General features: G+C 45.5%; 53 protein-coding genes and 1 other RNA gene (1 of these 54 running past the window's edge). 42 read left to right on the top strand and 12 right to left on the bottom strand.

Annotated features, from left to right (window positions below; genetic code table 11):
- Together secD and secF are read left to right on the top strand one after the other, a co-directional pair.
- Nucleotides 1–1,531: the 3' portion of a protein translocase subunit SecD gene (gene secD / locus ATB76_RS24030; protein ID WP_081094951.1), read on the top strand. The gene continues 326 nt to the left of window position 1, outside the view; 1,531 of the gene's 1,857 nt are visible here — the last part of the coding sequence; its start codon lies beyond the left edge, outside the window; it ends in the stop codon at nt 1,529–1,531.
- A gap of 14 nt (nt 1,532–1,545) precedes the next feature.
- Nucleotides 1,546–2,493 carry a protein translocase subunit SecF gene (gene secF, locus ATB76_RS24025; protein ID WP_038869569.1) on the top strand — a complete coding sequence of 316 codons (948 nt, stop codon included), beginning with the start codon at nt 1,546–1,548 and terminating at the stop codon, nt 2,491–2,493.
- Nucleotides 2,494–2,673: 180 nt separating this feature from the next.
- Here secF and suhB read toward each other — a convergent pair whose 3' ends face one another.
- A complete protein-coding gene (gene suhB / locus ATB76_RS24020) occupies nt 2,674–3,477 on the bottom strand; it encodes an inositol-1-monophosphatase (protein ID WP_038869570.1) in 804 nt (267 codons plus the stop codon).
- Between the two features lie 232 nt (nt 3,478–3,709).
- Between suhB and trmJ the strand changes: the two genes are divergently transcribed.
- The 21 genes from trmJ (at nt 3,710) to ATB76_RS23915 (ending at nt 23,451) form a co-directional block, all read left to right on the top strand.
- Nucleotides 3,710–4,429 carry a tRNA (cytosine(32)/uridine(32)-2'-O)-methyltransferase TrmJ gene (gene trmJ / locus ATB76_RS24015; RefSeq protein ID WP_038869573.1) on the top strand — a complete coding sequence of 240 codons (720 nt, stop codon included), beginning with the start codon at nt 3,710–3,712 and terminating at the stop codon, nt 4,427–4,429.
- A 125-nt stretch (nt 4,430–4,554) separates the two neighbouring features.
- Nucleotides 4,555–5,061, top strand: coding sequence for a Fe-S cluster assembly transcriptional regulator IscR (gene iscR, locus ATB76_RS24010; protein ID WP_038881779.1), 507 nt, complete (start codon nt 4,555–4,557; stop codon nt 5,059–5,061).
- A 28-nt stretch (nt 5,062–5,089) separates the two neighbouring features.
- Nucleotides 5,090–6,304: an IscS subfamily cysteine desulfurase gene (locus ATB76_RS24005; protein ID WP_039978029.1), complete on the top strand. Its 1,215-nt coding sequence runs from the start codon at nt 5,090–5,092 to the stop codon at nt 6,302–6,304.
- Between the two features lie 37 nt (nt 6,305–6,341).
- Nucleotides 6,342–6,725 carry a Fe-S cluster assembly scaffold IscU gene (gene iscU / locus ATB76_RS24000; protein WP_005424883.1) on the top strand — a complete coding sequence of 128 codons (384 nt, stop codon included), beginning with the start codon at nt 6,342–6,344 and terminating at the stop codon, nt 6,723–6,725.
- 74 nt (nt 6,726–6,799) lie between these two features.
- Entirely contained in the window at nt 6,800–7,123 is a 324-nt protein-coding gene (gene iscA, locus ATB76_RS23995; protein WP_038869579.1) for an iron-sulfur cluster assembly protein IscA, read from the top strand.
- A 55-nt stretch (nt 7,124–7,178) separates the two neighbouring features.
- The gene (gene hscB / locus ATB76_RS23990) at nt 7,179–7,694 is read left to right on the top strand and encodes a co-chaperone HscB (protein WP_042606293.1); all 516 of its coding nucleotides are present in this window, start codon (nt 7,179–7,181) and stop codon (nt 7,692–7,694) included.
- Between the two features lie 21 nt (nt 7,695–7,715).
- Nucleotides 7,716–9,569, top strand: coding sequence for a Fe-S protein assembly chaperone HscA (gene hscA, locus ATB76_RS23985; protein ID WP_061036216.1), 1,854 nt, complete (start codon nt 7,716–7,718; stop codon nt 9,567–9,569).
- Between the two features lie 13 nt (nt 9,570–9,582).
- On the top strand, nt 9,583–9,921 hold the full coding sequence (gene fdx, locus ATB76_RS23980; RefSeq protein ID WP_005424889.1) for an ISC system 2Fe-2S type ferredoxin: 339 nt from the start codon (nt 9,583–9,585) through the stop codon (nt 9,919–9,921).
- 47 nt (nt 9,922–9,968) lie between these two features.
- The gene (iscX, locus tag ATB76_RS23975) at nt 9,969–10,163 is read left to right on the top strand and encodes a Fe-S cluster assembly protein IscX (protein ID WP_038869586.1); all 195 of its coding nucleotides are present in this window, start codon (nt 9,969–9,971) and stop codon (nt 10,161–10,163) included.
- Nucleotides 10,164–10,334: 171 nt separating this feature from the next.
- On the top strand, nt 10,335–11,633 hold the full coding sequence (pepB, locus tag ATB76_RS23970) for an aminopeptidase PepB (RefSeq protein ID WP_038869587.1): 1,299 nt from the start codon (nt 10,335–10,337) through the stop codon (nt 11,631–11,633).
- 99 nt (nt 11,634–11,732) lie between these two features.
- A complete protein-coding gene (gene ndk, locus ATB76_RS23965; RefSeq protein ID WP_038869590.1) occupies nt 11,733–12,158 on the top strand; it encodes a nucleoside-diphosphate kinase in 426 nt (141 codons plus the stop codon).
- A 210-nt stretch (nt 12,159–12,368) separates the two neighbouring features.
- Entirely contained in the window at nt 12,369–13,496 is a 1,128-nt protein-coding gene (locus tag ATB76_RS23960; RefSeq protein ID WP_038869592.1) for a bifunctional tRNA (adenosine(37)-C2)-methyltransferase TrmG/ribosomal RNA large subunit methyltransferase RlmN, read from the top strand.
- Nucleotides 13,497–13,909: 413 nt separating this feature from the next.
- Entirely contained in the window at nt 13,910–14,866 is a 957-nt protein-coding gene (gene rodZ / locus ATB76_RS23955; RefSeq protein WP_038869593.1) for a cytoskeleton protein RodZ, read from the top strand.
- Nucleotides 14,867–14,871: 5 nt separating this feature from the next.
- Nucleotides 14,872–15,990: a flavodoxin-dependent (E)-4-hydroxy-3-methylbut-2-enyl-diphosphate synthase gene (gene ispG / locus ATB76_RS23950; RefSeq protein WP_005424674.1), complete on the top strand. Its 1,119-nt coding sequence runs from the start codon at nt 14,872–14,874 to the stop codon at nt 15,988–15,990.
- Between the two features lie 55 nt (nt 15,991–16,045).
- Entirely contained in the window at nt 16,046–17,314 is a 1,269-nt protein-coding gene (hisS, locus tag ATB76_RS23945) for a histidine--tRNA ligase (protein ID WP_061036215.1), read from the top strand.
- A gap of 125 nt (nt 17,315–17,439) precedes the next feature.
- Nucleotides 17,440–18,054 carry a YfgM family protein gene (locus ATB76_RS23940; RefSeq protein ID WP_038869596.1) on the top strand — a complete coding sequence of 205 codons (615 nt, stop codon included), beginning with the start codon at nt 17,440–17,442 and terminating at the stop codon, nt 18,052–18,054.
- A 12-nt stretch (nt 18,055–18,066) separates the two neighbouring features.
- Nucleotides 18,067–19,227: an outer membrane protein assembly factor BamB gene (gene bamB / locus ATB76_RS23935; protein ID WP_038881775.1), complete on the top strand. Its 1,161-nt coding sequence runs from the start codon at nt 18,067–18,069 to the stop codon at nt 19,225–19,227.
- A gap of 181 nt (nt 19,228–19,408) precedes the next feature.
- Entirely contained in the window at nt 19,409–20,905 is a 1,497-nt protein-coding gene (gene der / locus ATB76_RS23930; protein WP_061036214.1) for a ribosome biogenesis GTPase Der, read from the top strand.
- A 79-nt stretch (nt 20,906–20,984) separates the two neighbouring features.
- Nucleotides 20,985–21,854: a hypothetical protein gene (locus ATB76_RS23925; RefSeq protein ID WP_061036213.1), complete on the top strand. Its 870-nt coding sequence runs from the start codon at nt 20,985–20,987 to the stop codon at nt 21,852–21,854.
- A gap of 296 nt (nt 21,855–22,150) precedes the next feature.
- A complete protein-coding gene (locus tag ATB76_RS23920; RefSeq protein ID WP_061036212.1) occupies nt 22,151–23,155 on the top strand; it encodes a sensor domain-containing diguanylate cyclase in 1,005 nt (334 codons plus the stop codon).
- A 71-nt stretch (nt 23,156–23,226) separates the two neighbouring features.
- A complete protein-coding gene (locus tag ATB76_RS23915; protein WP_033006191.1) occupies nt 23,227–23,451 on the top strand; it encodes a zinc ribbon domain-containing protein in 225 nt (74 codons plus the stop codon).
- Here the strand turns inward: ATB76_RS23915 and xseA are convergent.
- Complete coding sequence (gene xseA, locus ATB76_RS23910) at nt 23,448–24,779, bottom strand: exodeoxyribonuclease VII large subunit (protein ID WP_038869605.1); 1,332 nt, start codon at nt 24,777–24,779, stop codon at nt 23,448–23,450. The two genes, ATB76_RS23915 and xseA, sit on opposite strands and share 4 nt — an antisense overlap.
- 232 nt (nt 24,780–25,011) lie before the next feature.
- Here xseA and guaB point away from each other — a divergent pair, with 232 nt between their 5' ends.
- From guaB to ATB76_RS23885, 5 genes are all read left to right on the top strand, one after another.
- Nucleotides 25,012–26,475, top strand: a complete 1,464-nt coding sequence (gene guaB / locus ATB76_RS23905; protein WP_038881770.1) for an IMP dehydrogenase — start codon at nt 25,012–25,014, stop codon at nt 26,473–26,475.
- Nucleotides 26,476–26,601: 126 nt separating this feature from the next.
- On the top strand, nt 26,602–28,155 hold the full coding sequence (guaA, locus tag ATB76_RS23900; RefSeq protein WP_039977093.1) for a glutamine-hydrolyzing GMP synthase: 1,554 nt from the start codon (nt 26,602–26,604) through the stop codon (nt 28,153–28,155).
- Nucleotides 28,156–28,456: 301 nt separating this feature from the next.
- Nucleotides 28,457–29,980, top strand: coding sequence for a Na+/H+ antiporter NhaC family protein (locus tag ATB76_RS23895; protein ID WP_038869610.1), 1,524 nt, complete (start codon nt 28,457–28,459; stop codon nt 29,978–29,980).
- A gap of 200 nt (nt 29,981–30,180) precedes the next feature.
- The gene (locus tag ATB76_RS23890; RefSeq protein ID WP_038869611.1) at nt 30,181–31,890 is read left to right on the top strand and encodes a glycoside hydrolase family 19 protein; all 1,710 of its coding nucleotides are present in this window, start codon (nt 30,181–30,183) and stop codon (nt 31,888–31,890) included.
- A gap of 179 nt (nt 31,891–32,069) precedes the next feature.
- Nucleotides 32,070–32,663, top strand: a complete 594-nt coding sequence (locus tag ATB76_RS23885; protein ID WP_009705589.1) for a GPR1/FUN34/YaaH family transporter — start codon at nt 32,070–32,072, stop codon at nt 32,661–32,663.
- Between the two features lie 128 nt (nt 32,664–32,791).
- On the opposite strand, the gene ATB76_RS23880 is transcribed toward ATB76_RS23885, so the two are convergent.
- The gene (locus tag ATB76_RS23880; protein ID WP_038881767.1) at nt 32,792–34,339 is read right to left on the bottom strand and encodes an alanine/glycine:cation symporter family protein; all 1,548 of its coding nucleotides are present in this window, start codon (nt 34,337–34,339) and stop codon (nt 32,792–32,794) included.
- A 307-nt stretch (nt 34,340–34,646) separates the two neighbouring features.
- Nucleotides 34,647–35,903 carry a D-amino acid dehydrogenase gene (locus ATB76_RS23875; RefSeq protein ID WP_061036211.1) on the bottom strand — a complete coding sequence of 419 codons (1,257 nt, stop codon included), beginning with the start codon at nt 35,901–35,903 and terminating at the stop codon, nt 34,647–34,649.
- A gap of 106 nt (nt 35,904–36,009) precedes the next feature.
- On the opposite strand from ATB76_RS23875, the gene ATB76_RS23870 reads away from it, so the two are divergent.
- From ATB76_RS23870 to sufE, 10 genes are all read left to right on the top strand, one after another.
- Nucleotides 36,010–36,912, top strand: coding sequence for a LysR substrate-binding domain-containing protein (locus ATB76_RS23870; protein WP_061036210.1), 903 nt, complete (start codon nt 36,010–36,012; stop codon nt 36,910–36,912).
- A 162-nt stretch (nt 36,913–37,074) separates the two neighbouring features.
- Complete coding sequence (locus ATB76_RS23865; protein ID WP_061036209.1) at nt 37,075–37,656, top strand: DUF6795 domain-containing protein; 582 nt, start codon at nt 37,075–37,077, stop codon at nt 37,654–37,656.
- Between the two features lie 3 nt (nt 37,657–37,659).
- A complete protein-coding gene (locus ATB76_RS23860; protein WP_061036208.1) occupies nt 37,660–38,796 on the top strand; it encodes a lipase family protein in 1,137 nt (378 codons plus the stop codon).
- Nucleotides 38,797–38,966: 170 nt separating this feature from the next.
- Nucleotides 38,967–40,235: an O-acetylhomoserine aminocarboxypropyltransferase/cysteine synthase gene (locus tag ATB76_RS23855; protein ID WP_061036207.1), complete on the top strand. Its 1,269-nt coding sequence runs from the start codon at nt 38,967–38,969 to the stop codon at nt 40,233–40,235.
- 233 nt (nt 40,236–40,468) lie between these two features.
- Complete coding sequence (gene sufA / locus ATB76_RS23845; RefSeq protein WP_045419340.1) at nt 40,469–40,840, top strand: Fe-S cluster assembly scaffold SufA; 372 nt, start codon at nt 40,469–40,471, stop codon at nt 40,838–40,840.
- A 48-nt stretch (nt 40,841–40,888) separates the two neighbouring features.
- Nucleotides 40,889–42,364, top strand: a complete 1,476-nt coding sequence (sufB, locus tag ATB76_RS23840) for a Fe-S cluster assembly protein SufB (RefSeq protein ID WP_061036205.1) — start codon at nt 40,889–40,891, stop codon at nt 42,362–42,364.
- Between the two features lie 6 nt (nt 42,365–42,370).
- Nucleotides 42,371–43,117, top strand: coding sequence for a Fe-S cluster assembly ATPase SufC (gene sufC, locus ATB76_RS23835; protein WP_009699790.1), 747 nt, complete (start codon nt 42,371–42,373; stop codon nt 43,115–43,117).
- Entirely contained in the window at nt 43,092–44,372 is a 1,281-nt protein-coding gene (gene sufD / locus ATB76_RS23830; RefSeq protein ID WP_061036204.1) for a Fe-S cluster assembly protein SufD, read from the top strand. Before sufC ends, sufD begins: the two co-directional genes overlap by 26 nt.
- Nucleotides 44,369–45,592, top strand: coding sequence for a cysteine desulfurase SufS (gene sufS, locus ATB76_RS23825; RefSeq protein WP_061036203.1), 1,224 nt, complete (start codon nt 44,369–44,371; stop codon nt 45,590–45,592). Before sufD ends, sufS begins: the two co-directional genes overlap by 4 nt.
- A 13-nt stretch (nt 45,593–45,605) precedes the next feature.
- Nucleotides 45,606–46,013, top strand: a complete 408-nt coding sequence (gene sufE, locus ATB76_RS23820; RefSeq protein WP_045419329.1) for a cysteine desulfuration protein SufE — start codon at nt 45,606–45,608, stop codon at nt 46,011–46,013.
- Nucleotides 46,014–46,032: 19 nt separating this feature from the next.
- Here sufE and ATB76_RS23815 read toward each other — a convergent pair whose 3' ends face one another.
- Nucleotides 46,033–46,431, bottom strand: a complete 399-nt coding sequence (locus ATB76_RS23815) for a hypothetical protein (RefSeq protein WP_061036202.1) — start codon at nt 46,429–46,431, stop codon at nt 46,033–46,035.
- A gap of 191 nt (nt 46,432–46,622) precedes the next feature.
- Between ATB76_RS23815 and ATB76_RS23810 the strand changes: the two genes are divergently transcribed.
- Nucleotides 46,623–47,954 carry an aspartate aminotransferase family protein gene (locus ATB76_RS23810; RefSeq protein ID WP_061036201.1) on the top strand — a complete coding sequence of 444 codons (1,332 nt, stop codon included), beginning with the start codon at nt 46,623–46,625 and terminating at the stop codon, nt 47,952–47,954.
- Nucleotides 47,945–48,781 (top strand): 3-keto-5-aminohexanoate cleavage protein, encoded by an 837-nt coding sequence (locus ATB76_RS23805; RefSeq protein ID WP_061036200.1) that lies wholly within the window; start codon nt 47,945–47,947, stop codon nt 48,779–48,781. Before ATB76_RS23810 ends, ATB76_RS23805 begins: the two co-directional genes overlap by 10 nt.
- A gap of 47 nt (nt 48,782–48,828) precedes the next feature.
- On the opposite strand, the gene ATB76_RS23800 is transcribed toward ATB76_RS23805, so the two are convergent.
- The 6 genes from ATB76_RS23800 to smpB all read right to left on the bottom strand — a co-directional run bounded on the left by ATB76_RS23800 (nt 48,829) and on the right by smpB (nt 55,188).
- On the bottom strand, nt 48,829–50,196 hold the full coding sequence (locus ATB76_RS23800; RefSeq protein ID WP_061036199.1) for a Na+/H+ antiporter NhaC family protein: 1,368 nt from the start codon (nt 50,194–50,196) through the stop codon (nt 48,829–48,831).
- 179 nt (nt 50,197–50,375) lie between these two features.
- Nucleotides 50,376–50,951, bottom strand: a complete 576-nt coding sequence (locus tag ATB76_RS23795; RefSeq protein WP_005440257.1) for a DedA family protein — start codon at nt 50,949–50,951, stop codon at nt 50,376–50,378.
- A 145-nt stretch (nt 50,952–51,096) separates the two neighbouring features.
- A complete protein-coding gene (locus tag ATB76_RS23790; RefSeq protein WP_061036198.1) occupies nt 51,097–53,139 on the bottom strand; it encodes an FUSC family protein in 2,043 nt (680 codons plus the stop codon).
- Between the two features lie 95 nt (nt 53,140–53,234).
- Complete coding sequence (locus ATB76_RS23785; RefSeq protein ID WP_061036197.1) at nt 53,235–54,131, bottom strand: LysR family transcriptional regulator; 897 nt, start codon at nt 54,129–54,131, stop codon at nt 53,235–53,237.
- A gap of 138 nt (nt 54,132–54,269) precedes the next feature.
- Nucleotides 54,270–54,636, bottom strand: a transfer-messenger RNA (tmRNA) gene (gene ssrA, locus ATB76_RS23780).
- A 66-nt stretch (nt 54,637–54,702) separates the two neighbouring features.
- Nucleotides 54,703–55,188: an SsrA-binding protein SmpB gene (smpB, locus tag ATB76_RS23775; protein ID WP_038868779.1), complete on the bottom strand. Its 486-nt coding sequence runs from the start codon at nt 55,186–55,188 to the stop codon at nt 54,703–54,705.
- Between the two features lie 119 nt (nt 55,189–55,307).
- On the opposite strand from smpB, the gene ATB76_RS23770 reads away from it, so the two are divergent.
- Together ATB76_RS23770 and ATB76_RS23765 are read left to right on the top strand one after the other, a co-directional pair.
- On the top strand, nt 55,308–55,751 hold the full coding sequence (locus ATB76_RS23770) for an SRPBCC family protein (protein ID WP_005424743.1): 444 nt from the start codon (nt 55,308–55,310) through the stop codon (nt 55,749–55,751).
- Nucleotides 55,741–56,043 (top strand): RnfH family protein, encoded by a 303-nt coding sequence (locus tag ATB76_RS23765; protein ID WP_038868778.1) that lies wholly within the window; start codon nt 55,741–55,743, stop codon nt 56,041–56,043. Before ATB76_RS23770 ends, ATB76_RS23765 begins: the two co-directional genes overlap by 11 nt.
- 54 nt (nt 56,044–56,097) lie before the next feature.
- On the opposite strand, the gene ATB76_RS23760 is transcribed toward ATB76_RS23765, so the two are convergent.
- A complete protein-coding gene (locus ATB76_RS23760; RefSeq protein WP_038868777.1) occupies nt 56,098–57,363 on the bottom strand; it encodes an erythromycin esterase family protein in 1,266 nt (421 codons plus the stop codon).
- Between the last annotated feature and the right edge of the window lie 308 nt (nt 57,364–57,671).

Here is a 57,671-nt window from a genome sequence, read left to right as displayed (position 1 = left end):
GCCAGATTGGCTAGAAGCAATTGGTGCGTCACCACTTAAGCTAGGTCTTGACCTACGAGGTGGTGTTCACTTCTTGATGGAAGTGGATATGGACGCGGCGATGGAAAAGCTGGTTGGTCAACAAGAAGAAGCTTTCCGTAGTGAACTTCGTGAAGCTAAGATTCGCTACCGTGCAATCCGTCCTTCTGGTAAAGAAGGCGTGGAAGTATTGCTACGTAATGAAGAGCAACTAGCTGAAGCGAAAGCTACGTTGGAAAAGAATCACCCAGACATGAATTTTGTCGATTCTGATTCTGATGGTCGTTACGCGTTGATTGCCACCTTTACCGAGCAACGTTTACAAGAAATACGTAACTACGCAGTAGAACAAAACATCACGATTCTTCGTAACCGTGTAAATGAACTTGGTGTTGCTGAGCCATTGGTTCAACGTCAAGGTGCTAGCCGCATCGTAGTTGAATTGCCAGGTGTTCAAGACACCGCTCGAGCAAAAGAAATCCTAGGTGCTACGGCAACACTAGAATTCCGCGAAGTCGACGACAAAGCTGACCTTTCTGCTGCGGCAAACGGTCGAGCACCAGCTGGTAGCGAGATTAAGCAAGATCGCGATGGCCGTCCTGTTGTTCTGAAGAAACGCGTAATTCTCGGTGGCCAAAGCATCACAGATGCAAGTTCAAGTGTTGATGAATACGGTCGTCCTCAGGTTAACATCTCGCTAGACAGCGAAGGTGGTAACAAGATGTCAGCGTTCTCTAAAAAGAACATCGGTAAGCTAATGGCAACCGTGTTTGCAGAGTACAAAGATAGTGGTCGTCGTACGCCAGAAGGTCGTGTGATTCTGGATAAACATGAAGAAGTGATCAACCAAGCAACGATTCAGTCTGCGCTTGGCCGTAACTTCCGTATTACCGGTATCGATTCTGCTGCTGAAGCTCACAACCTAGCACTTCTACTTCGTGCTGGTGCTCTAATTGCGCCTATCTCAATCGTTGAAGAACGAACCATCGGTCCATCAATGGGTCAGCAAAACATCGATATGGGTATTCAAGCGTGTATCTGGGGTATGGTAGCCGTAATGCTATTTACGCTGCTTTACTACCGTGGTTTCGGTCTGATTGCCAATATTGCATTGATGGCGAACTTGGTTTTGATCATTGGTGTTATGTCGATGATTCCGGGGGCGACAATGACGCTGCCTGGTATTGCCGGTATCGTATTGACGGTCGGCATGGCAGTCGATGCCAACGTACTGATATTTGAGCGTATCCGTGAAGAACTTCGAGATGGGCGTAGTCCACAACAAGCGATTCACCAAGGTTACGCAAACGCATTCAGTACTATCGCCGATGCGAACATCACAACGCTTATCACTGCAATCATTCTATTTGCAGTAGGTACCGGCGCGGTGAAAGGTTTCGCGGTAACACTATCTATCGGTATCTTAACTTCAATGTTCACCGCTATTGTGGGTACACGTTGTATCGTGAACCTGATTTACGGTGGCAAACGCGTTGATAAATTGTCGATCTAAGGCTGGGAATTAATATGTTTCAAATTCTAAAAGCAGAAAACACGATCGGCTTTATGCGTTGGTCGAAAGTCGCGTTCGTATTCTCTATTGTTATGATCGCAGCTTCTATCTTCACGCTATCAACCAAATGGTTGAACTGGGGCCTAGATTTTACTGGTGGTACGCTTATCGAGGTGGGCTTTGAACAACCTGCAAACCTTGAAGAGATTCGTTCAGCACTAGATTCAAAAGGCTTCGGCGATGCGACAGTACAAAACTTTGGTAGTGCTCGTGATGTAATGGTTCGTCTTCGTCCTCGTGACGATATGTCTGGTGAAACACTAGGTAACCAAATCATTGGTGCTATTAAAGAAGGTACGGGTGAAAGCGTAGAAATGCGTCGTATCGAGTTTGTAGGTCCAAATGTTGGTGATGAGCTGACGGAAGCGGGTGGTCTAGCGATTCTTGTATCGCTGATCTGTATCCTGATCTACGTATCAATGCGATTCGAATGGCGTCTAGCGGCTGGTGCGGTAATGGCACTGGCACACGATATCATTATCACGCTGGGTGTCTTCTCACTGATGCAAATTGAAGTGGACCTAACCATCGTAGCGGCGCTACTTACGGTTGTTGGTTACTCGCTCAACGATACCATCGTTGTATTCGACCGGATTCGTGAAAACTTCCGTAAGATGCGTAAGGGCGAACCTTCGGACATCATGGATGCATCAATCACTCAAACATTGAGCCGTACATTGATTACGTCTGGTACGACATTGTTCGTAGTTATTGCACTGTTCATGCAAGGTGGTGCGATGATTCACGGCTTCGCAACCGCACTTCTACTAGGTATCACTGTAGGTACTTACTCTTCTATCTATGTAGCATCAGCACTAGCGCTAAAACTGGGTATCCAGAAAGAGCACTTGATGCCACCTCAAGTAGAAAAAGAAGGTGCAGAGTTCGACGAGATGCCATAAGGCAGATTGAGAACCGAAAACAAAAACCGCTGAGCAATCAGCGGTTTTTTTATGTCTGAAAAAATTTGCTTAAGTGCCGTTTGAACTGGTTAGTGAACTTCAGAAATAAAAAAGCCCCGCTCAATGAGCGGGGCTATTCAAAAGTCATCAGCGTGACGGGCTTAGTATGACTTAAGAATCTTACTTAAGGATCGCGCTGTTGCCGTTTTCACGGATGTGTTTAAGCATTGATTTAACGCCACGAGCGCTAGAAGCAACGATGTTGCCTGACTTCATGTACTCAGTGCCGCCAGCAAAGTCAGTTAGGATTGCACCAGCTTCACGAGCGATAAGCTCACCAGCTGCCATATCCCAAGGTTTTAGACCTAGTTCGAAGTAACCATCAACACGGCCTGCAGCCACGTAACATAGGTCAAGAGCAGCAGAGCCGCTACGACGGAAGTCAGCACATTCAGTGAATAGAGAACCAACGATTTTGATGTAAGACTCAGCGTGTTGCTTCTGTTTGAATGGGAAACCAGTCGCTAGAACAGTACCTTGAAGGTCTTTCAGTTGAGCTACACGAATACGAGCGTTGTTTAGTTGAGCGCCAGCACCACGTTGTGCAGTGAATAGCTCGTTTTGCATTGGATCGTATACACAAGCCACTTCAGTTTTACCTTTGAAGCGAACCGCGATAGATACTGCGAACGTTGGGTAACCTTTTACAAAGTTATTGGTGCCATCCAGTGGGTCGATGATCCATTGTACGTCTTTATCTTTACCTTCGATAAGACCAGCTTCTTCAGCAACGATACAGTGCTCTGGGTAAGAGTGCTTGATAGTATCAATGATGATAGCTTCTGCTTCTTTGTCTACGTTAGTAACAAAGTCATTAGTGCCTTTTAGCGTAGACTCAACTTTATCTGTGTTTTCTAATGATTTAGCAATATGATTGCCTGCTTTTCGCGCAGCGCGAATAGCAATGTTTAGCATTGGATGCATACGAATTTCCCAACGGATGTTAAAGAACAATTTAAAGCGGCGGCGAGTATACCAGAGTGCAGAGAAAAAGGAAGTGGTTATTTTTTGGTCGTATGTAAAAGCCGCACTAATTAGCCCTACCTTAAAGCTGAAAAACAATTGATGAGAATGCGAATAGAAACCTGCTTCACCCTAGGGTGTGTTAAAAAATTATGGTAATATCCTTCGGTTTTAATTTAGGTAGCAATCACAGATGTTGGATCAAGTAAAAGTCGTACTCGTCGGAACTTCTCATTCAGGCAACATTGGCTCGGCAGCTCGAGCAATGAAAGTCATGGGTTTAAGCCAGCTTGTATTGGTTGATCCGCAATGTGAGGTCGACGACCAAACCCTAGCACTAGCGGCAGGGGCAGGTGATATTGCACAAAATGCCAAGGTAGTAAAAACACTAGAAGATGCCATTGAAGATTGTGGCCTAGTGGTTGGTTCTAGTGCACGTTCACGCACTTTAGAATGGCCAATGCTTGAACCACGTGAATGTGGTGAAAAGTTTGCCGTCGAAGGCCAAAAGCACCCTGTTGCATTGGTATTTGGCCGAGAAAGAACAGGCCTCACTAATGAAGAATTGCAGAAGTGTCACTACCATGTTTGCATTCCAGCTAACCCTGAATACAGCTCGCTCAACCTAGCAATGGCTGTACAGACGCTGAGCTATGAAGTGCGTGTTGCACACCTCAACCTAGAACAAAGCCAGTACACGCCAAGTGAGCCTGAAGAGTACCCTCGCCATAAAGAATTAGAAATGTTCTTCGAACACCTTGAAAAAGTAATGGTGGAGACCCAATTTATTAGCAAAGATCAGCCTGGTCAGGTGATGAACAAGCTTCGTCGTTTGTATTCACGAGCTCGACCAGAGGCTCAAGAGCTTAATATCTTGCGTGGTGTTTTGACGGCGATTGAAAAGAAGCTCTGAACAAATAATAACCACCTTAGGTGTAAGGATGAATACCTGACTATTTTAGTCAAATAAATACTTGACCATTTTAGTCGGGTATGGAAAAATCCTAATCATTACAAACGATGTGGATACGGTGTGGTATGAAACTTACATCTAAAGGAAGATATGCGGTGACGGCCATGCTGGATGTGGCACTGCACTCGCAACAAAACCCAGTACCTCTAGCTGATATCTCAGAGCGTCAGGGTATCTCGCTCTCATACTTAGAGCAGCTTTTTTCAAAATTGCGCAAAGCCGGTCTTGTTGCCAGCGTTCGTGGTCCTGGCGGTGGTTACCGACTGGGTACTGACGCTCACAGCATCGCTATTGGCACTGTTATCGCAGCGGTTGATGAGTCAGTTGACGCAACCAAATGCCAAGGCAAAGGCGACTGCCAAGGTGGCACTCGTTGCTTAACCCACACTTTGTGGCGTGACCTAAGCTCTCGCATTAGTGACTTCTTAAATAACATTACGCTCGGTGAGTTAATGACAGATAATGAAGTCTTAGAAATTTCTGATCGTCAGGACATTGATCTTGTGGTCACTCATGGGTTATCAAACAAAAATACAACCACCGCGCCCATCGGTGTAAACGTCCGCTCTTAGCGGTCAGCATTTTACATTGGAGTAGAGAATGAAACTGCCGATTTATCTTGATTATTCCGCTACATGTCCAGTCGATCCTCGTGTTGCTGAAAAAATGGTTCAGTACATGACAATGGATGGCACATTTGGCAACCCAGCTTCGCGTTCGCACCGTTACGGCTGGCAGGCAGAAGAAGCTGTAGATACTGCTCGTGAGCAAATTGCTGACCTTCTAAATGCAGATCCACGCGAAATCGTATTTACATCAGGTGCGACCGAGTCAGACAACCTTGCAATCAAAGGTGCTGCTCACTTTTACTCTAAGAAGGGTAAACACGTAATCACTTGTAAAACAGAGCACAAAGCCGTTCTTGACCCATGTCGTCAATTAGAGCGCGAAGGTTTTGAAGTGACTTACCTAGAGCCAGAAGCAAACGGCCTAGTTGATTTAGGCAAGCTGCAAGCAGCAATGCGTGAAGATACTGTTTTGGTTTCAATCATGCACGTTAACAACGAGATTGGTGTTATCCAAGACATCACCGCAATCGGCGAATTATGTCGTGAACGTAAGATTGTGTTCCATGTGGATGCTGCACAGTCGGCAGGCAAGTTGCCAATCGACGTTCAAGAAATGAAAGTTGACCTTATTTCACTGTCTGCGCACAAAGCTTACGGTCCTAAAGGTATCGGCGCACTTTACGTACGTCGCAAACCTCGAATCCGTCTTGAGGCGCAAATGCACGGTGGCGGTCATGAGCGTGGTTTCCGCTCGGGTACACTTCCAACTCACCAGATCGTAGGTATGGGTGAAGCGTTCCGCGTAGCAAAAGAAGACATGCAAAAAGATTACGATCACGCATTAGCACTTCGTAACCGTCTTCTAGATGGCGTTAAAGATCTAGAAGCAGTAACGGTGAATGGTGATCTAGAACAGCGTGTTCCACACAACCTAAACGTGAGCTTTGCATTCGTAGAAGGCGAATCTCTACTGATGTCACTAAAAGACCTAGCAGTCTCTTCTGGTAGTGCTTGTACATCAGCGAGCCTAGAGCCATCTTACGTTCTTCGTGCTCTTGGTCTAGACGACGAATTGGCGCACAGCTCAGTACGTTTCTCATTTGGTCGTTTCACGACTGAAGCAGAAATTGATTACGCAATTGAACAAATCCGCGTTGCAGTGACTAAGCTACGCGACATGTCTCCTCTATGGGATATGTACAAGGAAGGGGTTGATCTGAGCACTGTTGAATGGGCTCATCATTAATCTCACGGACTGAATAGAGGATTCGAGGTAATTTATCATGGCATACAGCGAAAAAGTAATTGATCACTATGAGAACCCACGTAACGTTGGTTCTTTCGATAAAGAAGACCCATCAGTAGGCAGCGGCATGGTTGGCGCACCAGCTTGTGGTGACGTAATGAAACTTCAAATCAAAGTGACGCCAGAAGGCATCATTGAAGACGCGAAATTCAAAACATACGGTTGTGGTAGTGCGATTGCTTCAAGCTCACTCGTAACTGAGTGGGTAAAAGGCAAGTCTATCGACGAAGCGGCATCTATCAAAAACTCTGAGATTGCAGAAGAGCTAGAGCTTCCACCAGTGAAAGTTCACTGCTCAATCCTAGCGGAAGATGCAATCAAAGCAGCAGTTGCTGACTACAAGAAAAAACACCAGGAATAAGTATTCCGTATATAATGGGAGCCCTTAAAACGCTCCCATTCCAAAACGTAATTTAGACAAACTTAAGGTGCAGTATGGCCATCACAATGACAGAAACAGCGGCAAGTCGCGTAAAAGCATTCCTAGACAACCGAGGCAAGGGTGTCGGTTTGCGTCTTGGAGTGAAGACGACAGGCTGTTCCGGCATGGCTTACGTACTTGAGTTCGTCGATGATCTTAACGAAGAAGATGAAGTATTTGACCTTTCAGGTGTGAAAATCATCATCGATCAGAAGAGCTTGGTGTACTTAGACGGTACCGAGTTAGATTACGTGAAGGAAGGGTTGAATGAAGGCTTTGAATTCAACAACCCGAATGCAAAAAGTGAATGTGGTTGTGGTGAAAGCTTCAACGTCTAATTGTTCGTCCTTCTGGACGACCGAGTCCAGAAGGCTTTACTAGGACCCGATCTTAATGAATCACTTTGAATTATTTGGGCTACCAAGTCAGTTTAAGCTGGATGGTAGCCTTCTTTCTTCTCAGTTCCGAGAACTACAAAAACGCTTCCACCCAGATAACTTTGCTACTGCTTCTGAGCGTGATCGCTTGATGGCGGTACAAAAAGCAGCGCAAATTAACGATGCTTATCAAATTCTAAAGCAGCCTATTTCACGTGCGGAATATCTCTTGGCTGAAAATGGCATTGAAATTCGTGGTGAACAGCAAACTATGCAAGACCCAATGTTCTTGATGGAACAAATGGAATTGCGTGAAGAATTGGAAGACATTGCTGACAGCTCTGATCCGGAATCAGCGCTTTTTGACTTCGACTCTAAGGTCAGCAAAATGTACAAACAGCATTTGGTGAGTGTAGAAAAAGAACTTGATAATAGTCTTTGGCCAGAAGCCGCAGACCGAGTTCGAAAACTCAAATTTATTGCCAAACTAAAGAACGAAATTGAACTGGTTGAAGACAAACTCCTCGGCTAGTTAGCGTGACAAGGACCCATCATGGCACTACTTCAAATCGCAGAACCGGGCCAAAGCTCGGCACCTCATGAGCATAAGTTAGCAGCGGGTATCGACTTAGGTACCACTAACTCTTTGGTTGCATCAGTTCGAAGCGGCGACGCAAAAACTCTGACAGATGACCAAGGCCGTAGCATTTTGCCTTCAGTGGTAAACTACACGCAAGATTCAGCGTCAATCGGTTACGATGCCAAAGCAAAAGCAGAGCTAGAGCCAGCAAACACCATCATCTCGGTAAAACGTCTGATCGGCCGTTCATTAAAAGACATTCAAGCTCGCTACCCATCTTTGCCTTACCAATTTAAAGAAAGCGACAACGGTCTGCCAATTCTGCAAACCGCTCAAGGTGACAAAAACCCGATTGAAGTGTCTGCCGACATTCTTAAAGCGCTTAGCAAGCGTGCAGAAGAAACGCTAGGTGGTGAATTAGCTGGCGTGGTAATTACTGTTCCTGCTTACTTTGATGACGCTCAACGTGCTGGTACAAAAGACGCGGCGAAATTGGCTGGTCTTCATGTACTACGTCTGCTTAACGAGCCTACAGCGGCTGCGATTGCTTACGGTTTAGATTCTGGCCAAGAAGGCGTTATTGCGGTTTACGACTTGGGTGGTGGTACGTTTGATATCTCTATCTTACGCTTGTCGAAAGGCGTATTTGAAGTATTAGCAACAGGTGGTGACTCGGCGCTAGGTGGTGATGACTTTGACCATCTTTTAGCAGACTACCTGATGGAGCAAGCTGGCTTAAAAGCGCCGCTTTCTGCTGAGAAAAACCGTGCGTTGCTGAACATTGCAACCGAGACGAAAATTGCGTTTTCTGAGCAAGACCGCGTTGATGTTGATGTATTTGGCTGGAAAGGCTCAGTGACTCGTGAGCAGTTCGAAGATTTGATTCGTCCTCTGGTTAAGAAAACGCTGATGTCTTGTCGTCGAGCATTGAAAGATGCAGATGTCGATGCAGAAGATGTACTTGAAGCCGTAATGGTGGGTGGCTCAACACGAACGTTACTTGTTCGCGAAATGGTCGGTGACTTCTTTGGTCGCAAACCGCTTACTACGATCAATCCAGACGAAGTCGTCGCAATCGGTGCCGGTATCCAAGCGGATATTTTGGCAGGTAACAAACCTGATTCTGAAATGCTTCTGCTTGACGTCATCCCATTGTCTCTTGGTATTGAAACCATGGGTGGCCTGGTTGAGAAAATTATTCCTCGTAACACCACAATCCCAGTTGCACGAGCGCAAGAATTTACCACATTTAAAGATGGTCAAACGGCTATGACAGTGCACACCGTTCAAGGTGAACGTGAAATGGTGGACGATTGCCGCTCACTCGCTCGTTTTTCATTGAAAGGCATTCCTCCAATGGCAGCAGGCGCAGCACACATTCGCGTGACTTATCAAGTGGATGCTGACGGTCTATTGTCCGTGACCGCGATGGAGAAAAGCACAGGCGTACAATCTGAGATTCAGGTGAAGCCTTCGTACGGTCTGAGTGATAATGAAGTCGCGAACATGCTACGTGATTCAATGGCGTTTGCGAAAGAAGACATGCAAGCTCGAGCTCTAGCGGAGCAACGTGTTGAAGCTGACCGAGTGATTGAGGGCTTGATTGCGGCAATGCAAACTGATGGCGATGAATTGCTGTCAGAGCAAGAAAAACAAGCATTAGTTAAAGTTATTGAAGCGTTGATCGAGTTGCGCAATGGCGACGATGTCGCAGCAATCGAACAAGGTATTAAAGACACCGACAAAGCAAGCCAAGACTTTGCGTCGCGACGTATGGATAAATCAATTCGAGCTGCACTGTCTGGTCAGTCAGTTAATGATATATAAGAGATAAGTAGTTATGCCTAAGATTATTGTATTACCGCACGAAGATTTGTGCCCAGAAGGTGCAGTGTTGGAAGCAAACACTGGTGACACCGTTCTAGATGTAGCACTGAAAAACGGTATCGGTATTGAACACGCATGTGAAAAGTCATGTGCTTGTACAACTTGCCACGTGATCATTCGTGAAGGTTTTGATTCACTAGAAGAGAGTGAAGAACTAGAAGACGATATGCTAGATAAAGCATGGGGTCTGGAACCAGAATCTCGTCTTGGTTGCCAAGCAAAAGTAGCGGATGAAGATTTGGTTGTTGAGATTCCAAAATACACGCTAAACCACGCGTCAGAAGATCACTAATACTATCTCCCCAATAATATAGGGGCGAAGCAAAAGGAAGATGAGCAATGAAATGGACAGATTCTCGCGACATCGCGATTGAGCTTTGTGACAAGTTTCCTGATACGGATCCTAAAACGGTACGTTTTACGGATTTACATCAATGGATCACTGAATTGGAAGAGTTTGACGATGAACCAAACCGTTCTAATGAAAAGATCCTAGAAGCCGTTATCTTGTGCTGGATGGATGAAGCTGACTAATGCTCGATTCGGCGGTAAAACGCAGCAGAGTTAACAATTCTCACTAAAAAAAGCGGACCTCAAGGTCCGTTTTTTTATCAAGTTGACATTTTTACCCTACATAATGCTAACATCCGTTAGTTATTAAAAAGAAGAGGCGTAGGCAACGCCGTTATAAGACAAGGAGAAACCATGTCTACACAGATGTCTGTATTTCTAAGCCAAGAACCAGCGGCACCACATTGGGGCGACAAAGCATTGCTTTCTTTCGCTGAAAATGGCGCAACGATTCACCTAGGTGAAGGGCATGATCTTGGCGCAGTCCAACGTGCAGCTCGTCAACTAGATGGCCAAGGAATTCGTTCAATTCTACTTGCTGGTGATAACTGGGATGTTGAAAGCGTTTGGGCTTTCCACCAAGGTTACCGCAACCCGAAAAAACACGGCACACTAGAGTGGATTGCTCTGTCTGAAAAAGACCAAGCTGAGCTTCATGCTCGCATCACTGCAACCGACTTTACTCGTGACATTATCAACAAAACAGCAGAAGAAGTTGCCCCTCGTCAACTGGCAACCATGGCTGCGGAATTCATCAAATCTGTTGCGCCTCAAGGTACAGTTACTGCTCGTATCGTAAAAGATAAAGACCTACTGTCGGAAGGCTGGGAAGGTATCTACGCAGTGGGTCGTGGTTCTGAGCGAACGTCAGCAATGCTGCAACTTGATTACAACCCAACAGGCGATGAAAACGCACCAGTCTTTGCATGTCTAGTAGGTAAAGGCATTACATTTGACTCAGGCGGTTACAGCTTGAAGCCATCAAACTTCATGACGGCAATGAAGGCTGATATGGGCGGTTCAGGTACGATTACTGGTGGTCTTGGTCTCGCTATTCTTCGTGGTCTGAACAAGCGTGTGAAGCTGATTCTTTGTTGTGCTGAGAACATGGTATCTGGTCGTGCGCTTAAACTTGGCGACATCATTACCTACAAAAACGGTAAGACGGTTGAGATCATGAACACCGACGCCGAAGGACGCTTGGTACTTGCTGATGGTCTTATTTACGCAAGTGAGCAAACCCCAGAGCTCATCATTGACTGTGCAACGCTGACAGGCGCAGCGAAGAACGCACTAGGTAATGATTACCATGCGCTAATGAGTTTTGATGACGAGCTTTCTCATCAAGCGCTAACGGCCGCGAACCAAGAGAAAGAAGGTCTGTGGCCACTACCTCTTGCTGATTTCCACCGTGGCATGCTGCCATCAAACTTTGCTGACCTGTCTAACATCAGTTCTGGTGATTACTCTCCTGGTGCGAGCACTGCCGCGGCATTCTTGTCTTACTTCGTTGAAGATTACAAGAAAGGTTGGTTGCATTTTGATTGCGCGGGCACCTACCGTAAGTCAGCGTCAGATAAATGGTCTGCTGGTGCGACAGGTATGGGGGTTCGTACTCTTGCCCGTTTCCTAAACGAACAAGCCACAAAATAAGACTTTTACCAGTGCAGACTTTTGTCTGTACTGGTATAACTAAGAGAGACGCAAGTCCCTCATATAAAACTATTATTACAAGTACAAAAAGGAAACTTTATGGCTCTAGAAAGAACGTTTTCAATTGTTAAGCCCGACGCTGTAGAACGCAATCTGATTGGTGAGATCTACCACCGCATTGAAAAAGCTGGTCTACGCATCGTTGCTGCAAAAATGGTTCATCTGACAGAAGAACAGGCGAGCGGTTTTTACGCAGAACATGAAGGCAAACCTTTTTTCCCTGCACTGAAAGAGTTCATGACATCTGGTCCTATCATGGTTCAGGTTTTGGAAGGTGAAGATGCAATCGCTCGTTACCGTGAGCTAATGGGGAAAACAAATCCAGAAGAAGCGGCATGTGGCACTATCCGTGCAGACTACGCACTTAGTATGCGTTACAACTCTGTTCATGGCTCAGACAGCCCTACATCTGCAGCTCGTGAGATTGAATTCTTCTTCCCTGAGTCAGAGATTTGCCCGCGTTAATCTTGTTCTAATATGAATGTTGAGCCTCGGAATTTTCCGGGGCTTTTTATTATCGAAAATTGACTGAGAACTGATCACACCTATTGTCTAAAATTTAATCTATAGGATTTTAATGCCTTAGCAAACTCAGGGTCTTAGAACCCTTGTTGTAGCTGCATAAAGGCTGTACAATTCGCGCCCTTATTCTTGTTTCAGTCATTGAGAGGCAACATGACCACTGAAAAAATCAATCTACTCGACTTTGATCGCAAAGGCATGCGTCAATTTTTCGCGGAAGAGCTAGGCGAAAAAGCGTTCCGTGCGGATCAGGTTATGAAGTGGATCTACCATTTCGGTGTTGATGACTTCGATAACATGACGAACATCAACAAGAAGCTACGTGAAAAACTGCAACACAAGTGCGAAATCAAAGCACCAACGGTAGCAGAAGCTCAGCACTCTTCAGACGGCACAATCAAGTGGGCGATGAAGGTGGGTGATCAGGACGTAGAAACGGTTTATATCCCAGAAGAAGATCGTGCGACATTATGTGTATCGTCTCAGGTAGGTTGTGCGCTGGAATGTAAGTTCTGTTCAACTGCTCAACAGGGTTTCAACCGTAACCTAAAAGTTTCTGAAATCATTGGTCAGGTCTGGCGTGCTGCGCGCGAAGTTGGTTTGCAAAAAGAAACCGGTCGTCGCCCAATCACTAACGTGGTAATGATGGGTATGGGTGAGCCTCTTCTAAACATGAAGAACCTTATCCCTGCGCTTGAAATCATGCTTGATGATCTTGGCTTTGGCTTGTCTAAACGTCGTGTCACCGTATCTACTTCTGGTGTGGTTTCTGGTCTTGATCAGATGACGGGTAAAATTGACGTCGCATTGGCGATCTCTCTACACGCGCCAAATGATGAACTGCGTAGCCAAATTATGCCGATCAACGACCGTTGGGACATTCAAGATTTCCTTGCATCCGTTCGTCGTTACATCGCTTCATCGAATGCTAATCGCGGAAAAGTAACCGTTGAGTACGTACTACTTGATCATGTGAATGATGATATGGACCACGCTCGTGAACTTGCGGAACTCATGAAAGATACGCCATGTAAGATCAACCTGATTCCGTTTAACCCGTATCCAGGTTCTCCTTACAAAAAACCAAGTAACTCACGCATCGACCGTTTCCAGAAAACATTGATGCAATACGAACACACGGTAACGGTTCGTAAAACGCGTGGTGATGATATCGATGCCGCATGCGGGCAGTTAGTTGGTGATGTTATTGACCGCACCAAACGTACAGCATCTCTAAAAGCTGCGCGTGGTGCAGAAACCATCGACGTAAAAGCAGTATAAGTTGTAACAAATTCTTGAATAGCCAGAGCCTTATGCTCTGGCTATTTTGTTTGTAATATCTACACTGTATCCTTATAGACACAGCGTTGTGAGTAGAAATATTACTTAGCTGTGTCAATTTTTGGACAAAAGCTTGAGCTATCTGTTAATTTGAGAGCAAAGAGTTTTTGTCTTCCTTATACATTCGCTTATCATGGTGAGCGAAATATAACAAAGACACTGACTATTCTCAGTATTCTCTCAATTACGTTTGCTGATTCATTGCAAGCGAGCATTCATACTCCGAACACTGAGAATTTCTAAAAGATTATTTTGGTTAACGCGTTTAGGCTAGCTATCTTTAAGTGAGGCTTAAGAACAAAAACGAAAATAAATAACTGTGTTAGCCACCAAACAGATTAAATACCGCCATTATGACAGAACACGAAAACACCAATGAAGTCCCGCTTTCTATGGAAGCTGGCACGTTACTAAAAAACAAACGCGAATCTCTAGGGATGACTCAGAAGCATGTTGCTGATCGCCTAAGACTTCGCGTTTCTGTTATTGAAGATATTGAAAGTAATCGATTTGAAGCACAGCAAGTTACTACGTTTACTCGTGGTTACTTACGTTCTTATGCAAAGCTTGTTGGGCTTGATGAAAAGATTGTTTTGGCAGCTTTAGAGCAGACTTCTGAAGTTCACGTTAAGCCACAAGAAACAGAGATGCAAAGTTTCTCTCGTAAAACCAAACACGAGAAACACAATAGCCGAATTATGCTGCTCACATGGGCGATTGCGATTGTGATTACTGGTATCTCTGGCGCTTGGTGGTGGCAGAACCAGCAAGAAAACAGCCTTGCTCAAGTTGTGACAGAATCAAGTTCAGAAACGGAACAAACAGCGGACGATGCTGATATCGATCTAATGAGTGCCGATGAACTTATCGCAAGCACGCCTGCGGAAGTTGCGCCAGTGGTAGAAGTTGCTGAAGCCGTTTCATCTGCTGACGAGACGGTAAGTAAAGCAGAAAGCGCGGTAGCAACAACTGAAGAAACGATGACAGAAGCTGTGGCAGAAGAGCCTGTTGCGGTCATCGAAGATGCTCAAGCAACTCAAGAACCAATGACGCCTGTTGTGCCAGAGGGCATGACGTTATTAACCATGAAGTTTAAAGCAGACTGCTGGATTCAGGTTAAGGACTCGAATGGCAAAACGCTAGTAAGCGGGACCCGTAAACCGGGTCAAGACGTAGAACTTGCCGGAAAAGCACCTTTTAAAGTGATATTAGGCGCACCAGAAGGCGTAACCATGACATTTGCAAGTGAACCTGTCGACCTTTCTGGGTATACTTCAGGCAAAGTCGCTAGATTCACTTTACCGTTATAAATATTATGCAACACGAATCTCCAATTATTCGTCGTAAATCGACGCGTATTTATGTGGGTGATGTGCCAATTGGTGATGGTGCACCGATTGCTGTACAGTCAATGACAAACACTCGCACGACTGATGTGGAAGCTACAGTCGCACAAATCCGAGCATTAGAAAAAGTGGGTGCAGACATTGTACGTGTTTCTGTTCCTACTATGGATGCTGCGGAAGCTTTTAAGCTCATCAAACAGCAAGTGTCTGTGCCGTTAGTTGCGGACATTCACTTTGACTACCGTATCGCCCTGAAAGTGGCAGAGTACGGTGTTGATTGTTTGCGTATCAACCCAGGTAACATCGGAAACGAAGAGCGTATTCGCTCTGTTGTTGATTGTGCCCGTGACAAAAACATCCCTATCCGTATTGGTGTAAACGGTGGTTCTTTGGAAAAAGATCTGCAGATGAAATACGGTGAGCCAACGCCAGAGGCATTGGTAGAGTCGGCGATGCGTCACGTGGATCATCTAGATCGTCTTAACTTTGACCAGTTTAAAGTCAGTGTGAAAGCGTCAGATGTGTTCCTAGCGGTGGATTCATACCGTCTATTGGCAAAACAGATTGACCAGCCACTACACCTAGGTATCACCGAAGCCGGTGGTGCAAGAGCTGGTGCTGTTAAGTCATCGGTTGGTCTTGGTATGCTTTTGGCTGAAGGCATCGGTGATACGCTACGTATCTCATTGGCGGCAGATCCAGTAGAAGAGATCAAAGTTGGCTTTGATATTCTTAAGTCTCTGCGTATTCGCTCACGTGGCATCAACTTTATTGCTTGTCCAAGCTGTTCACGTCAGGAGTTCGACGTGATTAACACAGTTAACGCATTGGAAGAGCGTCTAGAAGACATCATCACACCTATGGATGTGTCTATCATCGGCTGTGTCGTAAACGGTCCAGGTGAAGCTGAGGTTTCACACCTAGGTCTAGCAGGTAGCAATAAGAAGAGCGCATTCTACGAAGACGGCAAACGTCAGAAAGAGCGTTTCGACAACGATGATCTAGTGAATCAGCTAGAAGCGAAAATCCGTGCGAAAGCGTCTGTATTAGACCAAGCTAACCGCATCGATATCAAACAAGAAGATTAATCTCATAGCTTGAGCACGCTAAGTGTGCTCGGGTTACTAAGCGACGGTAATAATTGTGGCAAAGAAAATCCAAGCAATCCGAGGCATGAACGACTGCCTTCCAACTCAGTCTCCGCTGTGGCAGAAACTTGAAAACGCAGTAAAAAGTACTGTAAGCGCATACGGCTACAACGAAGTGCGCATGCCAATCGTTGAAGAAACAAACCTATTCAGCCGCGCGGTTGGTGAAGAGACAGACGTTGTTTCAAAAGAAATGTACACCTTTGATGATCGTAACGGAGACAGCCTAACACTTCGCCCTGAAGGCACGGCGGGCTGTGTACGTGCATGTATTCAAAACAGCCTGATCAACCGTGACGAACAACGTCTATGGTACATGGGCCCTATGTTCCGCCACGAACGTCCGCAGAAAGGTCGTTACCGTCAATTCCACCAGTGTGGTGTTGAGGTGTTCGGTCTAAATGGTCCAGATGTTGATGCTGAGCTTATCATGATGACAGCACGTCTATGGCGTGAGCTGGGTATCCATGAACATGTTCGTCTTGAGCTTAACTCTATCGGTTCTCAAGAAGATCGCGCAGATTACCGCACGGCACTGGTTGCGTTCCTTGAGCAACATATTGATGTGCTAGACGAAGATTGTAAGCGTCGTATGCACACGAACCCACTGCGAGTTCTGGATACGAAGAACCCTGACGTTCAGGCTATTTTAGGCGATGCACCTCGTCTTTCTGAGTACTTAGGCGAAGAATCTAAAGCACACTTCGCAGGTCTATGTGAACTTTTAGACGCTGCAGGTATCGAATACACAGTTAACGAGCGTCTAGTTCGTGGTCTGGATTACTACAATCGTACGGTGTTTGAGTGGATCACTGAGAGCTTAGGTGCTCAAGGCACAGTATGTGGCGGTGGTCGTTACGATGGCCTTGTAGAACAATTAGGTGGCAGTGCAACACCAGCAGTTGGTTTTGCAATGGGTCTAGAGCGTCTTGTTTTGATGCTAGAAACACTAGAGCTAACAGATGTTCGTCGAAGTGTTGATGTTTACGTAGTGACAGCTGGCGAAGGCACAATGATGGTAGGCATGAAGCTAGCAGAACAGCTTCGTGAAGCTGTTCCTGGTGTTCGTGTGATGAATCACTTCGGTGGTGGTAACTTCAAGAAACAGTTTAAACGCGCAGACAAAGTCGGTGCTGTTGTAGCATTAGTGCTGGGCGAAAACGAAGTTGCGGAGAATACCGTAGTACTAAAAGATTTGGTTGGTGGTGAGCAAGAGACTTACAATCAAGCAGAAGTTGCTGAGAAGATCGCAGCACTTATCTAAGTCTTTTAATAAGCTAAAGATTATATCCTAATTTGTAATAACGAGGCTCCCAAGATAGGAGCCTTTCGACGAATAGGAGCAATGGTAGCCCTTGCTGCCATTTACATGTTTTAAGAGGACAGGAAGTGGAACTTTACGATACTGAAGAACAACAAGTTGAAGCCATTAAAGACTGGTGGAAGGAAAACGGCAAAGCCGTCATCATCGGTGCGGTTGTTGGTTTAGGTGGTCTATTTGGCTGGCGTTACTACCAGGATTCTGTCGTTCAGGCGAGTGAAGCAGCTTCTCAAAGCTACACAACAGCGATGAATGCTTTGCAAACGAAAGGCGCAGATGCTCAAACAGATATTCAAGCGTTCATTGATTCAAACAAAGTGAAAGAGTACTCAGTACTTGCTGCACTTCAATTAGCAAAAGTTCAGGTTGATGCAAAAGATCTTGCCGCTGCGCTTGAGCAATTGAAATGGGCTCAAAGCAACACGAAAGATGCCGCGCTAACTCCACTTATCAGCTACCGTATTGCGCGCATTGAAGCGGAAATGGGCAACTTTGACGCAGCAAATGCTGAGCTAAGCAAAGTAACAGATGCAGCATGGACGGGTCGTATTGCAGAACTTCGTGGTGATATCGCACTTCGTCAAGGTGACAAAGAAGCGGCATACGCAGCTTACACGGAAGCTCAGCAAGCAGCAGATGCTAGCCCGACGCTACAAATGAAATTGGACGATCTGGCGAAATAAGGACCGCATTGGATGAAAAGAGTCTTTAAGAAAGCCTTGTTAGGGGCATTAACAGTGGGAATTCTTGCCGGTTGTGCTAGCGAGGAAGACACCATTGTTATGGCTCCACTGCCTCAGGTAGATAGCCAGTTCACACCAAGCAGTGAATGGAGTACATCAATTGGAGATGGCGTAGGTCATTACTTCTCTAAGCTGTCTCCTGTCATGGCCAATGACACTCTGTTTGTTGCTAGTCGTGATGGTTTAGTTAAAGCATTGGACCCAGAAAACGGCAAGCAGAAGTGGCAAGTAAATCTAGAAGAAGATGTGATTGCTCGTCTTTCTGGCGGTATTACAGCGGCTTACGAAAATCTTTATATTGGTTCTGAAAACGGTGAAGTGATCGCGCTTGACCAAGACACTGGTGACGTGATTTGGCGTATTGAAGTTGGCGGTGAAGTATTGGCGAAGCCAATCGCAGACTCAGGTTTGATCATCGTTAATACTAGCCGTGGCACTCTCATTGCGCTTGACGAAAGCACAGGTGAGCAACGTTGGGCACTGAGCACTGAAGTTCCAAACCTAACCTTGCGTGGCGATAGCACACCAACTGCAATCGGTGGTGGTGTATTCTGGGGTACTGCGAATGGACGTCTTGCGGCGGCAATCGTTGAACGCGGCCAGTTGATTTGGCAACAGCCAGTTGGAACACCAAAAGGCGCAACTGAGATTGATCGTCTGGTTGACGTAGATTCTTCTCCTATCGTTCTTGGCGGTACTCTTTTCACTGTTGGTTACAACGGGCAGTTGATTGCTATCGACTTGCGCAGCGCAAACCCAATTTGGAAACGTAACTACTCATCAGCCACAGATATTGCGACAGATGGTAGTCGTATCTTTGTGATTACAGAGAAAGATCATGTGGTCGCTGTTGATGCACGTAGTGGTACTGAGCTTTGGGAAAACAGCAAGCTTGAGTACCGTCAGCTAACAGCTCCTGTCCTTGTTGATAACTATCTTGTTGTTGGTGATACATTGGGTTACTTGCACTGGATGGATCGTTCAACGGGTGAGTTCGTCGCACAACAGTTTGTCGATGACAGCGGTTTCGCTGTAGGGCCAACCTTGTTGTCAGATGGTTACGTGATTACCACTCGCAATGGCGATGTAAAGAAACTAACCATTAACGAATAATATCGTGATATAATTCACATTCGGCTCCTGGCTGGTAACAGTTAGGGGCCGTTTTGTTGTTTGAAATTATTATTTATTAACAGTTATTCCTGACGTGGTTATAGGTAAAAAGCTGGTTTGATTTGGCATTAGGCAAGTCGTTACCTATAACTACAGAAGAAAGATTATTGTAGAGGTTGTTATGGTACCTGTTGTTGCTCTTGTGGGGCGTCCAAACGTAGGTAAATCTACGCTATTTAACCGATTGACTCGTACTCGTGATGCGTTGGTTGCGGACTTCCCTGGCCTAACGCGTGACCGTAAATATGGCCAAGCTCGCCTTGGTGAGGAACACGAATTCATCGTTATTGATACCGGTGGTATTGATGGTACGGAAGAAGGCGTAGAAACAAAGATGGCAGAACAATCGTTAGCGGCTATTGATGAAGCTGACGTAGTACTGTTCCTTGTTGACGGTCGTGCTGGACTAACGCCATCGGATGAAGCGATTGCTGCGCATCTGCGTAAAATCGAAAAGCCAGCGATGTTGGTAGTAAACAAAATCGATGGTATTGATGCTGACGCCGCATGTGCCGATTTCTGGCAGCTTGGTGTTGACGATATGTACCAAATCGCTGCGGCACACGGTCGTGGTGTAACGGCATTGCTAGAGCGTGCATTAGCGCCATTTTTCGATGATCTACTGGCAAGTGAATCTGAAGAAGGTGAGATTGAAGATCTGACTGAATTCGAAGATGAAGAGTTAGCGATCGAAGATTACACCGAAGAAGACGCAGAAGCTGAGTTCAAACGTTTGCAAGACCAGCCAATCAAACTGGCAATTATTGGTCGTCCAAACGTAGGTAAATCAACGCTGACTAACCGTATTCTTGGTGAAGAACGTGTAGTGGTATATGACATGCCAGGAACCACTCGTGACTCTATCTACATTCCAATGGAACGTGATGGTCGTGAGTATGTGCTGATCGATACTGCGGGCGTACGTCGTCGTGGTCGTATCAACGAAACAGTAGAAAAATTCTCTGTTGTTAAGACGCTGAAAGCCGTAGAAGATGCAAACGTGGTTCTATTGGTTATCGACGCGCGTGAAAACATTTCTGACCAAGATCTTAGCCTACTTGGCTTCGCACTGAATGCTGGTCGTTCAATCGTACTAGCGGTAAACAAGTGGGACGGTCTGGATAACGATGTAAAAGAGAATGTGAAGAAAGAACTCGATCGCCGTTTAGGCTTCGTTGATTTTGCACGTATTCACTTTATCTCTGCATTGCACGGTACTGGCGTTGGTCACTTGTTCGAGTCGATTCAAGAAGCTTACAAGTCGGCAACGACACGTGTAGGTACATCTGTTCTTACTCGTATCATGAAGATGGCAACAGACGATCCCCAACCGCCAATGGTTCGTGGACGTCGTATTAAGCTTAAATACGCACACGCGGGTGGTTACAACCCACCAATCGTGGTTGTTCACGGTAACATGGTTCGCGATCTACCTGATTCGTACAAACGTTACTTGATGAACTACTTCCGTAAGTCTCTGGAAATCATGGGTACACCAATCCGTATTAACTTCCAGAACAGCGATAACCCGTACGAAAACCGTGGTGGCAAGCTGACTCTTTCTCAAGAGCGTAAGCGCAAACGTATGATGTCTGCAGTGAAGAACCGCAACAAGTAATCGCCTAAGATTTTATGAATACCCAAGTTTCGACTTGGGTATTTTTTTATTCGAAGCTTTCATAAGAAGTAATTAACACATGACAATCACAGCAACCAAGACGTGTTTCTGTCATCAAACTTGGCAGTTAGAGGCGCACGTACAATTTGTTCAATCTACATCAGAAGCTACCCATGTTGTTACTGATGTCACGCCTTTTCATCCAGTCAGCCATATTTGGCCAGATCATCCAGCGGATAAAGGCACACTAACTATAAAAGGAATGAAGTTTGAAGTGGTTGACTGCCAAGTTGGTGCTGTAGAACTAGCAAGCGGCGAGTTATATATTGGCCAAGCTATTCCGGTAAAACGTGATACGGAAGGGTGGGCGTTTGTTGTAGTGCATGTCTTGCCATTCACCGATACGTTTGATGCTGGTGATATTGCGTTGCTGGAAGTAGACAAAGAATACCAACTGTCTCTAAGTCGCGGTCATAGCGCAGGACACATCGCATATCTTGCGCTCAATAAGGTGCTGGCGCAGAACTATTGGCGTAAAGATGCTGACCGTAAAGACCCGCATGGTAACTACGATTTCAATAGCTATGCGCAAGAAACCAGTTTTGTCACCCAAGACAAATGTCTGGATACGTATCGTTTAGGCAAAACACTCCGCAAAAGGGGTTTAAACAGTGCAGATATGCTGTCTGACCTGAAAAGTATCGAACAACAGGTGAATGTTCTGTTGGGGGATTGGTTAAAAAGAGACGCTGCGATCACTGTCGATTGCCATGGGGAACACCTCACGGACTCACGTTATTGGCAATGTGATTTAGGCGAAGGAGAAATCGCTGTCATCCCTTGTGGGGGAACGCATGCGAGTCATTTGAGTGACTTTGGTTCTATCCTAGTCACGCTAGTGGAAATAGACTCACAAACTATCGAAATGCACACCGATGTAATACGCTAAATTTGGATTCTGATCTTTTTATTAAATCCTGTTCTTGTTGTTTTTGGTTCGAAAGTGTAGTTTTTAGTTCTGAATAAAATTGAGAGACAGAATATGTAACTTATGCTTTCGGTATGTGGTTATATAAATATTCTTTTAAGGGGTGATCGCTGATCAAAGGGGAAATATCCGAAGATCAGTATGTGATCTTTTATAGTGTCGCGTGCGCATAATGTGAGTTAGCTACCTGTGTAATATTAATAGATTTATTATATTCCTAGCTAACAAACATAATAACAATGTGAATGCGCAGTACGATGGATAAAGATAGACTGTTAGATGCTCACCGAGCAGTCAATCGTCTTTTAGGTAAGCTTGCTCTTGGGATGAGTCGCGATAAACTTAATCATGAAGTGATTGAGTTAAGTGAACATTTGTTCGGAAAGAGGCAAGCTTCAATATTACGATTACAGCCAGATACAAACACACTTCATTTAGAGTTTGCCCCGCATTTGCCTGATTTTTATAACCAAGCGATTGAAGGCGTTCCTATTGGACCTGATATTGGTTCTTGTGGGGCTGCCGCATTTTTAAAGCAAACCGTTGTAGTGAGTGATATTGATCATCATGTTAACTGGGCGGCTTTTCTTAAACTTACTCAGCAGGCTCAACTCCGGGCTTGTTGGTCTGTCCCTATTATTGCTTCCGATGGTCATGTGCTTGGTACATTCGCGGTCTACAGTACTGAGCCGTCAACACCGCACCCTTATGAAATTGAAGTACTAGAAATGCTTGCGGCTTTGTATGCGATTGCATTGGAGAAGTTTCGCCTGGAAGAGCAGCTCCACTTTCATGCAAGTCGAGATTCATTAACTCACTGCTTCAATCGTCGAGCTTTGTTGGCCGAGGTTGACCACAAAGTGAATGGTGAATGTGGGCGGAATGCCGTTGTCGGTTGCTTTTTTGTCGATATCGATGAATTTAAGTACATCAACGATCGTTTTGGTCATGAAGCGGGTGACCAAGTGCTTATTTTAGTGGCTGAGCATTTAAAGCAGGTCTTTCGTTCATGTTCAGTGATAGGGAGATATGGAGGGGATGAGTTTGTTGGCTTTAGCTGCTTTGCTGATGATCGCGCTTATCAAGAGTTTGGTATCCGTTTAGAAGCGGAGCTCAACCAAATCTGTCATTTAGAAGAATATTCAGTTAGGGCAAGTATTGGTTGGGCTTGTAGTTTAGCGAGTGAACGTGCAGTGTTAGAGCAGCTTATCCAACAAGCTGATGTGGCAATGTATCAAAACAAGCGTGCCAAACGAGCGTGATTAAGATCAAAGCACAAGATTGCCTTATGATTAAACTGTGAGTCAGTAAATAGAAGTTTTTAGGGGTAACCATGCAACCGAATATTTGCCCAACATGCGATATTGAGCTGGAGTGGACAGGTCAATACCACTGTAATCAATGTGAGTCGGATTATAAGAAAGTGGGATTTTGTCCAGATTGCGACGCTGAACTAGAAAAGCTACAAGCTTGTGGTGCGGCGAACTATTTCTGCAACAGTTGTAATGAACTCAAATCGAAATCACGTGTTCGATTTGAGTTTCAGAAAGTCAGTTAATTAACGGTTGAGCGAAGCTCACCATCAGATAAGCGGGTGACCAATACGTCGCCCGTTTTTACATCTTTCGCTTGAGTAACAACCTGACCTTGCTCAGTTTGAGTGATCGAGTAGCCACGTTTTAGCGTTGCCAGTGGGCTTACCGTATCTAGCTTTTCTGCTGCAATTGCCAGTTGGTGACGCATGGTCAGTAGCTTACGGTCCATCGCATCCAGCAATTTTTGCTCAACTCGATCAAGCTTCGACTTCTGCTCAGCCAAGCGTTTTACTGGTGAGTTCAGTTGTAGGCGATGATGCTTACGCTCAACAGCTTGTTGGCGTGTAGTAATGAATCGTTGCATCGCGCGTTGTAGGCGCATCTCCAACTCATCAAGTTGTTGCGTCTGGCGTTGCAATTGATAGCTTGGGTGTTGGCGCTCTAAACGGTGTATAAGTTGAGCTGATTGCTGTTTTTGCTGCGCTAGGTAGTAACGCATTGCACTGGCTAGCTTATGTTGACGAGTCACCAAAGCTTGATCTTTGTGGCTGTTATCGCGGCTTACCAATTCAGCCGCCGCTGATGGAGTCGGCGCTCGCATGTCCGCTACAAAGTCGGCAATAGTCACGTCAACCTCATGACCAACTGCACTGATGATCGGAATTTGGCTTGCAGCAATCGTGCGAGCAAGAATTTCGTTGTTAAAGCACCAAAGGTCTTCTAACGATCCGCCACCACGACCAACAATCAATACATCACATTCATCACGACTGTTTGCACGACCGATCGCTTGCGCAATTTGAATGGCCGCTTCTTCACCTTGCACCATGGTCGGGTAAACCACCACGGGTAGGGAAGGATCACGGCGTTTCAATACGTCTAAGATGTCGTACAGCGCTGCACCGGTTTTTGAGGTGATCACACCAACGCGTTTTGGGTGCTCAGGTAAAGGCTGCTTATTGGTTTGAGCAAACAAACCTTCTGCTGCCAATTTCATCTTAAGTGCTTCGAACTCTTGTTGCAGACGACCATCACCTTCAGGTTGCATGCTTTCAATGATCAATTGATAGTCACCACGAGGCTCATACAGAGACAGACGTGCTTTAACTAATACTTGATTGCCGTTAGCAGGTTTGAAAGTGACGCGACGATTGTTACCACGGAACATGGCACATTTAACTTGAGCGCGAGAATCTTTAAGAGTGAGATACCAGTGACCAGAGACAGGAGCTGAGAAGTTGGATATCTCTCCGACAAGCCAGACGATCCCCATTTCGTTTTCAAGTAACAGGCGGACTTCCGCATTGAGTCGAGAAACAGTGAAGATGTTTTGATTGGTCTGGGAGAGCACAGCTAATTCCGTAGACGTGAGTATGGAAATTAGCGGCAATATAATACATATCAAGGGGGTAATTGCAAGAAAAAAATTAAAAAATTTGTGGTCAAGCGATTGCGTTAACCGTATAATCCCTCCGCAATATCTAATCCAAATGTAGCCAACAACCTAAAACTGGTTACCCTCATTATGCGAAACGATGAGATTGGATTGTTCTTTCTACTCCTCTAATTGTGAGATATTGCAAATGCTAAGAATTGCCAAAGAAGCGCTGACATTCGATGACGTACTACTCGTGCCAGCTCACTCCACTGTTCTCCCAAACACAGCTGATCTTCGCACTCAGCTGACTAAGAACATCACCCTAAACATCCCAATGATTTCAGCGTCTATGGACACTGTTACTGAAGCTCGTCTAGCTATCGCGCTAGCGCAAGAGGGTGGCATTGGCTTTATCCACAAAAACATGTCTATTGAGCAGCAAGCTGCTGAAGTTCGTAAAGTTAAGAAGTTCGAAGCTGGTGTCGTTTCTGACCCAGTAACGGTAAACCCTGAAGCGACAATCGCTGACGTGGTAGCTCTAACTGAAAAACACGGCTTCGCTGGTTTCCCTGTCATCACAGAGAACAACGAGCTTGTAGGCATTATCACTGGTCGTGATGTGCGCTTTGTTACTGACCTTTCTAAGAAAGTGTCGTCAGTAATGACAGCAAAAGAAAACCTTGCAGCAGTTAAAGAAGGTGCAACTCGTGAAGAAGTGCAAGAGAAGATGCACGAAGCACGCGTTGAAAAAGTACTGGTTGTGAATGATGATTTCCAACTAACCGGTATGATCACTGCGAAAGACTTCCACAAAGCAGAACGTAAACCAAACGCATGTAAAGATGAGCGCGGTCGCCTACGTGTTGGCGCAGCTGTTGGTGCTGGCGCTGGTAACGAAGAGCGTGTTGCTGCTTTGGTTGAAGCTGGTGTTGACGTTCTACTTATCGACTCTTCACACGGTCACTCTGAAGGTGTACTAAACCGTATCCGCGAAACTCGTGTTGCTTACCCAGATCTAGACATCATCGGTGGTAACGTTGCGACGGGTGCTGGTGCTAAGGCTCTTATCGAAGCGGGTGTTAGCGCAGTTAAAGTTGGTATTGGCCCTGGTTCAATCTGTACAACTCGTATCGTAACGGGTGTTGGTGTTCCTCAAGTAACAGCAATCGCAGACGCAGCAGAAGTGGCGAATTCATTCGGCATTCCAGTTATCGCTGACGGCGGTATCCGTTTCTCTGGTGACATCTGTAAAGCAATCGTGGCTGGCGCATCTTGTGTGATGGTTGGTTCAATGTTCGCAGGCACAGAAGAAGCCCCTGGTGAAGTGATTCTTTACAACGGTCGTTCTTACAAGTCTTACCGTGGCATGGGTTCTCTTGGTGCAATGTCTCAAGGTTCATCTGACCGTTACTTCCAGTCTGACAATGCAGCAGACAAGCTAGTACCAGAAGGTATCGAAGGTCGTATCGCATACAAAGGTCGTCTAAAAGAAATCGTACACCAACAAATGGGTGGTCTACGTTCAAGCATGGGGCTTACTGGCTCTGCAACGATTGAAGATATGCGTACTAAAGCTGAATTTGTTCGTATCTCAGGTGCGGGCATGGCTGAATCACACGTACACGACGTTCAAATCACTAAGGAAGCTCCAAACTACCGTCGCGGTTAATTTTTACTGTTGTAAAAATAAAACCTATACACTCGACGTAAACGTTTGCTTTTTTCCTTGAAGCATTAATAAGAGGCGAGTACACTCGCCTCCGTTTTAATAACCTAGCTTATAAGACTGCTCAAAATGACTAAAAATATTCATGACCAACGTATTCTGATCTTGGACTTCGGTTCTCAGTACACTCAGCTAGTAGCGCGCCGTGTACGTGAAATCGGTGTTTACTGTGAACTGTGGAGCTGGGACGTTGAAGAAGCGGATATTCGTGAATTCAATCCAGACGGTATCATCCTATCTGGTGGTCCAGAAAGCGTAACGGAAGATAACTCTCCACGCGCTCCTCAATACGTATTTGACTCTGGTGTGCCAGTACTAGGTGTATGTTACGGCATGCAAACTATGGCTGAGCAGCTAGGTGGTAAAGTAGCGGGTTCTACTGAACGTGAATTCGGCTACGCACAAGTTAAAGTTTCTGGTGAATCTGCACTGTTTAAAGATCTTGAGTTAACTCAAGACGTGTGGATGAGCCACGGTGACAAAGTAGTAGAAATTCCTGCTGACTTCGTGAAAGTCGGTGAGACCGACACATGTCCGTACGCTGCGATGGCGAACGAAGAGAAGAAATACTACGGCGTTCAGTTCCACCCAGAAGTAACGCACACGAAAGGCGGCCTACAAATGCTAGAGAACTTCGTTCTTGGCGTATGTGGCTGTGAGCGTCTATGGACTTCTGAATCTATCATCGAAGACGCGGTTGCTCGTATTAAAGAGCAAGTGGGTGACGACGAAGTTATCCTAGGTCTATCTGGTGGTGTGGATTCATCTGTAGTAGCGATGCTGGTTCACCGTGCAATCGGTGACAAGCTAACGTGTGTATTTGTAGATAACGGTTTGCTTCGTCTAAACGAAGGCCAACAAGTTATGGATATGTTTGGTGACAAGTTCGGCCTGAACATCATCAAAGTTGACGCAGAAGAGCGTTTCCTAAATGCATTAGAAGGCAAAGCGGATCCTGAAGAGAAGCGTAAGACAATCGGTCACGTATTCGTAGACGTATTTGATGAAGAGTCTAAGAAGCTGAAAAACGCGAAATGGCTAGCTCAAGGTACGATTTACCCAGACGTTATCGAATCTGCTGCATCTAAGACTGGTAAAGCGCACGTGATCAAATCACACCACAATGTGGGTGGTCTTCCAGATGACATGGAAATGGGTCTTGTTGAGCCACTTCGTGAGCTTTTCAAAGATGAAGTTCGTAAGATCGGCCTAGAGCTTGGTCTTCCATACAACATGCTTTACCGCCACCCATTCCCAGGTCCTGGTCTAGGTGTTCGTGTTCTTGGTGAAATCAAGAAAGAGTACTGTGACTTGCTACGTCGTGCAGACGCTATCTTCATTGAAGAGTTACACGCTGCGGACCTATACAACAAAGTATCTCAAGCGTTCACAGTATTCCTACCAGTTCGTTCTGTAGGTGTAATGGGCGACGGTCGTAAGTACGATTGGGTTGTCTCTCTACGTGCGGTAGAAACTATCGACTTTATGACTGCGCATTGGGCGCACCTACCATACGACTTCCTAGGTAAGGTTTCTAACCGTATCATCAACGAAGTTGAAGGTATTTCTCGCGTGGTTTACGACATCTCTGGTAAGCCACCAGCGACAATCGAATGGGAATAATATTCCCTTCATATTTGAAGTAGCAACGTTGTTGACTTCTCCATTTCACCCTAATCACATAGTAAACCTATGCTCATAGGGCTGAAATGGCTTGTCGCCTAGTTGCAACTCCAACTATTTTGGGAATTAGCTTTCGTATTTGACGTAAAGATTAAAATAGTAAAGCCAGCCTTCGGGCTGGTTTTTTTATGCCTGAAAAGTGTGAACGCAGGTCTCAACTTTTTTATTAGAAAATATATACATGCGAGATTGTTGAATGTATATTCATTTTTAATGTTTAAATATTAAAGTTGGTATTGCTATGGAACAGGCAGAAGTTACCTCCCTCATCCCCATCATTATTACGTTAGTCCTCGCGCTAACTACAAGAAACGTTGTTGTCGGTCTTTTTGCCGGCGTTGTTAGCGGTGTGGCTATGTTAGAAGGCACATTCGTCGATAAAGGTCCGCTCGATTCGTTTAGCGCACTGATGAAAAGTTACCTGTTGCCGCAACTGACTGACAGTTACAATGCGGGCGTCATTTTGCTCTTAGTCTTTATTGGTGGCTTTGTGGCCTTGATGGAAAAATCTGGCGGTGGCGTGGCGTTCGCTAAAAAGGTCACTCAGTGGGTTGCAAGTAAATGCCAAGCGCAGCTTTCTGCTTGGTTTGGCGGCGTTGTTATTTTCTTTTCAGACCTTGGTACACCGTTAATTGTTGGTCCTGTCTTTCGTCCTCTTTTTGATAAGCTGAAAGTCTCTCGCCAGAAACTTGCGTTTATTATTGATTCCACTTCATCCCCCGTGGCTATCCTGATCCCTTTCATCGGTTGGGGCGTTTACATCATGAGCCTGATTCAAAAAGAGTTTGCTGCACTGGATGTGGGTATCAGTGATTGGGATGCCTTTATTGGCGCGATTCCTTACCAGTTTTATGCCTTTTTAGCGATCGCGATTGTGCCGATTGTCTCTTTCTTCAAACTGGATTTTGGACCAATGGCGAAAGCGGAACAACTTGCGGAGCAGGGTTCTGATTTTGGAAAAGTGCAAGATTCATTAAATGTGTTTGAGCATAAAAATGCAAAAACAAGTTTTGTTTGGGCACCGCTGCTCGTCATGCTTGTGGTGCTTTGTTCAATCTTGGTTCCTCACGGTTTTCCATTTCAGAAAGTAGCAGGCTCAACTTTCCGTGCTGCACTGTCGTCGGCGTATTTCTTTGCTGCAATTACCCTAATTAGTTTGATGGCGTTTTATGGCGTGAGAAAGCTCTCTGATGGCATTCAGGTTTACCTAAAAGGGATGTCGAACATGATGTCCGTTGCGGTGATTCTAGTTCTCGCTTGGTCGCTGAGTTCTGTCGGTAAAGAGCTTGGCGCTGCGGCTTACATTGCAGAGCAGGCACAAGCTGGCTTCCCATACTGGTTATTACCAGCGGTGGCATTTTTATTGGCGGGTATTATCTCTTTTGCCACAGGGTCGTCATGGGGCACTTTTGCCATCATGATGCCATTGGTCATTCCAACTGCAGTCGCGATTGATGCGCCATTATTGGTGTGTATCGGTGCGGTGCTATCTGGTGGCTTATTTGGTGATCATTGTTCGCCAATTTCGGAAACTACCATCTTGTCCTCTACGGGTGCAGGTTGTGAGCAGTATGAGCACTTTAGAACTCAATTGCCTTATGCGGTACTCAACGGCGCTATCGCTCTGACAAGCTTCCTTGTTGCGGGTGTGATGGCTTCTCCTGTAATTGTGCTGGTGGCAATAGTCGCGCAGTTTGCCATTTACTTGGTGCTCTCTAAACAGCAATCTTCACCGACGCTAGAGCAAGCAACAGCAGATCAATAACAATAAATGAGAGCGGGGGATTATCCCCCGTTTTCTTTTGAGTCGAGGTAACAGTTTTTGTGATACCCACTGTGTAACAGTATTTATTTATGAAATTTGCGTCGCAGAATTAATTCACTTCACTCGGCGTTTTTTCTACATGATCCACTATGTGTCTAGTTATTCCTTGTATATTGTATTGTTAAATACGGAGATTAGACATGTTTGCACTCAAACATCTGCCTCTCGCATTGGGTTGTGTACTCGCTGCACAAGCTCATGCCAGCATGAATATCCAACCTGATCCACAAAACCCAAATGGTTACGTGATTGCTCGTGGCGACATCCAAGCTATGGAGCAAAGTAAAACCTCTGACCCTATGTATGCTATTTGGTCACAAGCGCTAGAGACTCGTCCAAATACGGTTGTTGAAGCGATTGTTCCAGGAGCAGCAAGCAATCCGGAAAACGTTAAGCGAGTTGAACGTGTCTTCCCTGAGAGCGAGTGGAATTTCCTTACTCAGATGGCGGCACCAGAGTATACGTACACACGTTTCTTGCGTGCGATCGGTAAGTTCCCTGCATTCTGTGGTGACTACACTGACGGGCGTGATTCAGACGCGATTTGTAAGAAATCCATCGTGACAGCATTTGCACACTTTGCTCAGGAAACCGGTGGTCACATTGCGGTCGATAACGTATCTGACAACCCGCTTGCACTTGAAGAGTGGCAACAAGCATTGGTTCATGTGCGTGAAATGGGATGGTCAGAAGGTCAAGAGGGCTACACCACAGGTTGTGGTCAGAACGATTGGCAAAATAAGCGTTGGCCTTGTGAGCCTGGTCAAGGGTATTTCGGTCGTGGTGCAAAACAGCTTTCTTACCACTTTAACTACGGCGCTTTCTCTGAAGTGATGTTCGATGGCGATGCATCGGTATTGCTGAAGAATCCGGGCTTAGTCGCTGACTCATGGTTGAACTTAGCTTCTGCGATTTGGTTCTTCTTAACCCCTCAAGCGCCAAAACCAGCAATGCTGCACGTGATTGATCGTACTTGGGTACCATCGCAGCGTGAAATTGATGCGGGTATTGGTTATGGATTTGGTACCACGATCAACGTTATCAACGGCGGTATTGAGTGTGGTGAGCAAAACAAAGATAAAGGTCAGCCAGTTAACCGCATTCGTTACTGGGAAGGTCTAGCAGCGCACTATCAGATTCCTATCGAAGCCGATGAGACCAATACCTGTTGGCAACAAACGCCTTACGGTAGCTTAAACCTTAACGGTGCCACTGACGTGCTTTACACCAACTGGGATGGTAACTGGAAGTACTACTCAGATCGCCCGGGCGGTCACTCATTTGAATGTGAGTTGGTTGGTTTCCAAACCGCGTATTCGGCACTGGTTGCTGGTGATTACGAGAAATGTGTTACCAACTTCTACCAATCTCATGCAGGTTGGCCTGAAGTTCGCGTTGTCGATAAATTAGACCCAGTCGATCCGGTTGACCCACCTGTAGGCGGTGTTGCTGCATGGGATGCTGGCAAGGTTTATAACACGGGCGACCAAGTCTCTTACAAGGGAGCGGTATATGAAGCGAAGTGGTGGTCACAAGGTAATGAGCCTACTAAAGGTGACCCATGGAAATTGGTCTCAGGTACGCCAACAGAGCCACCAGCGACTGAACCGCCAACGACTGAGCCTCCTGTAACAGAACCACCCGTCACCGAGCCGCCAGTGACAGAGCCTCCGGTTACTGAACCACCAGTATCGGGTGACTTTATTGCATGGGAACCAGGTGTGACTCAAGTGGCTAATGGCGACAAAGTGACTTATCAAGGCAAATGCTTTATCGCGAAAAATGGACCGGGTGTATGGGAATCACCGACACAGAGTAATTGGTTCTGGGATGAGATCTCTTGCCAGTAATTGAACAATAAATAGTCTAACCATCTATAAAGACTCTGCTTTTTAGCAGGGTCTTTTTTTATTCGTTTGGTTGCTTATTTGTGCAATCTAAGTTTTCAATAACGTCTTTTCTCTTTTGTTTTTGAGTCCATTAAAATTCGCGCGCAATTTTTATCAACATTTTTGAAAAGGTAATGTACATGTCTACAAAACTGGCTAACCCAGCGCCACTAGGTCTAATGGGTTTTGGTATGACTACCATCCTGCTAAACATCCACAACGCAGGTTTCTTCCCAATGGATTCTATGATTCTGGCTATGGGCATCTTTTACGGTGGTTTAAGCCAAGTACTTGTTGGCATGATGTGCTTCAAGCGTGGTGACACGTTCGGTACGACTGCATTTACTTCTTACGGCCTATTCTGGCTAACACTGGTTGGTCTAATCGTAATGCCTTACATGGGCCTTCCAGCAAGCCCAGCACACTTCATGGGTTGGTACCTACTACTATGGGGTATCTTCACTGGCTTCATGTTCATTGGCTCTCTATGCTACCCAGTAGCGAAGCAAGTAGTATTCGGTTCTCTTACTATCCTGTTCTTCCTACTAGCGGCACGTGACTTCACTGGTAGCGAGCTGATCGGTACTATCGCAGGCTTCGAAGGTATCTTCTGTGGCGCGAGCGCAATCTACTTTGCAATGGCTCAAGTACTAAACAACGAATACGGCCGTACCGTACTTCCTGTTGGCGAAAAGCAAAAGCCACAAGTTGCTACGCAAGAAATCGCTGCATAATCGCTTCGAATTGAATGCAAAAGAAAAGGGTTAGCCACTGGCTAACCCTTTTTTAATGTCCGTTGTTCGGACCACTGCTTTTTCTTATATACCTGCCAACCCATTGGGGGAGGATGTTAAGTGAAGCATTAGGTAGATGGTTGCTCTACCGTTTCTGTTGTATCGCTTTCTGCGGTTGGTGCTTTACCTGTTTTGCGCTTGTACTTCTCTTCCCAGTAAGTCGCGCCTTTAATACCAAGTGCTACTGGGTTGAACGTAAACTCAGTCACACCACGTTTCTGTTGCTCTTCGTAGTCAGCCAGCGCTTTTAGTGCAGGCTTCGACATGAAGAAAATGATCAGAATGCCGACAATGTTCAGCCATGCCATTAGACCTACGCCCACATCACCCATTGCCCACGCAAGGTTGGCAGTCTTCACGGTGCCGTAGAATACCGCAGAGATGAGTACCAGCTTCAGAATGAACATCAGACCGTTTACTTTTACAGTGCGACGGATGTACGCGATGTTCGTTTCTGCGATGTAGTAGTAAGCCAGAATCGTCGTGAAGGCGAAGAAGAACAAGGCAACCGCGATGAATGGTTTACCAACCCCAGGTAGCGCACTCTCAATCGCCATCTGTGTAAATACAGGGCCATTAGCACCGATATCTGCAGGTAGGTTTTGCACTAAGAATGAACCCTCTACTGCGCCTTGTACGTTGTATGCACCCGTGATAAGAATCATAAACGCGGTTGCTGAACATACTAACAACGTATCGATGTAGATAGAGAATGACTGAACAAGACCTTGCTGTGCTGGGTGGTCAACACTTGCTGCCGCTGCTGCGTGAGGGCCAGTACCTTGACCTGCTTCGTTAGAGTAAACACCGCGTTTTACACCCCAACCAATCGCAGCACCAATACCAGCCATCGGCGTGAATGCATCACCAATGATCATGCCAACGATACGCGGAATCTCTCCGATGTTAAGTAGGATGATAACGAACGCGGTGATGATGTAAGCCAGCGCCATGAACGGAACCACAATCTGCGTGAAGTTTGCGATGCGCTTTACGCCACCAAAGATAATGAAAGCAAGAATGACACAGACAACCGTACCAGTGAAAATTTTAGCGAAACTGAAGGTACCAATAGCGGTTTCAATCATGTCACCTGAGCCAAAGGCTGCTTCTACTGCGTTACCAATACTGTTTGATTGAACGCCGGGAAGTAGAACGCCACATGCAAAGATGGTTGCGATAGCGAAGACCCATGCGTACCACTTCTGACCCATTGCTTTTTCGATGTAGTAAGCTGGACCACCGCGGAATTCGCCTTCGTCTTCCTCTTTGTAAATCTGTGCGAGTGTTGATTCTGCGTACGCCGTTGCTGCACCAAAGAAGGCAACAACCCACATCCAGAATACTGCACCTGGGCCACCGAAGCCGATAGCAGCAGCAACACCTGCAATGTTACCTGTACCTACACGGCCAGATAGTGAAACGGCCAAAGCCTGAAATGATGAAATCCCCTTGGTTGAACTCTTACCATTAAGTAGCAAGCGCCACATTTCAAAGAAGTGACGAATCTGCACAAAGCGCGTCATGATCGAGTAGAACAAGCCAGCGCCAAGACACAGATAGATCAGTGCCGGACTCCAGATAATTCCATTCAGAAAATCAACTAATGACTGCATGAGTATTTTCCCTGTTTGTTATGGTTGTGGTTGTTTTTCGTACAACACATTACCCTTTTTTGTAATGCAATTGTTAACCTTTTTGACTAAAAATCCCTTGTAGCGTGATGATGGGCACAGAATGGTTAAATATTGTTAAAAATTGGTTCTTGTTATGTATCTGTGTGGTTTTTATTGGAAATAACAATGAATTGATTGAATATGCAGAACATTGTCATGAAAATGTTCCGCGAGAGATGATAGTTATATCTTCTGAATGCTATTCAACTTATGGAGTAATGCACTGTTTGAAATGGTTTGCAGGTGTTTAGGCGTAACGACTCAGGTTCAATTCTGAGTGATTTGTCACTTTGGGAACGGCGTTCATGATGACGTCTGTTAGTATCTGAGCTGAGCCACAAGCCATAGTCCAACCGAGCGTGCCATGCCCTGTGTTTGTAAACAAATTCTTGTAAGGTGTTGTCCCTATAATGGGCGTACCATCGGGTGTCATAGGGCGAAATCCACTCCAAAACTCGGCTTTAGTAAAATCGGCGCTTTGCGGAAACAGATCTCGAATCACCATTTCAATCGTATTTTTGCGCTTTTGCAGCAACGAAGGATCAAAGCCTGCTAGCTCAGCGGTTCCTGCGACACGAATACGGTCATCAAAGCGCGTCATTGCGACCTTATAGGTTTCATCCATGACGGTAGAACGAGGCGAAAATTGCTCACATTCAATTGGTACCGTCAGTGAATATCCTTTGACGGGGTAAACAGGAATGTCGATCTCAAGCTGTTTGAGTAACGCTGTAGAATAGCTGCCAGAGGCAAGGACAAACTGGTTTGCTTTAAACAAACCACGGTCCGTTTGGACACCCATGATCTTTTTGCCTACGGTAACCCAATTGCTCACCTCCGTATTGAATTCAAACCTTACACCATGGGCTTTTGCTAGCTCTGTTAACTGCTGACAGAATTGAAAACAATCACCCGTTTCGTCATCAGGTAAATATAACCCACCGACCAATTTTTCTTTTACTAATGCCAATCCTGGTTCTTGCTTGATGCACTGTTCGACATCCATTAACTGAAAACGTGTACCACTTTGCTCTAACAACTCAAGGTCTTTCTCTATGGCATCGAGCTGCTGTTGAGAGCGAAATACTTGCAAGGTGCCTAACTGCCGCCCTTGGTATTCAATCGCATGATCACGGCGCAACTGCTCCAAACACGCGCGGCTATGATTGGCGATAGAGAGCATTCGGGCTTTGTTGATTTGATAGCGGGACAAAGTGCAGTTCGACACCATTTGCGTTGCCCAGCGGATAAGCTCCGGGCTGAGAGATGGTTTTATTTTGAGTGGTGCATGCTCTTCAGTGAGCCACTTTATGGCTTTGAGTGGAATCCCCGGCGCAGCCCATGGTGAAGAGTAACCATAAGAGATTTGCCCGGCGTTAGCGAAGCTGGTTTCCATCGCACTGCTTGGTTGACGATCGATCACGGTAACCTGATAGCCTGCCTGAGATAAATACCACGCCGAGGTTAAGCCGATAACACCACTGCCTATTACGATGACTTCCATTGATGCGCTCCACACATTTTCGATGTTGCGCAGTTTCTCTTCTTTACCTTTTGTTAACAATCGATATAAATTACATTCAGCGTTTAGAAAAACTATAGGCTCAAAGATGAAAAGCAGTGTCGTTAGCGGATTGTGGTTATTCAGCCAAGTGGCGGAACACAGCAGCTTTACCAGTGCTGCAAAGGCATTGCACCTAACGACAGGGGCGATCAGCCAGCAAATCATTCAGTTAGAAGAACAGCTTGGTTTTACTTTGTTTGAACGCCACTCGCGCGGAATTCGACTGACGCCTAAAGGATTACAGCTGTATCAATCCTCACAATTCCACTTCTCAGAACTAGGAAAGACACTTAAAGAGCTGCAAATTGAAAAGCCCCACAATGAAATTCGCCTCAAGCTAACGCCTTCTTTTGCGTTTAAATGGTTAGTTCCACGCCTTGAAAGCTTTCATCTAGAAAACCCCGATCTCCAAGTGCAGATTTTTGCAGAGGGAGCCCTAGTGAATAGTGAGCTAAAGGACTATGACGTTGCGATAGACTATGGTTCTCATCCCTATCGAGATAAAAGCGCAGAGCGGATTCTCAATGAGCAACTTCTACCGGTGATGAGCCCAAAATACCTTGAGGATCATAGGTGGCTAAAAACTCTTAAAGCGTCACCAGAACAATGGCGAGACGCGACGTTACTGCACGATGCTATGCCATGGGATAAGGCTCCGCGTGACTATGAATGGCTGTACTGGGCATCAAGCATGGGGTTTGATTTCAAAACAGAGGTAGGGCACTTCTTTAATCGTACGGATATGGCAATGTCTGCCGCCGAAGCTGGAGTGGGGATAGCAATGGCACGTATGGCGCTGGTGGAAGATGAACTTGAAAGTGGTTGTTTAGTCTCGCCATTTGAACCAGTGGATGCTAACGCAGGATACTACCTGATCATTAATACCAAAAGTGAGCCTACAGCACGATTTAGACGTTGGCTTTTACAGCAAGTTCAATCATCTATGTAGAGAGAGAATTGGCACAAGTTTTTAAGAAATAATAAAAATAAATTTCTTAATTACATGATACTTCGAATTGCTTCCCACAAATTGCCTTCCGTTTATTAACTCCTCTCACTCTGTCTTCTTTTTCCATATCATCCAAAAATTAATCAATGGATGAGAAAGACTATGGCTAAAAGAATCTCTCTTATGTTGGCCCTAGCTCTATTTTCGGTAGGAGCAAGTGCAATGTTTTGGCCGTTCAAAAAATACGATGTGGAAATGTCTCCAGAAGTTCGTGGTGTTATCAAGCTTGATGGCGTTCCACAAGCTGGGTTAACGGTTCATCGAGAGCTTTATTACGAAGGGTACAAAAAAGGCAAAACCTTATCAGACGAAGTTCAGACCAATGAACTAGGAGAGTTCTCTTTCGAACGGCTCGTTGTTCGTTCAAGTGCTCCTGGAGATCTCTTTGGAGGTAGTTTGAAGGTCTATCAAAACATCTGTGTCGATTGCGACTCTGAAAAGAAAGAGATCTGGGGCGCATGGGTACCAACTGAGGGTGCGGAATCACTGCGTTGGATGCTAATGAACGTAGATTGTGAATTATCAAACAGTAAGCGAATTCATGAAGTTGAAATATATTCTGATAGTAATAGGCGCACACCTGTTCATTCTGTATGTGATTGGCACAATCAGAAAATTGATACATACGAATATGATGAAACGACTGATACCCATGTGTTAAAAAGCAAGAGCAAGGAAGAGTAATAAATGAGCGCTATTTCTCCTTTAATGGCTAGTGAACTAAGCATTACTGCTTATGAGGTAAAGCATAATCTTGAACGTGTGAAACTGCCTGCTGTAGTTGATAATCACTTTAGTTTTTCGAAAGTAGAAGTCGGTACATCTGGTGGTTTTTTCTTTCGTCCTGAAACTGGATTTGCTTTGTTGGGGAAAGGAAAAAGTCAGCGTCACAAGAACGACTTAGTCCTAGCTTTTAGAGGTACCGCAGGGTTAGCAGATGGAATTACCGACTTAACTTGCAGTGGAAAGGGGACGGGGACAGGAGAGATCGTGCACTCTGGGTTTCAAACGACTTTCTATTCTATGAAAAAGGGCCTAACTCGTTTTCTGCGTGATAATCCAGTTGTTGGTAATGGTACTATTCATTGCGTCGGACACAGTTTAGGTGGCGCACTTGCCACTTTGGCTGCGAACTGGATATCGGCTTCCCCTGAGTTTAAAGGAAAAGTGAATTTGTATACCTTTGGCTCACCAAGAGTGGGAATGAAGCCGTTTTCTGTTAACTCATCCTCGCGCATATCGTCCCATTTTCGTTGTGTGAATGGTGCAGACCCAGTGACAAAAGCGCCAGTGTGGCCTTTTTATCATGTGCCTTATGATGGTTCAGAATACATATTAAATCGTGCACAAGGACTGCTTCCTAGCGCGCATTTTATGTCGGAATATAGTTCTTACACACAATCAGCAACGTGGGATAGCCTAGGGTTTCAAAAAGCGAACTCAGCTTTTAAACGTGTTGTCCTGAATTACGAGAATCGATTGCAAGCGAAACCTTCTGCTGATTGGGCAGATAAGATTTCAGCGGCAATCCTTACACTGTTAATTGATGGTGGCTTTGCAGCAACAGTCTTTGCATTGCAAAGTGGTGGTGCTGCAATCGCAACTATCTACGATGCGATGGCGCGCTCAATGGTAAAAATCTCAGAACTTTCTAGTGAATTTGCCTCTCGCGTAAAAGGCTTACTTGGTCATATGTTGGTGTTTGCAGGTAAAGTCGCCCAAATTGCGATTAAATTTACTTACTCCTTTATCCGTTGGGTATTCGAACTAGTTTTAGGCAAACTGAATAAAGCAGTAAAAGCCGCACTAAAAACTAGCTTTTAGTCTTCAATATAAAACCGCCTCATTCGAGGCGGTTTTGCTTTGTGCAATTCATATCTTGATAAGTACTTTCTAAAACCAATCCTCTCCCTGTGACTTGAGCTACTTTTCTTTGCTGAAAAAATCGGCAATATAAAAGAATAACCATTCACTCAATAGTTCAGGGAAGATGCATGAAAGACGAAACACTCTCAATCCATTTTGGCTACGAAACAGACCCAACAACCAAATCTGTTGCGACACCGATTTACCAGACCGTTGCGTATGAGTTTGATAACGCTCAACATGGTGCTGACCTGTTTAACCTCGAAGTTCCGGGAAACATTTACACTCGAATTATGAACCCAACCAATGATGTGTTGGAAAAGCGCATGGCAGCATTGGAAGGCGGTATTGCTGGTCTTGTCGTGAGTGCTGGTAGTGCAGCAATCAACTATGCCATTCTCACTTTAGCGCAAGCTGGAGATAACATCGTTTCTACTCCTCAGCTATACGGCGGCACTTACACTTTATTTGCACATATGTTGCCGAACCAAGGTATTGAGGTACGTTTTGCCAAGGATGACAAACCTGAAAGTCTCGCTGAGCTTATCGATGAGAATACCAAAGCGGTTTACTGTGAAAGCATTGGTAATCCGGCTGGCAATATCATCGATCTTGAACGTGTTGCTGAGTTGGCTCATGCGCAGGGCGTGCCTGTGATTGTTGACAATACGGTCGCAACTCCTGTGTTATGTAAACCAATCGAATTTGGTGCAGATATCGTGATGCATTCACTGACTAAGTATGTGGGTGGTCACGGTACGACATTAGGTGGCATCATCATTGATTCTGGCAAGTTTCCTTGGGCGCAGCACAAAGATCGTTTCCCGGTATTTAATCAACCTGAACCTTCTTACCACGGCGTGGTTTACACCGAGGCATTTGGAGAGGCAGCGTTTATTGGCCGTGCTCGTACCGTTCCTTTGCGTAATACCGGTTCTGCTTTGTCACCGATGAATGCGTTTATGTTGATGCAGGGGCTGGAAACGCTGTCGCTGCGTATGGAGAGACACACCGAAAACGCACTCAAAGTTGCGGAATACTTAAGCCAGCACGATAAAGTGAGTTGGGTAAGTTACGCAGGCTTGCCAGATTCTGAGTTCTATCCATTGGCAGAGAAATACATGCAAGGTAAGCCGTCGGCGATCTTGTCGTTTGGTTTAAAAGACGGTTACGAGGCGGGTGTACGTTTTTACGATGCGCTTAAGATATTCAAGCGACTGGTGAACATTGGTGATGCGAAGTCGCTTGCTTGTCATCCTGCATCAACTACACACCGACAGTTGAGTGAGGCGGAACAAAAGCAAGCAGGCGTCTCTCCAGAGATGATTCGTTTGTCTGTCGGTATTGAACATATCGATGACATCTTGGCAGATCTTGAACAAGCCCTTAATGCTTAATTATTGAATTAAATGTGAAAAGCAGCTCTTTGATGGAGCTGCTTTTTTGAATACACCGCCTATATTCCACTTTCGCCTCAGACTCTTTTTTCTTTTCTAAATCCCATTTCGTTTCTATTCCAAATTGTGACCGAGCAGCATGCCTTAATCCCATAAATTCATTATGGTTGAATGCGCAAATGATAATAACTATCATTCTCAATGTTTTATTGTTTTTAAATAGGTGAATAGTCATGGTGGGAGTCAATTCAGTAGACAGCTTCGATCCTAGCAACAGTTGGCAAGGGCTGACTCTGACCGATAAAGCTGCTAATCAAATTAACAAGTTGCTCGAAAAGGATGATTCTCTTTGTGGCTTGCGACTCACAATTAAGCCGTCAGGTTGTGCAGGTTATGCGTACGTGCTTTCCACAGTGGATGAAGTAGTCGTAGGCGATCTTGAGTTCGAGCATCTAGGAGCCAAGTTATTTGTGCCTCTTGATGCCATGCCTTATCTCGATGGAACAGAAGTGGACTTCGTTTCACAAGGGTTGAACCAGATGTTCCAGTACAACAACCCTAAAGTACAAAGTGCTTGCGGTTGTGGTGAAAGTTTTAATGTGTAAAAGCGAGCACTGCCCTTAGGTAGTGGCTGGTTTGAAATGGTACCGACAATGACACAAAGTGGTATGGAGATCCAAGAAGACGTTCAAGCTTGGGTTGATGATGATAGTTACAAACAAGGTTTCTACAGCAATATTGCGACAGACCAGTTAGAGAAAGGCATCAATGAAGATGTTGTACGAGCGATCTCTGCCAAAAGAAACGAACCTGAATGGATGCTGGAGTTCCGACTTCGGGCGTTTCGAATTTGGCAAACCATGGAGGAACCGCATTGGTTAAAAGCACACTACAAGCCGCTCAACTATCAAGACTATAGCTATTATTCCGCGCCATCTTGTGGCCAGTGTGATGATACTTGTGCTGGCGATGATGCATCACAAGATCCGGAGTTTTTGACCAAAGAAGTAGAACAAGCTTTTGATTTGCTTGGTGTGCCAGTTCGTGAGGGAAGTGAAGTAGCGGTTGATGCGATCTTTGACTCCGTATCGGTCAAAACCACGTACAGCGAAAAATTGGCAGAGAAAGGCATTATTTTTTGCTCATTCAGCGAAGCGATTCATAAGTACCCTGATTTAGTGCAAGAGTACCTAGGGACGGTCGTCCCGCCCGAAGACAACTTCTTTGCGGCGCTAAATGCTGCAGTAGCATCGGATGGCACCTTCGTTTACATCCCTAAAGGTGTTGAGTGTCCAATGGAACTCTCGACCTACTTCCGAATCAACTCGGAAAAAACAGGGCAGTTTGAGCGCACGATTTTGATTGCCGACGAGGGCAGTTACGTCAGCTATATCGAAGGTTGTTCAGCACCCTCGCATGATAACTATCAGTTGCATGCCGCAGTTGTGGAGGTCATTGTCCTCAAAGATGCTTACGTGAAGTATTCGACCGTACAAAACTGGTTCTCAGGCAAAGACACCAACGGTGGCATCCTCAATTTTGTGACCAAGCGAGCGTTGTGCAAAGGCAATGGTTCAAAGATGTCTTGGACTCAATCCGAAACTGGCTCTGCCATTACATGGAAGTACCCAAGCGTCATTCTCCAAGGAGATAACTCGATCGGTGAGTTTTATTCTATCGCGTTAACGTCGGGTAAACAGTTGGCTGATACTGGTACTAAGATGATCCATATCGGTAAAAATACCAAGTCCACCATCATCTCAAAAGGCGTCTCCGCTGGGCACAGTGAAAACAGCTACCGCGGATTAGTGAAGATCTTACCGAGCGCTGAAAATGCGCGAAATTTCACACAATGCGACTCGATGCTCATCGGTCCGGATTGTGGGGCGCATACCTTCCCTTACGTTGAAGTAAAAAACAACTCCGCTCAGGTCGAGCATGAAGCAACGACAACCAAAATTGGTGAAGACCAACTGTTTTACTGTTCACAACGAGGCATCGCAGAAGAGGATGCGATCTCAATGATTGTGAACGGTTTTTGTAAGGATGTGTTTTCCGAATTACCGCTGGAGTTTGCCGTAGAAGCACAAAAATTATTGGCAATCAGCTTAGAACACAGCGTTGGATAATGAAAAATGTTAACAATTAACAACTTAAAAGCCCAAATTGAAGAACAAGAAATTCTAAAAGGAGTCAATCTTCAGATTAATCCTGGAGAAATTCACGCGATTATGGGGCCTAACGGCTCCGGTAAAAGCACGCTGGCAAGTACGCTAGCGGGACGTGAAGACTACGAAATTACCGATGGAACCGTCGATTTCAACGGCAAGGATTTATTGGAATTAGATCCTGATGAACGTGCAGGCGAAGGCGTGTTCTTGGCATTCCAATACCCTGTCGAAATTCCAGGAGTAAGTAACCATCTCTTCTTACAAGCATCAGTGAATGCGGTGCGAAAATACCGTGAACTTCCTGAATTGGAACGCTTTGAACTTGCGGATTTAATTGAGGAGAAAATTGAGCTTCTCAACATGCCGAAAGACTTGCTTTCTCGTTCGGTAAACGTCGGCTTTTCTGGCGGAGAAAAGAAGCGTAATGACATATTACAAATGGCGGTACTTGACCCACAACTTTGTATTTTGGACGAGACCGATTCTGGATTAGATATTGATGCGCTTAAAGAAGTCGCTAATGGTGTAAATAGCCTAAAAGACGGCAAGCGTTCTTTCATCATTGTGACCCATTACCAACGCATTCTTGATTACATCAAACCTGACTTTGTGCACGTGCTGTATCAAGGAAAAATCATCAAATCGGGTGATTTCTCTATGGTGGCTGAGTTAGAGGAGAAGGGCTATGGTTGGCTCACCGGAGAGGAGTAACAGTCTATTGCCATTCAGTGACTATTTAAAGTCTCGTCTGACTGCGTTAGATGAGGTTGCCGAATACCATTGGCAAGCCGCATTAGCACAAGGATTACCGACTCGTCAGCATGAAGATTGGAAATACACCTCGCTTGAAGGCTTCGATGCCATTGATTTTTCCATCCAGCGTGAGACTGATGTATCGATGGCTTTCGTTCAGGCTCACAAGCTCGATATGGACGCAGAAAGGTTAGTATTTGTGAACGGTCAGTTCCAACCTAATTTGAGTGATATTGATAGCGAGGCATTTCGACTTTCTTTACTTAATGGTGATGCAAAACAAGCGTTGCCTGCCGCGATTGCACCAGAAATCTTTTTGCATCTCACGGAAGCGTTTTCCGATACGACTTTGTTGATTGAGGTGGATGCCAAACATACCGTAGCCAAGCCTATTTACTTGATGCAAATTGAGTCTCGACCTCAAGGTGGTATGGCACATCATCGTGTACACCTAAAAGTCGGACAAAGTAGCGAAGTTAACATTGTTGAGCACCTTCTTTCTGCTTGTCATGGCAATCGTGTGGCAGCAAGTTATTCCGGTTCGCGGCTTACGATGGAGGTTTCGGACAACGCTGAACTTACCCATTACAAGCTCTGCTTGGGTTCTGCGGAACATTACCATTTTGCTCACAATGATCTTTTCGTTGGACGAGATGCAAATGTATCAAGCCAGACTTTTTTGCTCTCTGGTCAATTGACACGCCACCACACCAGCTGCCAGTTAAATGGCGAAAATACAGAGATTGAAATCAACAGTCTAGCGCTACCTAGCCATCAGCAAACGTACGACACGCGTACTTACCTTGAACACAACAAAGGGCATTGCACGAGTCAGCAACTGCACAAAATTATTGCCAGTCAGCAAGGCAAAGCGGTATTTAACGGCATGATCAAAGTCGCCCCAAATGCGCTCAAAACTGACGGACAAATGGACAATCACAACTTGCTGCTAAGTAAAGTGTGTGAGGTCAACAGTAAGCCTCAACTGGAGATCTATGCGGACGATGTGAAGTGCAGTCACGGTACTACCACAGGAGCATTGAGCAAAGAGCAGGTGTTTTATTTGCAGGCTCGCGGATTGCCAAAGCACCAAGCTGAACAATTGATCACCCTTGCCTTTGCCGCGGAAGTCGCAGAGGCGATTAATATTGACGTTATTCGTGCGCTGGTTTTACAGCATATAGAGTCAAAACTAGCAGAGGTAAATGCATGAGTTCTTCCATAACAGCGCAACGAGCACATTTTCCAACCTTACATCAGGAAGTGAACAACAAGTCTTTGGTTTACTTAGACAGCGCAGCAAGTGCACATAAACCATCGGTCGTGATTGAACGAGTCGACACCTTTTATCGACATGAAAACGCAGCGGTTCATCGTGGAATTCATCATTTGAGTGCTCATGCGACAGACTTGATGGAACAAGCGCGTGATAAGGTTCAGCACTTCCTTAATGCCAAGCAGCGTGAAGAGGTGGTTTTTGTTCATGGAACCACGCATGGCATTAACCTTGTTGCGAATGCTTATGCGAAAGCGCAGTTGACTAAAGGCGATGAGATCATCGTGTCTGAAATGGAGCATCACGCCAATATCGTGCCTTGGCAAATGCTAGAACAAGACATCGGGATTAAAGTAGTGGTGTGGCCGCTAGAGTTTGATGGAAGCTTGAGTTTGGATACGCTGAAAACACTGATGACTGGTCGTACTCGCTTATTGGCGGTCACCCACGTCTCTAATGTGCTTGGTACCATTAATCAGGTCAAAAATATCATCGAGTTGGCTCATCAGAATGGCACCCGAGTGCTAGTAGATGGGGCACAAGCAGTGATGCACCAAGCGGTCGATGTACAAGAAATTGACTGCGACTTCTATGTATTTTCAGGGCATAAACTCTATGGTCCGACAGGTGTTGGGGTGTTATACGCGAAGAAAGAGCTGCTTGATATTATGCCTCCGTGGGAAGGTGGTGGTGCGATGATAAAAGAGGTCGATCTTTACCAAGGAACCACTTATAACGACGCGCCATGGCGTTTTGAAGCTGGCACTCCTAATGTTGCTGGCATTATCGGTTTAGGGTGTGCGATTGATTATGTGCTCGATCTTGGGTTTGAAGCGATTGGTCGCTATGAACAAGCATTGGTTGACTACCTCTACGATCAATTAAAGACGGTGCCAGATATTGTCATTTATGGTCCTCAAGAGCGCTGCGGCGTAGTGTCATTCAACCTTGCACAAGTGCATGCCTTTGATGTGGGTAGCTTTTTAGATAAGTACGGTGTTGCGATTCGAACGGGGCATCATTGCGCTCAACCTCTGATGAAATACTACCAAGTACCTGCGATGTGTCGTGCATCGGTTGCTTTATATAATAATCAACAAGATATTGATGTTTTGGTTTCTAGTCTAAAACGTATCCATACCTTGTTAGTCGGATAGGAAAGGGAAAGCAGTGGACCAAAAACAATTAATTAAAAACTTCAATCGATGTATTGATTGGGAAGATAAGTACTTATACATCATTTCGCTTGGCGAGAAGTTTGCTCGTTTACCGGAAGCGCTACAGACCAAACAGACGGCGATCTACGGCTGTCAAAGCCAAGTATGGATTCAGGTACAAGTGGAACAAGGAAAAGTGCAATTGTTGGGTAGCAGCGACGCGGCTTTAGTGAAAGGGCTTGTCGCTGTGGTGTGCTTGTTATTGCAAGATAAAACACCGAAGCAGTTGTTGGAGACTGATATTAAAGGTATTTTTTCTGAGTTAGGCTTACAGCAACAACTAACCCCAGCCAGAAACCAAGGCATTGAAGCCATGGTTAAGAGTATTTTTAAGCAAGTACAAGCGCTAGAAATGGCGTAATTCCCGCAGAGCTTCTGTGTTAGGTAATGGACGAGCGTTTGGCAAAGTCAGTGCGAAGGATCTTGGCTTTGTCCATCACGTCATAGCCTTTGTAGAGTTGACAGGTGAGATTGAGTGAATTAAGCGCGTAGGCTTTACATTGGGAGCGGCAGCAAAGCTCGTTATTGGCGTCATTCAATTCAGCCATCATTCTTGTGTAGAGCTTTTTTAGGCAAAGTAGATAACTCATATCATCACCACTATCACGAGCAGTCAGGGCGACGTCGAGACTCGCATGATAATACTCTGATAACCGTTTTTCAGAAGGACCATGACGATTAAGATTCATCTCTGCAAGAAAGAACTCTGAAGTGGTCGTTTGTAATCTATCCTTATAGTCGTCAATCTCTGCAGTTAGCCATGTCATCACGCAATACATAAAACACCTTCCATTTGTTACTTAATCTTAATGATAATTATTATCGTTTATAAATCAAGACTTCTTACACGTTTTTATCGTTACTCTTTAGTGTTATTCCAAATGCTCATGATGGTGTACTTTTCTTACCTTGCGTATAAGTCCCGTCTTACTGACTATGCTTAGAAAATAGTCACTAGGAAGGGACGCTCATGTCTTACGTGTTTCACCGTCATTGCCACGCCAAATTGCCCACTATCGCCAGAGGGGAAGGGGTTTACCTGTTCGATAATCAAGGCAACCAATATCTCGATGCTTGCGGCGGTGCTGCTGTATCAAACCTTGGGCACAGCCACCAAGCTGTTAAACAAGCCATGCTCGACCAAATCGAAAAAGTACCTTTTGCTCATACTGGCTTTTTTACTAGTGAAGTAAGTGAGCAGTTGGCTGAGTTGATTTGCCAGCAAATGCCATCGCAATTCAATCACGTCTACTTAGTCAGTGGGGGCTCTGAAGCGGTTGAATCTGCACTAAAGATGGCAAGACAATACTTTGTGGAATGTGGTAAGCCAGAGAAAAAGCAGTTTATTGCTCGCCAGCAAAGTTATCACGGTAATACGCTTGGTGCGTTGGCTGTTGGTGGTAACGAATGGCGGCGTGAGCCTTTTAAACCCATTTTGCACCCAAGCCATCACATTGCGCCGTGCTATGCCTATCGTCATCAAAGAGAAGGTGAATCAGAGCTCGATTACTCACTGAGAGCAGCCAATGAACTTGAAGCTAAAATTTTAGAACTGGGCTCGGATAACGTCATGGCATTTGTTGCAGAGCCGATTGTTGGCGCAACAGCTGGCGCAGTACCTGCCACTCAAGGTTACTTCAAACGAATACGAGAGATTTGCGATCGCTATGATGTGTTGCTGATCATGGATGAAGTGATGTGTGGCGTTGGACGTAGCGGTAGCTTTTTTGCTTTTGAACAAGAGCAAGCCGTCCCAGATTTAGTCTGCATGGCGAAAGGATTAGGTGCGGGTTATCAACCTATCGGAGCCGTTGTTGCCAATGACAGAGTCTATCAAGCAATCGCGTCTGGTAGTGGCTTCTTTCAACATGGGCATACTTTTATGGCGCATCCCGTCGCATGCGCAGCCGCCGTTGCAACCATTCAGACCATCGGTGACCAAAAGCTCCTGCAAGCCGTCAACCAACAAGGAGCAATGTTAAAAAGAGAACTCGAATCGGCGCTTTCAGACTTCCCGTATTTTGGAGATATTCGTGGTAAAGGGCTGTTTCTTGGCATTGAGCTTGTCGCAGACAAAGTAAGTAAAACACCGCTGCCTAATTCAACTTTGGCAGACAAAAAGATCAAGCAACAAGCGATGGCAAATGGGTTGATGTGTTACCCAATGGGCGGAACGATTGATGGTGTAAGCGGACATCATATCCTTCTTGCCCCACCTTTTATCATCGAACGAAACCACATTGACGAGCTGGTGGAAAAGCTCTCTCGTACACTCAAAGAGGTGTCGCAAACATGGCAATAAGTTCCCCAACTGAAAGAGCTCGAATCGCGATTATTGTTGCGCCCAATGGAGCGAGAAAAACCAAGCAAGCCCATGCTCAATTGCCGATGACTATTGAAGAAATGGTTGTCGAGGCGAAAGCATGTCAAACGGCAGGGGCTGCCATGATCCATTTGCACGCGAGAGATGCGCAAGGCAGGCATTCTCTAGAGGTTGATGACAACTTAGAAATCTACCACGCGGTGAAAGCTGCGGTTGGTGATTCGATGATTGTTCAGCTCACGACTGAGGCTGTTGGGACGTATTCGCCACAACAGCAAATGGCGCTGGTTAAAGCGGTAAAACCAGAAGCCGCTTCTTTTGCTTTGCGTGAACTGATTCCTGATGAGCAGAGTGAAGAGCAAGGTTTTGTCTTTTTTGACTGGGTCGCTGAACAGGGCATTCTCAACCAAATCATTTTGTATGATCAGGCAGACATTGAGCGCTATTTATCCCTAAGAGAGCGAGGCGTTTTACCAAAGCAAAATAAACACGCGTTAGTGGTACTTGGTCGATATCATGAGGCTCAACAATCTTCGCCATGGGATTTACGGGCACTGCATTTAGAGCGATTTATCGAAGAGAAGGTTAGGTGTGCCGTGTGCGCGTTTGGCGCGAGAGAGCAAGACTGTTTAACCCATGCATTGTTATTGGGATTGGATATTCGGGTAGGCTTTGAGAACAACCATTTGAGTGCTGATGGTCAGCCCGCGAACAGCAATGCGGAGCAAGTTCAACGATTAAAAGAGATCTGTGAATTGCTCGATGTGCCACTGCATGATGCGGAGAGTTTTCGAGAATCCATTTAGCAACAGGTACAAAAAAGGCTCCAATCGGAGCCTTCTTCAAATGTATTTTAGTTTTCAGCCTGAGTCACTGTTTGGCGCGCTGGGTGTTTGATAAACACCGCTACGACAGCGGCAATTGCCAGAGCAAAACAGTAGTAAGAGTTCGCAACAACTTCTAGTGGAGAAAGGTTAAATACCGAGCCCAATAGCAGAACCTGTGCACCGTATGGCAATACACCTTGGATAACACACGAGAAGATATCCAACAAACTTGCAGAGCGACGCGGTGAAACGTTGTTCTCTTCTGCCAGTTGGCGAGCCACGCTACCTGATACGATGATGGCAACGGTGTTGTTAGCGGTACAGGTATTCACCATCGAAACCAGACCGGCAATACCTAGTTCGCTTGCACGGCCATTTGCTTCTTTCGAGTGGCTAGAACCAAACGTACGGATGATGCCGCTCACTAGGTTAGTTAGGAACGCGAGGCCACCTTGGCGACGCATAAGCTCACTCAAGCCACCAATCAGCATAGATAGCAAGAAGATCTCTTGCATGTTGCCAAAGCCTGAGTAGATGTCTTGTGCGAAGTTGGTTAGACCGTAATCATCGATAGAAGACAAGCTCACGCCACCCGCTAAAACGATACCAATAGTAAGCACGACAAACACATTCATGCCTGATACAGCAAGGATAAGAATCGTCACATATGGCAGCACTTTCAGCCATTCAATAGGGCCCGTTTCTGGTACTTGAGTTGCTGTGCTGTTGAAGGCAAAGATCACAAGCGCCACCAGTGCTGCAGGCAGTGCGATACGGATGTTCTCTTTGAACTTGTCCTTCATCTCACAGCCTTGAGAGCGTGTTGCCGCAATGGTGGTGTCTGAGATGATCGAAAGGTTATCACCAAACATTGCGCCGCTAAGTACTACACCAGCAGTCAATGGAAGGCTCATACCCGCTGATTGAGCAATGCCAAGAGCAACAGGCGCAACTGCAGCGATGGTGCCCATTGAGGTGCCCATTGCCGTCGCGATAAACGCAGAAATCAGGAAGATACCCGGCAAGATCATGCTAGTTGGAATCGCAGATAGACCAAGGTTAACGGTCGCATCTACGCCGCCAGACGCTTTTGCTACCGCAGCAAAGGCACCAGCAAGCAGGTAGATCATACACATCGCGATGATGTCTTGATGACCAACGCCACGCATAAAGTGTTCGATAGAACGATTGAGTTTGTCTTTGCTTAAGATGAGCGCAAGGATCACCGCAGGCAATACCGCGATAGGCGCTGGCAATTGGTAGAACGCGAAATCAACGCCTTGCAAAGATAAGTAAGTGCCCACGCCAATAAACAGCGCAAGGAATAGCACTAAAGGTAAAAGTGCGACCGCTGATGGTGCGATTGCTTTATTAGAATTTTGAGAACCAGACATGTGAACGACAACATAATCAATAAATAAGGCGAGCAGACTAATCTGACACCAAAGACTTGTCAACGTCTAGACGTCTAAATGGCTGGTTATTTTTAATCGAAAAGACCAATAAAAAAGGCTCACATAACATATCTTATTGATACCGTGAGCCTTTGTGGAATTATATTGGTTTAGAGCATTTACGCTTTTTTTCGTTTGAGAAGCGCGAAGATCATCAGTGAGAACAGCAGTGCTGCGCTAGACCAAACCACGTAGCGATGATCGGTATAGAACTGGCTAAGGACGCTCAAATGCTCAAACGCGAAGTTGGTGAGCAAACTGAACACGGCAACCCAAATGGTGGTTGCAAGCGCGTTACCTAATAAGAACTCTTTGCGCGGCATTTTAGCAATACCGCAAGCAAGCGGCATGAACTGCTTCATCCCTTCCACGAATCGGCTAACAACCAAACAAGCAGGACCATACTTCTGAATTGTACTTTGTAGCTTCTGCATTTTGGGACCAGAAATATAGCCTTTCTTGTCTAACCAACCTTCAAAGTAATAGCCAATCAGGTAGCCGCACGTGTTGCCAAAAAAGCAACTCAACCAAGAGACTATCATCACTAGGCTAAGGTTCATGACATGCTCAGATGAAATGATAGACGCCGCAATCATCAGCGATTGCCCCGGCATCGGAATACCAATGCCTTCAAGAAAGATGCTGACGATAAGGGCGAGATAGCCATATTGCTCAAGCAGAGGCTTCATCGCCATCAATAGTTCATTTATGTGTTCCAAACGCTTTCCTCTAACAAAAGTGGAACGAAGCTGGAGTGATACTCCTGTTAGTTAGCTTGGTCAATCGACGTTGTTCTCAGTCAGTAAAATCTGACACGCCGTTGATAATAGTGCTGCGTATTTAGTCTTTTAGGTTACGCCTTACTAAGTCGTGCATTTGCTTAATGGTCATCAATGCTAACCAGATGATCTCTTCGACAGACCGTTGACCAGCTGTTGAGGAGGGGTGATCGGCATCGGTTTTATTGCTCAGCACTGGCAGCTCATGCACGCGATTGTCACGAATCGTACCGATCAACGCATCCATCGCATCATGAATCAGACGTTCGACTTGGAGTGAGCCTTGGTAGTGGGTGCCCGTTCTCACTAGAGGGATAAGCAAGCAGAGGTAGTGACTCAACAAGCGATAATGGCTCAACATATCTTCGTAATAATGCGGATCAGCGCGAGTGTGCCTTGGCTCTTGCTGCATCTCATTGTAAATCAGTTCAAGGTCGCTTTCAGCAGTGAGCATAGCGGCACGTTGCTTAGTGAGCGCCATATGATCACGTTGCTCTGTGTCGACTTGTAACTGCTCATAGCAATACACAAATAAGCTTTTTGAACTATCTAGTGCTTTTAATGCTTGGGTATGAATCTCCTTACCTCGCCACTGCGGCCACAATAAGCCATAACCGAGCAAGACAATTGCGCCTCCGACGACATTGTCGATCAGGCGTGGTGCGGCAAAGTCGAGCCCTTGGTGTGCCATGGTCTGATAAACCAAAATTAACAGTGCGGTAATACAGCCAATCGCCAGCGAGTAATGACGCATAATATTGAGCATTGCGACAGGTAATAGAACTGCGATCAATGCAAGCAGAATGGTCGTCGGAACACCAAGGTGAATCAATGAGGTGGCGAACAATACCCCAAGCGCTGTACCTAAACAGCGTTGCCAAGTTTTACTTCGGGTTGCCAAGAAACTTGGCTGGATCACCATTAACATGGAAATCAACACCCAATCCGGGCGAATCAATTCAAAGTATTCAGCAATCCCAGCGCCAAGCGCAAACATCAAACCAACGCGAGTCACGTGGCGCCAAATCGGGTTGCCTTGACTTGGTAAACGGAAAGACAGTTCGAATGGTTGCACATCAAAGGAACGTTCATAAGCGGGTTCATTGAGCTCAATACGACGAGAAATATGCTTGACCGCGTATGCCCAGTAGCGAAAGCGAGGTTGGTCTTCTAGCTTCACCGCCTCAATCAAGTCATGAGCTTCCTGCTCTAGTGAGCTCAAGTGCTCCATCTCTTCATGCGTGTTATGCAAAAGCTGCTTGGCTTTGTGCCTTAATCTTTGCTGACAGTGTTGGCTCCAAACCAAGAGCAGATCTCGTTTCGGTTTACTGGATTGAAATTGCTTGAGCAGATCAGGGTTGCTGGTATGGCTGCTCAAGATGACTTCAAATGTATCGAGCGCCAAAAACAAAGCCTGACGTAATGAGTTGGCGTCTTCATGTTTCGAGCGAAAAGATTCCGATTGCAGCGCTTGTTGGAATAGTTCAATCAACTGATATTTGATGCGTCGTTTCGGAGCATCGTTTTCGCTTCCAAGCAAGAAAGCTTGGCGATATTGAATATAGTCCGCTAGTGTCTCGTAAATCGCAGAAAGACAAACGCGCAGTGCGTAATGCTTCCATAAGGCAAACCAAAGCCAACTGAACAGCGCAAAAGTGAGTGGCCCCAACACCAACATAGGATAGAGGCCCACTACCGCACTGGAATTATGCAGCGACAAGCTCACGACCGCGATCAGTAAGCTCGACATGCCAAGACGTCCCCAAAACGGACCATTCACTGCTGTACTGGCCAATACTGCTCCCATCGCGCCGTAAGTCAGCCACAGTGGTAAGCCCATATTCAGCAGAGCATAACTGATGACGAGCGTAATGCTCCACGTAAAAGCGGTAATCGCAAAGCGTGTCCAGCGTCTAGGACCGGCAGTGTCTAAACCGCTGATCAAGGCTGCGGGCATGGTCATTAAAGCCGTCATAGCGAGATTGATTTGGTTGAATAGCACACCCAAACCCATGAACAGAACAATCGCGCTGGTGGCACGCAGACCAAGGTTGACAGAAGGGGAGTACCAGATTTTACGCAGAAAGGCAGGAGATAACGTCATAAACCCTCATTACAGTTGGCAACCCCTTCAGTGTAACGCGAATATCTTTAGATGTGCTGGCTTCAACCACAGATTGAAAAATTGAAGCGGAGTCGTTACTTAATCGACGCATCTCCAAGCTGAGTAAATAGCCAATCATTGAACAGCGATACTTTTCGCGCTGCGAGACGGTAGTTCGGCACAAATACGTAATAGCCATAATGGCTAAGCATACTCAGTTGTTGGATGTGGTAGACCTCATCTCTCGACATCGCCTGTTGCACCATAAAATCAGGCAGAAGAGCAAGCCCTTTGCCAAGCTTGACCGCTTCATAAGAAAGATAGAAATGCTCATGACCGACGGGGTGATAATGAATCGCGCTTTGCAGACATTGTTCTAGTTTGAACTGCTCCCACAACTGCGGGCGTGTCGTTTGAGGAATAAATGCGAAATCCGCAATGGACTGTTTGTCGTTACATGTTGAAGAACTTGATGAGCCCGTTAGCAGCAGCGTTTCTTGACGCAACAATCGACCATGTTCGTAGTGACTAGAAAGAGGAAGGCAACGGATGGTGATGTCGCTGTCTACGTCTAGCTGATTTACTGGACCATCACTGGTGCGAACTTTAACGCGGATATTAGGATGGATTTGATGGAATGCATCAATGTTTGGCACCAACCACAAACTGGCGAAAGAAGGCGTAACATCGACTACCAATAATTCTTGCTCTGTGTCCGTTTGGATCAAGCTTGCCGTCGCATGTTGGATGATCTCCAACGCTTCAGTTACCTTGGGTAAGTAACGTTTTCCTTCTTCGGTGAGCTCAATACCGTTGATACCACGTTGAATTAAAGGCAGCCCAACCAGTTGCTCTAACGTCGCAATCTGTTTGCTCACTGCACCTTGAGTTACGCACAAACTCTCTGCCGCTTTAGAAAAACTCAGATGGTTAGCAACCGCAACAAAGGTTCGAAGTGCACGAATAGAAGGGTATTTACTGCCTTTTAGCATGATCTCATGTCCATTGATGAATGCTTAACCACAGACTAAGAGATTTTGGCTAGGAATCAAAGCGATGAGTTGAGGGGGAGATACAAATTGCAGATACAAAAAGGGCCAACCCTTTCGAGTTGGCCCTTTCCAAACGTTTGGTGGAGCTGGCGGGAGTTGAACCCGCGTCCAAAAATCATTCATCATTGGTACTACATGCTTAGTCGATCTTTAATTTCACCAGCAACCTGCGAACCGACACGCTAGTTAAAGGCTAACCTGAATTATAATTCGCGCTTTTCCTCTCAGGTGGGAGAAGCCACGCTAGCTAGTTTGGGTTTGATCTCTTATTGGTCCCCGTCTTACGAGCGGAAGCTAGGGTAAGAGAGCTCTAAGCAGGTTATTAAGCTGCTAGTGCGTAGTTTTCGTCGTTTGCGACTATTTTTTTGCGGCTTTTTACGTGGCCAACCGCCCCACGGCATGCACCTCAGACTTCAAAATTCCTGTCGAATCCTAAATCAGCCCCAAGTGTTATCCGCATAGTACCAGAAAAGCTTTCCTTGTCTAGCTCTGTGCGTTTAAGTGCTCAAGATTAACGCAAGTTACTCTTCATGATACGTGCTTTATCGCGAGCCCAATCTTTTTCTTTCATATCAGTACGTTTGTCGTGAAGCTTTTTACCTTTTGCAACACCGATTTTGATCTTCACCCAAGAGCGAGACCAGTACAGTGACAGTGCTGCTAGCGTCATACCTTCACGGTTAATGCGACCAAGAAGGTTGTCGAGTTCACGACGACTCATCAATAGCTTACGCACACGTGTAGGGTTTGCGACAACGTGAGTTGATGCTTGATTAAGAGGAGTGATGGTCATTCCGCTCACAAAAGCCTCACCGTCACGCATGAAAACATAGCTTTCGGCGATATTAGCTTTTCCTTGGCGAAGGGCTTTCACTTCCCAGCCTTGTAGCTCCAAGCCGGCTTCAATTTCATCGTCAATGAAGTATTCGTGGCGAGCTTTTTTATTCAGCGCGATAGTGTTGCTACCCGCTTTTTGCTTTGATTTTTTCTTTACCATAATGGGCTCATTATACGGGTTGGATATACGTTAGGAAATCCTTTTATTTGCGCTATCGTGGAATAAAAGTAAAATTGGCACAAGCCTTAAAACATGTACGCGTATCGATAGGAGTGTGTATGAAGCAAATCAGCCGTTCTGCTTTGGTGTCTTTTAGTGCAGAGCAGATGTTCGATCTGGTCAATGATGTTTCGAAGTATCCTGAGTTTCTACCTGGTTGTTCAGGTTCACGAATCATTGAGTCTTCGGGCGAGGGTATGGTGGCTTCTGTCGATGTTGCGAAAGCGGGTATCAGCAAAACGTTCACAACTTCAAATGAACTCATCCCAGGTCAGGCGATTATGATGAACTTGGTGGATGGTCCCTTTAAGACGCTGCGTGGTGGTTGGATCTTCACTGCTTTGGATGAGCAAGCGTGTAAAGTAGAACTAAAACTTGAGTTTGAGTTTTCGAGCAAAATGATCGAAATGGCTTTCGGCAAAATATTTAATGAGCTAACCAGTAATATGGTGAACGCTTTTACTAAACGTGCGAAACAGGTGTACGAGTGTTATGAGTATTGAGTCGGACATGATTCACGTTGAGGTGGTGTATGCGCTTCCTCAAGAACAACGTGTGTTTAATCTAGTTGTGAACAAACAAGCGACAGTTGAAGAGATCATTCGTCAATCTGGTGTTCTGGAACTGTACCCTGAAGTTGATTTGAAAAAGAATAAAGTCGGCGTATACAGTCGAAATGTTCGTTTAGATGCAACTATCCGTGATAAAGATCGTATCGAGATATACCGACCGTTATTGGCCGATCCAAAGGAAATTCGCCGTAAACGTGCAGAGCAAGCAAAAGCAGCTAAGTAACGCTTATGGACAGCTGAAAAACCTCCCAAATGGGAGGTTTTTTGTTTTAAGGCGCTATCTTGGAGAGTCAATAGAGCTTGGTGTTTCTGTTCTGGTGTAGATGATGCCGTCGGCCAGTTCTGTAGCGTAGTTGATTGGCTGCTTAATGATGCTATTTGGGTACGTTAAGTTTGCGATATCTTCCATTTTTATGAACGCATTCTCGACGCCATTTTTTGCTAAGAGTTTCTCGACACTTCCCAGCTCATTTGTTGCGAAATGAGGGATAGCACGTAACTCAGGGTCTGATTCCATTGGTGTAATGTAACCGTCTTCAAAAGCATGGATTAAGCTATATACCTCATTAGGGTTTACTTGCTGTTTTAAGTGCCAAAATGCCCCTGTGCTGTCTGGCCAAGCACCAACATAACTGCTGATGTGGACGTTATGTCCCCACGCCAAAATACTTTTTTGTGGTAACCATTCTTTTTGTAACCAGCGCAAGTTGTCCGCTTGCATGATCTCATCTGGATTGTAGGTGTCAAACCAACGGCTTTGAACGTGGGCTTGCATGCTTTTGACTATCTGTAACCAAAAAGTCGCATACTCACGAAAATCTTGGCGCTCTGTGAGTGGAGGAAGGTGTTGTTCGGCTTTCATTTGAGACATTACGGAGTTGAGTGAAGCCAGTTGGTTGATAAAGGCTTGTTGTGCGCTGTTATCTGGCTTATCGAAATACCAAGGGCACATCATGGCTTCGCCATTGGCGATAAAACTTTGCCAATCAAGGTTGATGAGTTGATATTTTTCGACGAAGGTTTGCATCTCCGGCAGCATGAGGCTACAAGCTGGATCGCTACTGTGTCTACCATCAAAAGCAACCAAATACAGTGGTGTGTCGGTAAACGCTTGCTGTTCTACGTATTCATAGAGTGGGTAAATCTCAGGGGTTTCAGCGTACAAGAACATGAAGGAGTACAGCATGGCATCTCGAACATCGGTCACTTCTCCATCCATTAATCTCTGCCAAAGGCGAAGGCCGTCATACAGTCCACTTTCCATGGCGAGTACATCTATTTCACCTTCTTGATGCAGGTATTTGGTTATTCGCGACTTGGCTTTAAAGCCTTGTGCACCACCATGCGTTGCTTCTCCTAAACCAATGAATGATTTTCCAGCGACAGCTTGTTTTACGGCCTCCAAGTCGGAGTTATCCGTGTGGTTAAACTCCAAGCTTTTTATGTGAGATGTTATGTGGATTTGTTCTTGGTTATCGTCCTCACCACATCCAAGCAGAGCTAGAGAAGATAAGGCAAGCAAACCGCATGATAGTGCTTTCATTTTCGTGTTCCTACATGAAAAATTCTACACTCAGAATAGGTGTGCTTAGTTGCATAGAAAACTAACGTGAAAATGATCTGCGAGTTTATTCAAATATTCCAATGAGTAAGAGAACAAATAACGAGATAGTTTGTGATTGGGTTTATGGGGTTATGGAAGCAATAAAAAAGCCTCCGGCGAGGCTGTCTCTTATACACAAATCCCCAAGCTTGTAGCTTGGGGATTTTTTTTGAACTCTTTCAAGTGTGTGTGATCTGATCACTTAGTAATCCTTACTGAAACACTAAGATGACACACTCAGACGCTAA

The organism is Vibrio sp. MOR3 (assembly GCF_001557775.1).
GTDB lineage: Bacteria > Pseudomonadota > Gammaproteobacteria > Enterobacterales > Vibrionaceae > Vibrio > Vibrio jasicida.
Note: the sequence above shows the minus strand (reverse complement) of the source record. Positions and strands in the feature narration are given on the sequence as shown.

Excerpts from the sequence above, each read along its gene's own strand:
- ATB76_RS23880 (WP_038881767.1), bottom strand. The coding sequence starts at position 34,339 with ATGCAGTCATTAGTTGATTTTCTGAATGGAATTATCTGGAGTCCGGCA.
- der (WP_061036214.1), top strand. The coding sequence starts at position 19,409 with ATGGTACCTGTTGTTGCTCTTGTGGGGCGTCCAAACGTAGGTAAATCT.
- ATB76_RS23925 (WP_061036213.1), top strand. The coding sequence starts at position 20,985 with ATGACAATCACAGCAACCAAGACGTGTTTCTGTCATCAAACTTGGCAG.
- iscX (WP_038869586.1), top strand. The coding sequence starts at position 9,969 with ATGAAATGGACAGATTCTCGCGACATCGCGATTGAGCTTTGTGACAAG.
- ATB76_RS23815 (WP_061036202.1), bottom strand. The coding sequence starts at position 46,431 with ATGTATTGCGTGATGACATGGCTAACTGCAGAGATTGACGACTATAAG.
- ATB76_RS23875 (WP_061036211.1), bottom strand. The coding sequence starts at position 35,903 with ATGGAAGTCATCGTAATAGGCAGTGGTGTTATCGGCTTAACCTCGGCG.
- ATB76_RS23765 (WP_038868778.1), top strand. The coding sequence starts at position 55,741 with ATGAGTATTGAGTCGGACATGATTCACGTTGAGGTGGTGTATGCGCTT.
- rodZ (WP_038869593.1), top strand. The coding sequence starts at position 13,910 with ATGACAGAACACGAAAACACCAATGAAGTCCCGCTTTCTATGGAAGCT.
- ATB76_RS23860 (WP_061036208.1), top strand. The coding sequence starts at position 37,660 with ATGAGCGCTATTTCTCCTTTAATGGCTAGTGAACTAAGCATTACTGCT.
- ATB76_RS23810 (WP_061036201.1), top strand. The coding sequence starts at position 46,623 with ATGTCTTACGTGTTTCACCGTCATTGCCACGCCAAATTGCCCACTATC.
- ATB76_RS23960 (WP_038869592.1), top strand. The coding sequence starts at position 12,369 with ATGACCACTGAAAAAATCAATCTACTCGACTTTGATCGCAAAGGCATG.
- iscU (WP_005424883.1), top strand. The coding sequence starts at position 6,342 with ATGGCATACAGCGAAAAAGTAATTGATCACTATGAGAACCCACGTAAC.
- sufB (WP_061036205.1), top strand. The coding sequence starts at position 40,889 with ATGACACAAAGTGGTATGGAGATCCAAGAAGACGTTCAAGCTTGGGTT.
- ATB76_RS23870 (WP_061036210.1), top strand. The coding sequence starts at position 36,010 with ATGAAAAGCAGTGTCGTTAGCGGATTGTGGTTATTCAGCCAAGTGGCG.
- ATB76_RS23770 (WP_005424743.1), top strand. The coding sequence starts at position 55,308 with ATGAAGCAAATCAGCCGTTCTGCTTTGGTGTCTTTTAGTGCAGAGCAG.
- ATB76_RS23795 (WP_005440257.1), bottom strand. The coding sequence starts at position 50,951 with ATGGCGATGAAGCCTCTGCTTGAGCAATATGGCTATCTCGCCCTTATC.
- secF (WP_038869569.1), top strand. The coding sequence starts at position 1,546 with ATGTTTCAAATTCTAAAAGCAGAAAACACGATCGGCTTTATGCGTTGG.
- ATB76_RS23895 (WP_038869610.1), top strand. The coding sequence starts at position 28,457 with ATGGAACAGGCAGAAGTTACCTCCCTCATCCCCATCATTATTACGTTA.
- ATB76_RS23915 (WP_033006191.1), top strand. The coding sequence starts at position 23,227 with ATGCAACCGAATATTTGCCCAACATGCGATATTGAGCTGGAGTGGACA.
- hscA (WP_061036216.1), top strand. The coding sequence starts at position 7,716 with ATGGCACTACTTCAAATCGCAGAACCGGGCCAAAGCTCGGCACCTCAT.
- ATB76_RS23855 (WP_061036207.1), top strand. The coding sequence starts at position 38,967 with ATGAAAGACGAAACACTCTCAATCCATTTTGGCTACGAAACAGACCCA.
- ATB76_RS23785 (WP_061036197.1), bottom strand. The coding sequence starts at position 54,131 with ATGCTAAAAGGCAGTAAATACCCTTCTATTCGTGCACTTCGAACCTTT.
- ATB76_RS23865 (WP_061036209.1), top strand. The coding sequence starts at position 37,075 with ATGGCTAAAAGAATCTCTCTTATGTTGGCCCTAGCTCTATTTTCGGTA.
- ATB76_RS23885 (WP_009705589.1), top strand. The coding sequence starts at position 32,070 with ATGTCTACAAAACTGGCTAACCCAGCGCCACTAGGTCTAATGGGTTTT.
- pepB (WP_038869587.1), top strand. The coding sequence starts at position 10,335 with ATGTCTACACAGATGTCTGTATTTCTAAGCCAAGAACCAGCGGCACCA.
- guaB (WP_038881770.1), top strand. The coding sequence starts at position 25,012 with ATGCTAAGAATTGCCAAAGAAGCGCTGACATTCGATGACGTACTACTC.
- ispG (WP_005424674.1), top strand. The coding sequence starts at position 14,872 with ATGCAACACGAATCTCCAATTATTCGTCGTAAATCGACGCGTATTTAT.
- ATB76_RS23760 (WP_038868777.1), bottom strand. The coding sequence starts at position 57,363 with ATGAAAGCACTATCATGCGGTTTGCTTGCCTTATCTTCTCTAGCTCTG.
- fdx (WP_005424889.1), top strand. The coding sequence starts at position 9,583 with ATGCCTAAGATTATTGTATTACCGCACGAAGATTTGTGCCCAGAAGGT.
- hscB (WP_042606293.1), top strand. The coding sequence starts at position 7,179 with ATGAATCACTTTGAATTATTTGGGCTACCAAGTCAGTTTAAGCTGGAT.
- ATB76_RS23890 (WP_038869611.1), top strand. The coding sequence starts at position 30,181 with ATGTTTGCACTCAAACATCTGCCTCTCGCATTGGGTTGTGTACTCGCT.
- iscR (WP_038881779.1), top strand. The coding sequence starts at position 4,555 with ATGAAACTTACATCTAAAGGAAGATATGCGGTGACGGCCATGCTGGAT.
- sufC (WP_009699790.1), top strand. The coding sequence starts at position 42,371 with ATGTTAACAATTAACAACTTAAAAGCCCAAATTGAAGAACAAGAAATT.
- sufS (WP_061036203.1), top strand. The coding sequence starts at position 44,369 with ATGAGTTCTTCCATAACAGCGCAACGAGCACATTTTCCAACCTTACAT.
- suhB (WP_038869570.1), bottom strand. The coding sequence starts at position 3,477 with ATGCATCCAATGCTAAACATTGCTATTCGCGCTGCGCGAAAAGCAGGC.
- ATB76_RS23800 (WP_061036199.1), bottom strand. The coding sequence starts at position 50,196 with ATGTCTGGTTCTCAAAATTCTAATAAAGCAATCGCACCATCAGCGGTC.
- guaA (WP_039977093.1), top strand. The coding sequence starts at position 26,602 with ATGACTAAAAATATTCATGACCAACGTATTCTGATCTTGGACTTCGGT.
- ATB76_RS23920 (WP_061036212.1), top strand. The coding sequence starts at position 22,151 with ATGGATAAAGATAGACTGTTAGATGCTCACCGAGCAGTCAATCGTCTT.
- sufD (WP_061036204.1), top strand. The coding sequence starts at position 43,092 with ATGGTTGGCTCACCGGAGAGGAGTAACAGTCTATTGCCATTCAGTGAC.
- smpB (WP_038868779.1), bottom strand. The coding sequence starts at position 55,188 with ATGGTAAAGAAAAAATCAAAGCAAAAAGCGGGTAGCAACACTATCGCG.
- bamB (WP_038881775.1), top strand. The coding sequence starts at position 18,067 with ATGAAAAGAGTCTTTAAGAAAGCCTTGTTAGGGGCATTAACAGTGGGA.
- ATB76_RS24005 (WP_039978029.1), top strand. The coding sequence starts at position 5,090 with ATGAAACTGCCGATTTATCTTGATTATTCCGCTACATGTCCAGTCGAT.
- iscA (WP_038869579.1), top strand. The coding sequence starts at position 6,800 with ATGGCCATCACAATGACAGAAACAGCGGCAAGTCGCGTAAAAGCATTC.
- trmJ (WP_038869573.1), top strand. The coding sequence starts at position 3,710 with ATGTTGGATCAAGTAAAAGTCGTACTCGTCGGAACTTCTCATTCAGGC.
- ndk (WP_038869590.1), top strand. The coding sequence starts at position 11,733 with ATGGCTCTAGAAAGAACGTTTTCAATTGTTAAGCCCGACGCTGTAGAA.
- ATB76_RS23805 (WP_061036200.1), top strand. The coding sequence starts at position 47,945 with ATGGCAATAAGTTCCCCAACTGAAAGAGCTCGAATCGCGATTATTGTT.
- sufA (WP_045419340.1), top strand. The coding sequence starts at position 40,469 with ATGGTGGGAGTCAATTCAGTAGACAGCTTCGATCCTAGCAACAGTTGG.
- ATB76_RS23790 (WP_061036198.1), bottom strand. The coding sequence starts at position 53,139 with ATGACGTTATCTCCTGCCTTTCTGCGTAAAATCTGGTACTCCCCTTCT.